This window comes from Burkholderia sp. Ax-1720, from assembly GCF_011753035.1.
GTDB classification, from domain to species: domain Bacteria; phylum Pseudomonadota; class Gammaproteobacteria; order Burkholderiales; family Burkholderiaceae; genus Burkholderia; species Burkholderia gladioli.
Genome location: NZ_VWWK01000036.1, coordinates 1 through 54,015 on the forward strand (window position 1 = coordinate 1; position 54,015 = coordinate 54,015).

Below are 54,015 nucleotides of genomic sequence, written 5' to 3' on the forward strand. Positions count from 1 at the left end.
GGGCCGGGCGGGTGCCGGGCGACGGCGGCAGGCACGTGCCGGGCTTCGTTTCGCGGCCGCGTCCGTCGTCCTCGACATGCCGCCGGCATGGGCCGGCCCTGGCTGGCGCGGCATCGCGCCGGTGCTGGCCGGCGGCCGCGCGAACGGCGATGAAAACGGGGACGATTCGGACACGATGGTTTCCGTCGAAAGATCGGCGCGGGAATTCGGCCGGGCGTCCGGCTTCGGGTAAAATCGCATTTTACCGACCTTCTCGCATTCCCCCATGACTTCTCCGAAATCCGCTCCCGACGCCCAAGGTCTTTCCTACCGTGACGCGGGCGTCGACATCGACGCGGGCGATGCCCTCATCGACAAGATCAAGCCCTTTGCGAAGAAAACGCTGCGCGACGGCGTGCTCGGCGGGATCGGCGGATTCGGCGCGCTGTTCGAGGTGCCCAAGCGCTACCAGGAGCCGGTGCTGGTGTCCGGCACCGACGGCGTGGGCACCAAGCTCAAGCTGGCCTTCCACCTGAACCGCCACGACACGGTCGGCCAGGACCTGGTGGCGATGAGCGTCAACGACATCCTGGTGCAGGGTGCCGAGCCGCTGTTCTTCCTCGACTACTTCGCCTGCGGCAAGCTCGACGTCGATACCGCGGCCACCGTCATCAAGGGCATCGCGACGGGCTGCGAACTGTCGGGCTGCGCGCTGATCGGCGGCGAAACCGCGGAAATGCCGGGCATGTACCCGGACGGCGAATACGACCTGGCCGGTTTCGCGGTCGGCGCGGTGGAGAAGAGCAAGATCATCGACGGCAGCACCATCGCCGAGGGCGACGTGGTGCTGGGCCTGGCCTCGAGCGGCATCCACTCGAACGGCTTCTCGCTGGTGCGCAAGATCATCGAGCGCGCCAACCCGGACCTGAACGCGCCGTTCGACGGCCGCACGCTGGCCGACGCGCTGATTGCGCCGACCCGCATCTACGTGAAGCCGCTGCTCGCGCTGATGGCCAAGCTGACGGTCAAGGGCATGGCCCACATCACCGGCGGCGGCCTGGTCGAGAACATCCCGCGCGTGCTGCGCGAAGGCCTGACGGCCGAGCTCGACCAGAGCGCCTGGACCCTGCCGCCGCTGTTCCAGTGGCTGCAGGAGCACGGCGGCGTGGCCGACGCGGAAATGCACCGCGTGTTCAACTGCGGGATCGGGATGGCCGTGATCGTGTCGGCCGCCGATGCCGACGCGGCCGTGGCGGAACTGAGCGCCGCCGGCGAGCAGGTCTGGAAGATCGGCCGCGTGCGCGCGAGCCGCGAAGGCGAGGCGCAGACGGTGGTTGTCTGAGGTAAGGGAAGGACGAACCGGGCGGCGCGTGTCGGCGCCGCCGATCGTCCAGCCACCCGGCAGGAATACGAAGGGCCGCGATTTCGAATCGCGGCCCTTTTCATTTGGCGCAGCGCATCGCGGTGATCGAGGCGGCTAGCCGGCGTTCGCCTCCAGCACGCGCTCGAGCGCGGCCACCGCGCGCGCCGGCGCATCCTCGGCGCAGCAGTCGACCACCACCCGCTCCGGCATCGAGCGCAGCCAGGTGAGCTGCCGCTTGCAGAGCTGGCGCGTCGCGAACACGCCCTTGTCGCGCATGGTCGCGTGGTCGGTCGCGCCGTCCAGGTATTCCCAGGCCTGCCGGTAGCCGACGCAGCGCATCGAGGGCAGGCCCAGGTGCAGGTCCTCGCGGCGGCGCAGCCGCTCCACCTCGTCGATGAACCCGGCCGCGAGCATCGCGTCGAAGCGCGTGGCGATGCGCGCGTGCAGCACCGCCCGGTCCGACGGTTCGAGCGCCACCGGCACGAAACGGTAGCGCCCGGCCGCCGCGTCCTCGCGCGGCGCGGCCAGCAGCGCCGACATCGGCTGGCCGCTCAGCATGAACACCTCGAGCGCGCGCTGGATGCGCTGCGCGTCGTTCGGCGCGAGTCGTGCGGCGGTGGCCGCGTCGACCCCGGCGAGCCGCGCATGCAGAGCCGGCCAGCCTTCGCGCGCGGCGTCCTCGTCGAGTCGCGCGCGCAGTTCCGGATCGGCGGCCGGCAGGGCGTTGAGCCCTTGCGTGAGCGCTTTGTAGTAGAGCATGGTGCCGCCCGCCAGCAGCGGGATGCGCCCGCGCGCGATGATCTCATCGACCAGGCGCAGCGTGTCGGCACGGAATTCGGCGGCCGAGTAAGCGGCGGCCGGGTCGATGAGGTCGATCAGGTGGTGCGGCACGCGCTCGCGTTCCTCGCGGCTGGGCTTGGCGGTGCCGATGTCCATGCCGCGATAGACCAGGGCCGAGTCGACGCTGACGATCTCGATCGGCAGGCGCTCGGCCAGCGCCAGCGCCGCGGCGGTCTTGCCCGAGGCGGTCGGGCCCAGCAGGCACGCCACCGTGAGCGGCGCGCGACGGTTCGTCATGCTCATTGTCCGCGCATGAACAGGCGGTCGAGATCGCCGAGCGTGAGCTGGTACCAGGTCGGGCGGCCGTGGTTGCACTGGTCGGCGCGTTCGGTCGCCTCCATCTGGCGCAGCAGCGCGTTCATCTCGTCGAGCGTGAGGCGCCGGTTCGCGCGCACCGCGTGATGGCAGGCCAGCGTGCCCAGCAGTTCGTGCTGGCGCTCGGTCAGCACGCGCGAGCCGCCGAATTCGTGCAGGTCGGCCAGGATCGCGCGCGCCAGCGTCGGCAGGTCGGCATCCTTCAGGAGGGCCGGCACGGCGCGGATCGCCAGCGTGGTGGGCGAGAGCATCGCCAGGTCGAAGCCGAGCGCGTCGAGCGTCTCGCGTTCCTCGTCGGCGGTGCCGATCTCGACCGGCGTGGCCGTGATCGTCACCGGCAGCAGCAGCGACTGCACCGCGATGCTGCGGTTGGCCAGCGCGGTCTTGAACTGCTCGTAGAGGATCCGCTCGTGCGCCGCGTGCATGTCGACGATCACCAGGCCCTGCGCGTTCTGCGCCAGCACGTAGATGCCGTGGACCTGGCCGAGCGCGAAGCCGAGCGGCTGCTGGTCGTGCGCGCCGTCGGCGGGCAGGCTGCCCGGCGTCGCGCCGAACGGTGCCGGGGCCGGCTCGGCCACGCCCGCGCTGCCGTCGCCGGCCTGGCCGTCCTTGCGGCCGAACAGGGCGTCGTAGAGCGCGAGCGGCTGCGCGACGGGCAGGGTGCCTTGCGTCATGCGCGACTGGCGCATCCAGGTGTTGCCCGAAACCGGGCGGGCGCTGCCGCCGCCAGCACCGCCACCGCCGAAACCACCGCCGCTGGAAGCACCAGCGCCGAAGCGGGAAGTACCAAAGCCGCCCGAGGCGCCGCCGCCGAAGCCGCCCGCACCATCGGCCGATGCCGTGCCGCCGGCCTCGCCGCTCACCTCGCCGCCTTCCGAGCCGGTGCCCGCGCCGAGCGGCGTGCGCTCGAACGAGGCCGGGCTGCCCGGCTGGGCCGGCGAGAGATGCGCGGCGTGCCCGCCCGCGGTGGTTTCCGGCGAGGCACCGGCGTGCCGCGCCAGCGCGCGCTGCACGGCATGGAACACGTATTGGTGGATCGAGCGCGAATCGCGGAAACGCACCTCGATCTTCGAAGGATGCACGTTCACGTCGACCGCCTCGGGCGGCAGGTCGAGGAACAGCACGTAGGACGGGTAACGATCGCCGTGCAGCACGTCCTCGTAGGCGGCGCGCACCGCGTGGGTCAGCAGCTTGTCGCGCACGAAGCGGCCGTTGACGAAGAAATATTGCTGGTCGGCGCGGCCGCGGCTGGCGGTCGGCAGGCCTGCGCAGCCATACACGGCCAGCGGCCCGGCGCTCTCGTCGAGCGGCAGGTGGGCGGTGGCGAAACCCTCGCCGAGGATCTTCGAGACACGCACCGCCGGTTCGCTGGCGTTCCAGTGCTCGACGGCACGGCCGTTGTGCAGCACCGAGATCGCCACCTCGGGCCGCGCCAGCGCCGCGCGGCGGATCATTTCCAGGCAGTGGCCGAATTCGGTCTGCTCGCTTTTCAGGAACTTTCGGCGCGCCGGCGTGTTGAAGTAGAGTTCGCGCACCTCGATGGTGGTGCCGCGCGTGCCGGCCGCGGGCGAGAGCGCGCCCGTGTCGGCGTCGATGCGGGTGGCGTGCGCGGCGTCCTCCGTGCGGCTGGTGATCGACATCTCGGCGACCGAGGCGATCGAGGCCAGCGCCTCGCCGCGAAAGCCCAGCGTGGCGACCGACTCGAGCTCGTGCAGCGAGCGGATCTTGCTGGTGGCATGGCGCATCAGCGCGAGCGGCAGCTCGTCGGCGGGAATCCCGCAGCCGTCGTCGGTGATCGAGATCCGTTTGACGCCGCCTTCCTCGAGCACGATGCGCAGGCTGCCGGCGCCGGCGTCGATCGCGTTCTCCAGCAGCTCCTTGACCACGGAGGCAGGGCGTTCGACCACCTCGCCGGCCGCGATCTGGCTGATCAGCTGGTCGGGCAGCGGCTGGATCGCGCGCAGCGGGCGCGGGCTGGGGGCGGGCGCGGCGGCGGGCTCGGCAGCGCTGGCGTCGTCGGCGGCGGAATCGGTGAATTCGGACATGCCGCGATTATAACGAGGCTGCCGCCGCCGCACCGGGCGCCGCCACCGGGGGCTTTTTTCACGGAACCCTCAGGTTCTTTCGGTATCATTCCGCGGTCGCGCCGCAGCCCGGCGCCATCGTTCCCGTCATGTCTCGAAATCGAAGGAAACGCATTTGGATACGCTGATTCACTTCTTCGGTCTGGTTCTGCACATCGATGCGTTCCTCGGCCAGTTCATCCGGCAATACGGCGCCTGGGTGTACCTGGTGCTGTTCCTGATCGTGTTCTGCGAAACCGGCCTGGTGATCCTGCCCTTCCTGCCCGGCGATTCGCTGCTGTTCATCGCGGGCGCCTTCGCGGCCTCGGGCGAGATGAGCCTGGCGGGGCTGATCGTGCTGCTGCTGGTGGCGGCCACCGCCGGCAATACCGTGAACTACCTGATCGGCCGCGCGATCGGGCCCAAGGTGTTCGATACGCACATCCCGGTGCTGGAGCGCTTCCTCGATCGCGCCGCGCTGCAGAAGACCCATGATTTCTACGAGCGCCACGGCGGCAAGACCCTGGTGCTGGCGCGCTTCATCCCGGTGGTGCGGACCTTCGCGCCCTTCGTGGCCGGCGTGTCGATGATGCGTTTCGCGCGCTTCCAGTTCTTCAACGTGGCCGGCGCGCTGCTGTGGGTGCTGCTGCTGGTGCTGCTCGGCTACTTCTTCGGCAACATCCCCTTCATCCGCCAGTACCTGAACGTGATCGTGCTGGTGGGGATCGGCGCGGCGGCCGTGCCGGTGCTGATCGGCGGCGTGTGGAAGCTGCTGCGCGGCCGCTCGGGCGCGCAGCGCGCGGGCGGCGGCCGCGGCTGAGCCCGCGCCCGTCAGCCGGGCCCCGGCGGCCTGCCGCGGCGGTACTCGAAACAACGCCCGCTCGTGGATCGAGCGGGCGTTGTCGTTTCCGCGGCGCCGCGGCGGGGTTCAGCCCGCCGTGCGCTGGATGGTCGGCGTTTCCGGCGTCGGGTAGCCGGCCTCGCGGAAGGTCTCGATGATCACGCGATGCGCGTCGCAATAGACCTGCCAGTAGGTGGCGGGCGGCGTGTTGGGACGCACGAACAGCAGCGGGCCCTCGGGGGTCAGCTGCAGGATGCCGATGTCGGGCGCGGGCGCCGACATCACGTTCGGGATCGCGGTGATCGCCGTGCGCAGCTTTGCGATCGCCTCGACAGGATCGACGCCGTTGGCGATCTTGGCGGTCAGGTCCACGCGCCGATGCGGCGTCGCGCTGTAGTTGGCGATGTTGTCCGAGAAGATCTTGTTGTTGCCGACGATGGTCACCACGTTGTCGCCGGTCAGGATGGTGGTGCTGAACAGGCCCAGCTCCTTGACGGTGCCGGTCACGCCGGCCGCCGCGATCGAGTCGCCGACCTTGAACGGGCGCAGCACCTGCAGGAACACGCCGGCCGCGAAGTGGGCCAGCAGGCCGCCCCAGGCGGTGCCGACCGCCAGGCCGATGCCGGCCAGCAGCGCCGCGAAGGAGGTGGTCTGCACGCCGAACACCTGCAGGATCGCGAGGATCAGCACGATCGTCAGCAGTACGCTGACCACCGAGGAGAGGTAGTAGGCGAGCGTGGTGTCGACCTTGCCGCTGCGCTGCACGAGCCGGCTCAGCAGGCGCGTGGCGAGGCGGATCAGCCAGCGGCCGACGATCCACAGCGCGATCGCGGCGATCACCTTGAGGCCGAAGTCGAGGCCGCGCGTCATCAGGAACTGCTGAGCGGTTGCGAGATCCAGCATGGGTTCTCCGGGGGAGGAATAGGGGCGCGACATGCGCCGGGCCGGCCTTTATACCTTGCCCGGCGCGCACGCGGCAAGCCGGCCGCGCCATCTCGCGCGGGCCGGCGCCAGCGCCGCGCATGCCGCTTCAGCCGCGGTGGAAGTGATTGCCGTTGTTGCCGTTGCGCGGCGCGCGCGGCACAAAGGGGAACTGCGCGACCTCGCCGTGGCGCGAGACGATCGCGGTGCTTTCGGGAATCTCCTCCCAGGCGTCGGGCAGGTCGACCAGCGGCTCGGAGAGTACCAGGAAGCCGTCGTCGCCGACCGCGGCGATGCGCGGATCGTCGGGATAGAGCTCGTGCAGATGGCGAAACGAGGTGCTGTGGAACAGCGTGCGCGACTGGTGCTCGCTGGAGTAGCGCACCGCCACCACCTGCTCGCCGTCGGTGGCGCAGACGGTCATGTTGATCGGTTGCGCCACGCCGTGCCGGGCCGCGGTTTCCTCGATGAGGCCGGCCATCCGCTCCAGCGCCGGCAGCGGCGTGTGTTCCAGCCCGAAGGTCAGTGCCAGGTGGAACATCACTTCGGAGTCCGTCGAGCCCTCGACCGAGGGGAACAGCGCGGGATCGATGCGCATCATCAGGTCGTGGCGCAGCCGGTGGTAGCGCCGGATCAGGCCGTTGTGGACGAACAGCCAGCGGCCGTGGCGGAACGGGTGGCAGTTGCTTTCCTGGATCGGCGTGTCGGTGGCGGCGCGGATATGCGCGACGAAGTGCGGCGAGTGGATCGCGCGCGCGGCCTCGCGCAGGTTGCGATCGTTCCAGGCGGGGTGGACCGAGCGGTAGCGGAACGGGATCTCGTCCGGGCGGCCGTACCAGCCGATGCCGAAGCCGTCGCCATTGGTGGTGGTGGCGCCCAGGCGCGAGTGCAGGCTCTGGTCGATCAGTGAATGACGGGCGCGGAACAGGACGGTTTCCAGCGGGATCGGGTTACCGGTGTAGGCTAGCCAGCGGCACATGGGGCGCTCCTGCGGAAAGTGGGCGGAGGTCGGGCGGCGTCGCTCGAGGACGCTCACGGGAGCATAGTGGAAAACGGCATCGATCATCGGCCGGGGCAGGCATCGCGGCCTGCCCCGGCTTGCGGGTGATGTCGTCGCCCGGCGTGAACTCGTCCGTCGAGGCGATGTCGAACGGCGTCCTGTCGAGTCGATCGCAAGCCCGAGCCCGTCGACACCAAATCGAAGCGGCTGGAACCGGGGCAGGGTACATGCGCGAACTGTCATGCCGCTCGCGTAAGGTGGTCGATTCGACGTGATCTATTGTGGAGCGGGTCCATGACGTCATCGAAAAGTCTCGGTCTGCTGGTCATTGTCATCGCGCTGCTGGTGTCGTGGCGCGGCGCATGGGCCGACCTTGCCGGCGAAGACGCGGCGTCTGCCTCGGCGCACGGCGAGGTTTCCGAACGCCTGATGTTTCGAAACCCCGGTGCCGGCGCAGTGGCGCGGTCGGTGCAGGGCAAGTTGCAGGACATCGTCGACGTCGCCGATTTCGGTGCGCGCTGCGACGGCGTGAGCGACGACACGGCAGCCATCAACGCGGCGTTGAAATATGTCGGCTCCAAGGGGCCCGGTACCGTATGGCTGCTCGACAAGAAGGCACCTTGCCGGATCTCGGCAACGCTCACCGTTCCGGCCGGCGTGACGCTCAATGGCGGGCGCGGGCAACGTGCCGGCCTGTCGGCGCGCCTGCCGAACCTGAACCCGATGATTGCGTTGGCGGGTGACGGCGCGTCGATCCGGGGCATCTATATCAATGCCGGCGCGGCAGGCGCGAATACGAGCGGTACGGCGATCGCGATGTCGAACGTGGTGGGCGCATCGATCGACGATGTCTACCTCGAGTCGCCGTTCATCGGCATCGATCTGAACGGTAACCAGGCACGGCTTTCCAACTCGATCGTCAACGGGATTCGAGGCCGTGGGAGCATCGGCATCCGTGTCGGCGCGGCGACGACCTGGGCCAGGACGGTCGATGCCCGGGTTCTGCATACCTCGGTCATCAGCGCCGCCGATGCGCCGGCCGACGCCGACCTGCTGGTGCTGGATGCCGGCGGCCTGATCGTCGAGAGCTCCGACATGCTTTGGGCGAAAGTCGGCACCCTGATCGCACCCGGCGAGAATCAGCACGTGCTCTGGGGCAGCTTCAGCAATACCTATGTCGGCGACACGAACGCCCAATACGCCTTGAGGATCGAACCGGCCTCGAGCCGGGCGAGCGTCTACGGCATCCAATGCAACGGCTGCTGGACGGCCTCGGCAGGCACCGACAATATCTTCATCGGCAATGCCAACCATGGAAAGCTTGCCGCGATCTATTTCAACGGTCTGCGAAACTACGCTGCCCGGGGCAACGGCGCGCGCCTGAGCGGCGGTTCGTTCATCACCTTCGATGCCAGCCACTTCTGCGGCAACGGTTCGGGGCAGGCCAATATTCTTGTCGATGCGCCTGTTTCCCGCCTGATGGTGCGCAACTCCGAACTGGGGGCGCAATGCGGGGGCCTGTTCGACACGCGGCCGCGTTTCGGCATCCTGTTGAAGGACCGCGTCGATGGGGCATCGATCGTCGGCAATGACTTCACCGGACCGCTCGAGGCGGTCGGCGGCGCGCCGGTCGGCAACAGTGTCGTCGCCGACAATATCGGCCTCGACAACGGGCCCGTCCATGTCGCCGCGGCATCGAGCATCTCGGTTGGCGCGATGTCCGTCGCGTCGATATCGGGAACGGCGCCGATCCGGGAGATCCTGCCTGCATGGGCCGGCCGCAGCCTTCGATTGATCACCACCGACGGCGCCGTCGCATTCGCGCCCGGCGGTAATATTTGTGCCGGCTACCGATCGACCCGCGACGTGCCGGTCGATGCCTACTACGATGGGCGCTGCTGGTACCTGAAATAGCCAGGGCGCGACGTGCGCCGCGCCCTGGCTGATTCCGTCGACGCAGCGCGTCGGTGGGGCTACTTCGGCGCGCGGCCGTAGGTGTCCTCGAAGCGCACGATGTCGTCTTCGCCGAGATAGGCGCCCGATTGCACCTCGATCAGCTCGAGCGGGATCTTGCCCGGATTCGTCAGTCGATGCGTTGCGCCGAGCGGAATATAGGTGGATTGATTTTCCGTCAGCATGATTTCCTTGTCGCCGTTCGTGACGAGCGCGGTGCCCTTGACGACGATCCAGTGTTCCGCGCGATGGTGGTGCATCTGCAGGCTCAATTGCGCGCCCGGCTTGACCACGATCCGCTTGACCTGGAAGCGCTCGCCCTGGTCCAGCCCCTCGTAGTCGCCCCACGGGCGCAGGACCCGGCGATGCGTGACCGACTCGTGGCGTCCCGAGGCGTTGAGCCATTCGACCACCTTCTTGACCTCCTGGGTCTTGTCCCGGTGCGCCACGAGCACGGCATCGGCGGTCTCGATGATGACCAGGTCGTCGACCCCGATCGCCGCCACCATGCGGTGCTCGGCACGGATGTAGGAACCCCGCGTGCCATGTGCGTAGACATCGCCGAGCCGCACATTGCCATCGTCGTCATGCTCGGCGATGTCGGCCAATGCACTCCATGAGCCGATGTCGTTCCAGCCGAGCCTGGCGGCGGCCACGACCGCCGCGCGATCCGTTTTTTCCATCACGGCATAGTCGATCGAGAGGTTCGGGCATGCGCCGAAGGTCTCGGCATCGAGCCGGATGAAATCGACGTCCCGCCTGGCGGATTCGACCGAGCGCTCCGCCTGGATCGCGATTTCCGGCGAATGGCGCTTCAATTCCTCGAGATAGGTCGAGGCTTTCAGCATGAACATCCCGCTGTTCCAGTAGTAGCCGCCGTCCGCGATGAAACGCTCGGCAGTCGCCATGTCCGGTTTCTCGACGAAGGCCGCGACCTCGTAGACCGAGCTGCCCGCCTGGATTTCGCGTCCGCGGCGGATATAGCCGAAGCCCGTGTGCGCCTCCGTCGGCTCGATGCCGAAGGTGACGAGATGCTGGTCGGCCGCGATCCGCGCGGCTTCGGTCGCGACGGCCGCGAATGCCGCCTCGTCCTGGATCACATGGTCCGACGGCAGCACGAACAGCAGGGCGTCGGGCGAGTCCTGCAGGGCGAGCAGGGCGGCGATGGCGATCGCCGGCGCGGTGTTGCGCCCGACCGGCTCGAGCACGATCGATGCAGGGCTGACGCCCACCTGGCGGAGTTGCTCGGCGACCAGGAAGCGCTGTTCCTCGTTGGTCACGACGATCGGTTGGGCGATCGTCGGAATGCCGGAGAGCCGAAGCGCGGTCTGCTGGACCAGCGTGGTCTCTCCCGTCAGCTTCAGATATTGCTTGGGGTAGCCGCCGCGAGACATCGGCCAGAGGCGCGTGCCGCTGCCGCCACACAGAATTACCGGATGAATCATAGAGTTGCTCCAGGATGAAGAACTTTGGTCTCATCGACCAGCCTGCCGAGCCGGCCATGTTGTAATGAATCGTGATTTTGCGCGCAGGATCGCGTTACGGTTGCGACTCGTATGTTTCCTGATGTATCCATTCTCGCCATCGCCAGGTCGCGTGACGCAAGGCGTTCCGACTCCAGCGAAACAGCTTCAGCCAGTGGCGCCGCCGGCTGGCGCGCAGCTTCCGGATAGGGCGACCGGCAGCGGGCGCGAGCTGGTTGACGATCGCCTCCGGGGTCGTGAAGAGTTTCAGCTTCCAGTCCCAGTAGACGGGGTAGCGCAACAGCACGCCCGCCACCAGCATATCGAGTGTCAATACGCGTTCTCGGCGCGGCTGGTTCAGGGCATCGTCGGTGAGGCCCCAACCCGCGTAGAACGGCAATCCGTACGTATGCACCGTCTTGCCCCGCAGTAGCGCTTCGAATCCCGACAGCGACGACAGCGTGTGGACTTCGTCGGCGCGGTCGATCAGGGAAATCAGATCGGAGTCGGTGTCGACGAGATCGGCGCCGCGTCCGATTTCGACGAGGCCGTTGCGGTTGCCCGACATCACGTCGGGATGCGGCTTGTAGACCACGAAGGCATCGGGGCGTCTGGCGCGCACCTCGTCGAGTAGCGCCTGCGCTGTCGAGATGCGGCCGGTTCCAAGGCGAATCGACGCGTCGTCGGCGACCTGGCCCGGCACCAGCACGACCGGTTTGTCCCCGGGGACGGTCCAGCCAGGCGCCCGGCGCCCGAGGTTGTATTTGGTCAGTCCGGCGCGCACGATCGATTCGCGCAGACGACGCGCGCGTGCCAGCTCCACCTGGTCGAACCTCGCCGTGTTCAGGATGACGTTCAGTTCATTGGGACGTGTCGCGTCGAAATAGATGCCCAGGCGGTCGATGACCTGGCTGCAGGGCGGCGACATATCGGAGCCGAGGCCGCTCGAATGGAGGAAGCCGTCTTCGATCCTGACATGCCTCACGCCCGGTTCGAGCCCGGGTGCCTCGCGTCCACCCCAGATCGCGGCGCATTCCGTCTCCAGCACCTGGCTGCCGTGCGCGGTCCATCTCAAGGCACCGCCGCCGGCGGTGAGGTACGGCGTGGCGAAGTGCCGTTTCCACCACTGGAAGGCGACACCGGCGACGGGTGCCAGATCCGCGTAGCGCCCCGCGACGTCGTGCTGCAGCGCGATGCAGTCCAGCACGACGTCCAACGTACCCTGGTGATGCGTTTGGGGATCGAGGTAGTCGGATGTCCTGAGGAAGACGGCGTCGAAGAGGTTCGCCAGGTCCGGCTTCCTGGTTCGGGGGGGCTGTTCGATGTGGTCGTCGGTCAAGCCCCAGCCGGCATAATAAGGCGTGCCGAATACGTGCACCCGTGCGCCCGCCAGCAAGGCGCCCATGCCTTCCGATGCTTCGAGCACATAGACGACATCGACCCGCGCGACGGCCTCGCGCAGGGAGTGCACGACATCCAGTTTCCTCACGTCGGCGGGGAGATGCGCCAATTCGGACAACCACCGGCCAGTCCCCGTGTCGGCGGACTGCAGCGTCCAGTACTCGGCGTCGGGATGGGCTGCCCGTGCGGCATCCGCCATTGCGCGAAAGCGGTCGATGCGTTCGCGCTTACCCGCGCGCGCGTCGATCCGCGATTTGGCGCGTTCGTCAATGAGCAACACACGAGGAGGCGGGGACGGGCGATGCCAGTCGACGGGCAGGGGCGCGATTCGCGTGCGAACATGCAGGGCGTCGACCTCGACGACACGCGACATCAGTCGGCGAAGTTCGGCAGGCGCCAGGCTGCACGACGACGAGCCCAGTGCCGCATCGATGGACCTGATCAGCGCTTGTTGCTCGTCCTGCGTGTCGGCGATGCGAAACCGCGACAAGGCCGGTCGATTGTTCCGACGGCTGGCAAGGATCGGTCCGCGGTGCCCGGCTGGGCGCCTGCCGGATGAGGCGGCATGGAATAAGGCATGCTGGCCGGGATTTCGCCGTGTCGGTGCCGGATTCATTCGAACAAGGAAGCAATAAACCGGTCGACGTGCTGAAAATGATCGGACCAGGTCGGCGGCTCGAAACTGGCGATGCGAGAAAGTTGCGACGCCCGTTCGGGACTGTCGACTTCCGTGTAGGCCCGGATCCGCGCGAGCCAGCCTCGGCCGTCGAGCGGATCGAGATAATCCGGTATCTCCGAGGCGATCTCGTGAAAAACCGCCAGGTCGCTGGCGATGACGGGAACGCCCGCCATCAGCGCTTCCACCAGCGGCATGCCGTAGCCTTCCACGAACGAAGGAAACAACAGGGCGCGCGCATGTTGCAGCAGTGTATGCAGGCGCTCGTCGCTGCAGTTCGTTTCCTCGACGACGACGCCCTTCAGCGGTGCGCACCGCTCGAGCATGTCCACCACGTTTTCACATTCCCATCCGCGGCGGCCGACGATCACGAGCTTGGGCGCGGCGCTGCCGAGCTGCTCCACCAGCCGTCGCCAGACATGGAGCAGCAGCCAGTGGTTCTTGCGCGGCTCGATGGTGCCGAGCATCACGAAATAGGGGGAGGTGAATTCGCTGGCCCGGCTCGGGCCGGGCGTGATGCCGGGTGCCAGCTTCGCGACCACGCTCGGCGGCAGCGTCAGCGAGGCGCTGGCCGCTTCGGCCGCGAGCGCGTCGAGGGTGGCGCGCGAATTGGCGATCAGCCCGCCGGCATGGCGAATCGCCATGTGGACGCGGCGCCGGTGCTGGGCGTCGACGCCGGGACGGCAGTACTCGGCATGGGTCAGCGGGATCAGGTCATGGATCATGAAGACCGGGCGTATCGCCCGTCTGTTCATCCACGTGTAATAACGCGCGTGCTCGATGCCGTTATGGCTGGTATGCAGGAGCACGCCGGGAGAGCGGCGCGGACCCAGCCAGTTGCCGAACGAGCCGAGCCGCGGCAGGGAACGTGATTGCCGGGCGCGGCTGCCGGACAGCAGCATGTCGAAGATGCGCCGCGATTCGTCTCGCGAGAGGACGCGCACGAAGCCCGCATGGCTGAATACGGCCTGGGCGTCGGCGCCGTATCTTTCGATGTAAGCCAACCCGACTCTGTCAACGCCGGTCGGCAGCAAACCTTTCGATAGCCGGGACATCAGACGGGTTACATCGAGAAATATTTTTAACACTATCGAAACGTCGCTATGTTAAAAGGCTGCAGTCGTTGTGATTGTTCGGGCTGCTTGTTGCTTCGGCGAGGGCCTTGTATCGCGGGCCGAGCCGGTTTGGCGCGCGAATTCCTTCGCTGCTCTTGTTGACCCGACACTAATCCCATAAAGTGATGGAGTTTTTCGGCCGCGTGTCCCGGGTTTGCCGGCCTGCCGTCCGACAGCCTGTATTTCGCGGATCGGAGGCAAGTGTCAAACATCGTGCGGGCGGAGAATAGTACGTCTGGGCGCACCTTTGCGCCATCGAATTCGTGATTGCCACCGTAACTGGAAACGACATGCCTCGCACCGCAATGAGTCGTCAGTTTTACTGATAAAGGATGGTAAGCGTATATTTGTCCGAAGAAATGGCTTCGTAATTGTGACAGTATCGAAATTGCTTGCGTCTATTGCCTTGGCGTTTTCTTAGTCTAACTCTGTACGACAACGTGCGACCATCCGTAAAGCCTACAATTCAATCCTCCTCGAAAATGCACCGCGTCTTTCGCAGTACCTTTCAGTTTGTATTTGCTGGGTGCGCGGTTCTGATTGCAGGATGTTCCAGTATCCCGACCTCGGGTCCCAGTCGTTCCCAGATCGATGCGGCCGCTCAGGCCAGCAGCCCGTCCGGTGCCGCGCCGATCCAGATCGTCGACATCACCGATGCGGTCGCGCGCCAGCTCTTCACCGAGCGCAAGCAGGGGGATTTCTCGTCGCTCCTCGGTGGGGACGTCAGCTATCGCCAGCAGCTCGGCGTTGGCGACACGATCGAGGTGTCGATCTGGGAGGCCCCGCCGGCGACGCTGTTCGGCGTCGCGCAGACGTCCGACTCGAAGGCAGGCGCGACCAACGCCAGGGTGACGGTGTTGCCGGACCAGACCATCGACGGTGACGGCACCATCAATGTTCCGTTCGTCGGGCCGGTCAAGGCGGCGGGCCGCACCCCGGTGCAATTGCAGCGCGATATCGCGGCACGCCTGAAGAACATCGCCCACGATCCGCAAGTCCTCGTCAAGCTCTCCCACAACGCCACCTCGTACGTCACGGTGGTCGGCGATGTGGTGCGCAACGACCGAATGCCCTTGTCGGCACGGGGAGAGCGCGTGCTCGACGCGCTTGCCACGGCGGGCGGCGTGCGGCAGTCCGTCGACAAGATCACGATCCAGGTGACGCGCGGGGACCAGATCGCATCCTTGCCGCTCGCTACCGTGATCAAGGACCCTCGACAGAACGTACCGCTGCGTGCCGGCGATGTCGTGACGGCGTTGTTCCAGCCCTATAGCTTCACCGCGCTCGGGGCGACCGGCAAGAACGAGGAGGTCAACTTCGAGGCCCAGGGCATCACGCTCGCGCAGGCGCTGGCGCGGGCCGGGGGGCTGCAGGATTCCCGTTCCGATGCACAGGGCGTCTTTATTTTCCGTTTCGAGGGCGCGGATGCACTGTCATGGCCGTCATCGCCGGTGCGTACCACCGCTGACGGGCGCGTGCCGGTCGTTTATCGGCTCAACCTGCGTGATCCGAATGCGTTCTTTGTTGCTCAGGATTTTATGATCGACAACAAGGATCTGCTTTATGTCTCGAATGCGCCGGTTGCCGAACTGCAGAAGTTTCTCAATCTGATTTTCTCCGTGGCCTATCCGGTTACGACGACCGTCCAGACTTATCGTTAAGGCAATTCGTCAATGCGCCCGGATTGCATCGGAGGCGCAGGCGCCGACGGTGCGACGGCGGCATGCGAGGGTATCGATCGATGCCTTGGCGCGTGCCGCCGTCTGTTCGACTCATTCGGATCTTTGAACCTGTTCTCTACATGCACCGATCGGCGGCGCGTCGATCGCGGGCACATCGACAGATGATCACCTCATACGCACAAAATTTCGAAGACGTAATGCTGTGGCGTGCCTTGAAGGGCGTCCAGCATGGCTTCTATATCGACGTTGGAGCGCAGGACCCGCATGTCGATTCGGTAAGCAAGCTGTTTTACGAACAGGGCTGGCGCGGGGTTCACGTCGAGCCGAGCGTCCATTACGCGGACGCCCTGCGGCAGGCGCGCCCCGATGAAGTGGTGATTCAGGCCGCGGTGGCGGCCAGCCACGAGGTCCTGCATTTCTACGAGTTTCCCGGCACCGGGATTTCGACCGCGGTGGACAGCATTGCCGCCCGGCATCGCGAGGCGGGCTACCGCGATCGGCCGGTCGATGTGCCTTGCATCAAGCTGTCGTCGATCTTCGAGCGGTATGCGGACCGGGAGATCCACTGGCTGAAGATCGATGTCGAGGGATTCGAGCGGGAAGTGCTCGACAGTTGGGGGCAGAGTGCCACCCGGCCCTGGATCGTGGTGGTGGAGAGCACCTTGCCGCTGACGCAGATCGACCGTCGCGATCTGTGGGAATCGGTTCTTGTCGAACGTGGCTATTGTGCCGTCTATTTTGATGGCCTAAATAGATACTATGTGTCGTCGGCGCATCCGGAGTTGAACGAAGCCTTCCAGGCGCCGCCCAATGTATTCGACGATTTCGCCCTGGCGGGCGATGCCAACGCGCCGTTTCACCGCGGCATTCTCGAGCGCGACAAGCGCGAACTCGCGGAGGTGATCGAGAAGCACGAACGTGCCGAGGCGACCAGCCAGGCATCGATTCGTGAATTGACGGCGCGCATCGACGAACTCGACCGGATGGGCGAGACGCGCGATGCCGCGGCTCGTTCCGAACTGGCCGCGCTCGAGAGCCTGATGCGCGAGCGCGAGCAGCTGTGGGATGCGCGCGTCAAAAGCCAGGCGGCGCGCTATGTGCTCACTCGCAGCAAGCTGCGGGAGAGCACCCGGCATCTCGACCGGCTGGAGGGCGAGATCGGGCAGCGTATGTCGCGGCTGGCCGAGAGCGTCGACGCCAATCTGCGAGTGCAGGAAAACGCCCGCGCCGATCTCGGCGATCTGTTCGACGAGGCTCGGCAGGTCCGGCACCAGGTGCTGGAGGGCGTGGGAAGAATCGAGTCTCTCCTCTCGGTTCGCGAGGGCGAGCGCGCCGAATTCGATCGCAAGCTGGAAAGCTCGCTGAAGACGTCGAACGATACGCTGCTGCAGATCGCGGCCGATAACGAGCGCATCTCGCAACTGGTGAAGAGCGCGCACGATCAGGCGGCGAGGCAGGAGCGGTTCGCACTCGACCAGGTCCTGCGCATGGGGGAGCGGCTGGATGTGCGGATCGCCGCCTTGTCGCGAGAGTATGTCGAATTGCAAAAGCAGTTCGGGGTGCGCGAACGGATGTGGTCCAATCGTCTGGATCAGGCCGGCCTCGACAGGGCCAGGCAGATGCAGGCCTCGTTGCGCAGCGCACGCCTGGAGCGCGCCGAGCTGAGCGCCCGGCACGAACGGCAGCTCGACGCCTTGCGCGAGACAGGCGAGCAGCAGGTGGCGGAACTCGAGCGGCGCGCGGCACGTGGCGAGACCTTGGGACGGCGGCGAATTGCCAGACTGCAGGCTCGACATGCCGCCGAGCTCGATATCTATCGCCGCGCGGCGCTTTCGTTCGCGCGGCGCAATGCCGAATTCTTCTGGGAAGGGCATCGGTTCGGGCGCTCGGGCCGAGCTGCCGGCGTGCCGGCCCGGCAGGCCGCATCGGCTTGGAGTCTTCCCGAAATCGACGCGCTGCTGCCGATGCCGAGCGGCGGGCTCGTCTCCGTAGAGGCGTCTAGCGAAAAGGGTGTGGGTGGGATGAAGATGGCGAAGATAATCTTTCAACCGGAGTTCGTGGTTCGCGCGGACCAGAAATATCGTCTCGACGATTTTCTGTCCCTGCATGACAGGGATTTCGTGCGTGCCGCCTATGTCGGGCTGCTCAAGCGTGCACCCGACGAATGGGGCGAGCGGCATTACCTGTCGAGGGTTCGGGCCGGTGTCAGCAAGGTTCGAATCCTGTCCGACATCGCCAGGTCCGAAGAAGCAAGACAATACGCGGTCGAGGTCGCGGGACTTCGTTCCGCGGCGACGGTGGAGAAGATCTTCGCGATCCCGGTGCTCGGCGGCCTGATTCAGGGCGTGTGTTTCCTCGGCCAGATCAATCGCCATCTTCGCGATCTGCGCGCTCTCGAGAATCACATGGTGCGCATGGGGGAGGAAATGCAACATCGCTACCGGCTTCGCGTCGACCAGTCGGACGAGTCTCGCCACACGGGGAAAAGTGAATGAAGATCCTGACACTCAGCACCTATCCGATCGGCACGCCTGCCCATGGCGGCCAGCATCGACTCTCGAACATCGTGCGATCGTTGCGCGAGGCGGGGCATGAAGTACAGGCCGCCGGCGTGCTCGGAAGCGACCAGTACGCGGCGGAGGAGTACTTTTGCGAGTATCCGGGCCATGCCCAGATGGGACGCTACATCAGGAATCCATTGCTGATGGAGGATTGGGCGATCGGCAAGCTGTATGCGGATGACGACGACGCCTATCGCCAACTCGCGGCGCATATCGATCCCGCACCGGATCTGATCTTCGTCGAGAACCCGTGGTTGTTCGATTTCGCGAAGCGCTACGTGCTCGAGAACCGGTTGACCGAGACCAAGCTCTTCTACGGCTCGGAAAATATCGAGCACCGCCTTCGGCATGAAATCGCCCTCAAGTACCTGAGCGTCGAGGAGGCGGAGACGGCGCGACGCCTGATTCTCGAGACCGAACTGGTGACGCTCAGGAATGCGGATGGTGTATGCGCGGTGTCGCGCGACGACCTCGCATGGGTGCAGTCGCACACCTCGGCGAAGTGCGTGCTGGCTCAGAACGGCGTGGCGCGTCGCGTCACGACCGATGAGGGGATCGAGCAGGCCAACCGCATCATCCAGCATCGCAAGGCCGCCATACTTTGCGCCTCGGCCCATCCACCGAACATCTCGGGTTTCTACGACATGTTCGCCGGTGGCATGGGCTGCTTCGCGCCGGACGAGTCGCTCGTGCTGGTCGGCGGAATCGGTCCCTTGATCGCCGCGGATTCCCGCTTTGCGCGAACTGCGGGCCTGAGCCGATCGGTGATCGCCGCGGGCGTGGTGAGCGATGCTTGTCTGCAAGGACTGCTGACGGTCGCCCACGCCGTGATCCTGCCGATCACGCATGGCGGCGGCACCAACCTGAAGACCGCCGAAGCGCTGTGGGCGGGCCGGCACGTCGTCACGACCTCGGTCGCCCTGCGTGGTTTCGAAAGCTTCCGCGACGCGCGCGGTGTCAATGTGGCGGACGACAGCGGCGCCTTCCTGTCGTCGCTGCGGAATGTCATGGCGGCCGCGCCTTTGCAACTGAGTCGCGAGGAACAGTCCCGGCGCACCTCGGTGCTCTGGGACGACACCTTGACGGACCTGGTGGCCGCGATCGGCGATTTCGACCGATCATCGAATGGCGAATCCGCCTCGAAGCGTCAGCTGCACGCACTCAAGTAAATCCTGTCCCCAGGAAATGTCATCGATTGGGCACGGCCGACGCTGGCGGTCGCGAAAACAAAGGTGAAGTATGTCGGATAAGAACAAGCCGCTGATCTGGATGAACGTGACGACCAGTGCGAACTGGAATCGTCCGCCGGTTGGCATCGTCCGTGTCGAGCAGGCGATCTGCCACGAACTCGAACGGCTGTATGGCAAGGATCGTTTCAGGAAATGCGTCTGGCGGGACGGGCAGTTCGTCGAATGGACGGGCGCGCGGGCCGAGCGTACGCCGGATTTCGACGATGCGATCGACATGATGCTGCCGAAAACGGAATCGTTCGATCTGTCGCGGCAGTTCCTGTTTCGCGCGCTCGAGCGATTCGGGCGCAAGAAGTCATCCGGCGGCGTGGATGACGGTGCCTCGGTGACGCTCGAATTGCCGGTCGCCGCGAGCGAGCAGTATCGCCTGTCGCCGTCGGCCGGCGATATCCTGGTTTCGATCGGCCTGGACTGGGACCAGTCGTATTCGTCCCATTTCTACGCGCTGAACAAGAAGCACGGGGTGCGCGTCATCACCTGTTGCTACGACCTGATTCCGGTGCTGTTTCCGCAGTACTGCGTGGGCGATGTCGCGAGTCGCTTCAAGGAGTATTTCAACGCCTTGTCGTGGGGGTCCACGGCCGTGCTGTGCATCTCCGAACAGACTCGCAAAGACTATCTCGAATTGTGCGAAAAGATCGGTTCGCCGATGCGGCCGGCCCACGTCATTCCGCTCGGGGACAATGTGCCGAGCGGGCGAGGCGGCGTGGGGGCGGAAGTGCAGGCGGTATTGCGCAAGCCGTTCATCCTGTTCGTCTCGACCATCGAGCGCAGAAAGAATCACGAGGTGCTGTATCGCGCCTACCACCAGCTCTGTCGCGAAGGCCACGCCGATCGCCTGCCGAAGCTGGTATTCGTCGGCATGCCGGGCTGGGGTGTCGGCGATCTGCTGAAGGACATCGAGCTCGATCCGCTCACGCAGGACCTGATCGTCCAGCTCAATCATGTGAGCGACGAGGAACTGATGCAGCTTTATCGGAATACGCTGTTCTTTGCCTATCCGTCGTTGTACGAAGGATGGGGCCTGCCGGTCGGCGAGGCGCTGGCGATGGGCAAGGCCGTGCTGAGTTCCGACCAGGGCTCCTTGCCGGAAGTCGGCGGTGACCTGGTGCGCTACCTGCCTGCCTGGGACGTGCGTGCCTGGGCCGACGCCATCCTGGACTGGTGCACCTCTCCCGACGCTATCGCCAGGATCGAGCAGCGCGTCAAGCGCGAATATCGTGTGCGCACCTGGGCGGATACCGGCAAGGTCGTGAAGAAGGTCATCGACCAGATCCTGGCCGAGGACGATTCCCGGTCGATCGTGATCTATCCGGGCCACGATTGCAGCACCCAGATCGGCACCCACGTCGGCTCGGCCTTGAGAGGCAGCGGCAAGGAAGGGTTCCTGATGTTTGGCCCGCACAATGCCATCGCTTCGGGCAAGTACAAGGTCAGGCTCTTCGGCATGGCCGACCCGGATAACGATGCGAACCTGCTGATCGACTTCGTCGGCGGCGGCGGACAGCAGAATTTCTGGCGCGGCGAAGTCGCGTTCCCGAAGTCCCTCGACGAGTCGGAGGTGATGGTGGTCGAGTTCGATATCGACGTCGGCAGGGCCGTCGACGATTTCGAGCTTCGCTGTATCGACCGCGGCAGTTTTGCCAAGCTCACGAAGCTCGAGATTTCTCGCTCGCGAACGGGGCACACGCATTGACGCTTTGCTGTCAAAATATTCGATTGATCAAATTTGCTAGGAATGGGTGAGAAAATGAGTGCCACAGCGGTCATTACCGGTATTACCGGCCAGGATGGTGCGTACCTCGCGGAGCTGCTGCTTGGCAAGGGATACGTTGTATACGGCACGTATCGCCGTACCAGTTCGGTCAACTTCTGGCGTATCGAGGAGTTGGGTATCGACAAGCACCCGAATCTGCATCTGGTCGAATACGATCTGACGGACCTGAGCGCGAGCATTCGCCTGCTGTCCAGCACGAAGGCGACCGAGGTCTACAACCTGGCGGCGCAGAGCTTCGTGGGCGTGTCGTTCGATCAGCCGGTGACGACGGCCGAGATCACCGGTATCGGACCGCTGAACCTGCTCGAGGCGATCCGGATCGTCAATCCCGCGATCCGTTTCTACCAGGCCAGCACGTCCGAAATGTTCGGCAAGGTCCAGGCGATTCCGCAGATCGAGAGCACGCCGTTCTACCCGCGCAGCCCGTATGGCGTCGCGAAGCTCTATGCCCACTGGATCACGGTCAACTACCGCGAGAGCTACGGCATCTTCGGCAGCAGCGGCATTCTCTTCAACCACGAATCGCCGCTTCGCGGCCGCGAGTTCGTGACGCGCAAGATCACCGACACGATGGCCAAGATCAGCCTGGGCAAGCAGGACGTGCTGGAGCTCGGCAACCTGGATGCGAAGCGTGACTGGGGTTTTGCCAAGGAGTACGTGGAGGGTATGTGGCGCATGCTGCAGGCCGACAAGCCCGATACCTACGTGCTCGCGACGAACCGTACCGAGACGGTCCGCGATTTCGTCTCGATGGCCGCGCGTGCGGCGGGTTTCGATCTCGCCTGGGAAGGGCGCGACGCCGCCGAGACGGGCATCGACACGAAGTCGAACAAGGTGATCGTGAAGATCAACGAAAAGTTCTATCGGCCGGCCGAGGTCGAGCTGCTCATCGGCAATCCCGAGAAGGCTCGCCAGGAGCTGGGCTGGGAGCCGAAGACCACGCTCGAATCGCTGTGCGAGATGATGGTGGAGGCCGACATCCGTCGCAACCAGGCCGGCTTTTCCTTCTGATCGATGGCGAAGATACTGATCACGGGCATTGCCGGCTTCACGGGCCGGCATCTCGCTCGCGAGCTGATGGAGCAGGGGCACGAGGTCTGCGGCCTGGCGCATCGGCAGCTCGCCGATACGCCCTGGCCGGTGCGGGTCTGCGACCTGCTCGATGCCGATGCGCTGACCGGGCTCATGCGCGAGACGCGGCCGGACATCGTCATGCATCTGGCCGCGATCGCCTTCGTCGCGCATGGCGACGTCGGGGAGATCTACAAGACCAACGTGGTTGGTACGCGCAATCTGCTGGCCGCGATCGATGGTGCGCAGATCCGGCCGAAGTCGGTGCTGTTGGCCAGTAGTGCCAATGTCTACGGCAATGCCGAGGCCGAGCTCATCGACGAGTCGGTGGCCACCTCGCCCGCCAACGACTATGCCGTCAGCAAGCTGGCGATGGAATACGCGGCGCGCCTCTGGTTCGACAAGCTGCCGATCGTGATCACCCGCCCGTTCAATTACACGGGCGCCGGGCAGCACGAGAATTTCCTGATCCCGAAGATCGTCGCGGCCTTTCGCCGGCGCCTGCCGGTCCTCGAGCTCGGGAACCTGCACGTGGTGCGCGATTTTTCCGACGTCAGGATGGTGGCGCGCGCCTATTCGCGCCTGGTGGCGGGCGGTTTCGAGGGCGAGGTGTACAACGTCTGTTCGGGCGTCGGTCATTCGCTCAACGACATTCTCGAGATGATGGTCGAGCTGACCGGTCATCGGCCGGAAATCCAGGTCAATCCCGCTTTCGTCAGGAAGAACGAAGTCCATCGGCTGGTCGGCAGTCACGCACGGCTGACCAAGGCGATCGGGCCGATCGAGGCCCTGCCGATTCTCGAGACCCTGCGTTGGATGCTCGACGACCAGGGCGGTGGCGGGTCGGTGGCGGCTTGAAGCTGATTTTCGACGTGGATGCGATCATCCCGCCCTTGTCGGGGATCGGTCGCTACGCCTGGGAGCTCGCCCGTTATTTCATCCAGCATGAAGAGCGCTTCGACGACCTGCGGTTCCACTTCCAGGGAAACTGGGTCGACGACCGGCAGGCGCTGGGCGCAGGCAGCCTGCACGGGCTGCGGCCGGTGCTCGGCCGCCATGCGAAGCTCTACAAGTCGCATCGCCGCATCGCGCGCTGGGCGATTCATCGCGCGATGCGGCGCCATCGTTTTCATTCGCCCAACTATTTCCTGCCGAAGGGCGTGCACGACGGTATCGTCACGATTCACGACCTGTCGGTTTTCAAGTACCCCGAAACGCATCCGCGCGAGCGGCTCGAGCACTTCCGTATCAATTTCGAGGACAGCCTGAAACGTGCCGTCCACCTGATCACCGATTCGGAGGCGACGCGCTCCGAGGTTGCCGCCTTTTTCGCTTGGCCGGAACAGAAGATCACGGCGATTCCGCTCGGGGTGCCGGGTGAATTCCATCCTCGTGCCGAGCCGGATATCGCGCCGGTCCTGGCGCGATATGGGCTCGCGTATGGCCGCTACGCGCTGTGCGTGGCGACGCTGGAGCCGCGCAAGGGCATCGATCGCCTGATCGATGCCTACGGGGATCTGCCCGCCGAGCTGCGGCTCGCCTGTCCCCTGGTGCTGGCCGGCGGCCGAGGCTGGTTGAGCGACGACCTGATGGCGCGGATCCGGCTTGCCGCGGACGAGAACTGGTTGACCTACCTCGGCTACGTGCCGGAGGCGGATCTGCCGATGCTCTACTCGGGGGCGCGTGCATTCTGTTTTCCCTCGAGATACGAGGGCTTCGGCCTGCCGGTGCTGGAAGCGATGGCAAGCGGCGTGCCGACCCTGACCTCGAATGCGTCGTCGTTGCCCGAGGTGGCGGGAGGCGCTGCCTGGCTGGTCGAGCCCGATGACCGCGACGCGCTGCGCGATGGACTGGCGCGCGTGCTCACCGACGAGTCCTGGCGTGCCGGCGCGACCAGCCGTGGCCTTGCGGTGGCAGCCGAAGCGACCTGGGAGCGCTGCGCACTGCGCACGCTCGACGTCTACCGGCATTGCGGCGAAGTCTGAGTCCCTTACCGGGACGCCAACAGGTTTTTCAGTGCGGCGGCGCTGTCGCGCCAGGTGAGGGGCGTGATCGACGCGCTGTCCGGCGCATCGCGACGATCGAGTCGTGCCAGCCAGCCTGCCAGTTGCCCGGCCAGTTCGTCACCGTTCGCGGCCGTGAAGTAGCTGGCATGCTCGCCGGCGATTTCATGGAAGATGGGCAGGTCGCGCAGCAGCAGCGGAATGCCGTAATGCGCGGCCTCGACGATGGGCAGCCCGTAACCTTCCGCCTCGGAGGCGAACACCAGCCCGTCGGCTTGCCGGTACATCTCGGCGAGGCAATCGTCGTCCGCATCGTCGATCCAGCTCAATTTCCCTGCGGATGCAGCGCAACGCTGAGCCAGCCGCGCGGCGAACGCATCCATGCCCCAGCCTAGCCGGCCGATGATGACCAGCCGGGCCGGATCGTCCGTTTCGCGCCACCGGGTCTCGAACGCGTCGATCACCAGGGCGTGGCCTTTGCGTGGCTCGATGGTGCCCACCATGATGATGGTCGGGCCGTCGGAACGGGCGCGCGTCTCCCGGGCGCTTGCTCCGGCCCGATCGGGGGCCCGGTCATCGATGTCGCAGCCGAGGGGGAAATGCCGGATCGGCAGGCTCGACGCGTCGATCGCGAAGCGGGATTGCATCAGCTGCGCGGCGGCGTCGCGCGTGGTGCGGGCGATGCTGATCAAGCTGTCGGCATGGATGGCGATGGTCGAGAACCAGTGACGGAAGGACCGGTTGCCACGCGCGGTGAACCACTGAGGATGATGGGCCGGCAGCACGTCGTAAACCACGAACGTGAGCCGCACGCCCTTCGCCTTCCAGGCGAGAAAGTCGAATTGCCGCCGCGGCAGAATCCGGCTGGTCAGGTCCAGCCCCAGGAAAATGTCGCCGGACCGCGGATCCAGACGGTGCCGCCCGGTATCGATCGGAGCCGCGCCGAACGAGGCCAGGTAATCGTCCGCGTAGCGGTAGGCGAGCTTGCGCGTTGCCAGGACGGGCCTGACCACGAAACCGGGAGGCGGCGCCTCGATCAGTTGCCGCAGCAGCGAGCGAACCACGCGCTGGATGCCGGTGCCCGCGTCATGCTTCGCGATGATGGACACGTCGACCAGCAGTTCGCGTGCCCGGCCCGCAACGGCCAGGCCGGCGTCGCGTGGCGCGACTGCCTGGACCGCGCGTCGCGCGAGCCGCGTGGCGGGGCGATGGCACCAGGTGGCCAGCTCCATCAGCGCGGCGGCGAGCAGGATCCTTGGCGACGGCATCGCGGCGGGCACTCAGGCGGCGTGTTCCTGGTAGAACGCATAGGCATCGTCGACATGGTCGAACTGATGCAGCCGCCCCTGTTGCAGCACGGCGGCGCGGTCGCAGTGTTGGCGGATGTAGCCGGCGTCGTGGCTGACGATGATCAGTGCCCGGTCCGCACGCTTCTCGAACAGCTCGTGGTGGCATTTCGCATGGAAACGGCTGTCCCCGACCGCCACGATCTCGTCGATCAGAAAGCAGTCGAATTCGATCGCCATGGAGATTGCGAAAGCGAGGCGCGCGCGCATGCCGGCCGAATAGGACTTGACCGGCTCGCGCAGGTAGTAGCCGAGCTCCGAGAACTCCTGGACGAAGGGTTCGGCCGCCTTCGCGTCGGCGCCATAGACGCGGCAGATGAAGCGCAGGTTGTCCATGCCGGTCAGGCTGCCCTGGAAGGCGCCGCCGAAGGCCAGCGGCCAGGACACGCTCATCGAGCGGTGGATCCTGCCGTTGGTCGGCAGCTCCGCGCCGCTGATCAGGCGGATCAGGGTCGACTTCCCGGCGCCGTTGCGGCCGAGCACGCCGATCTTCTCGCCGGGCGCCACGCGCAGGTCGATGTCGCTGAGCACGCGGCGGCGGCCTTGCCGGGTGTGATAGTCCTTGCAGACATTGCTGAGTTCGATCATTCGGGTTCCACCCGCCGGCCGGCGTCACGCACCAGGTACAGGCCGATCAGCATCAGAACCAGATCGCAGGTGATCATGTAGGCGACGTCGTAATGCGGCTTGACGGCCGAGCCGAAATATCCGCTGCGCAACATTTCCGTGCCATGCACCATCGGCAGCAAGAGCACGACCTTCTGGAATTTTTCCGGCAGCCAGTCGACCATGAACACCGCCCCGGAGAGCGGGAAGGTCAGGTAGGCGACGGTGTGCCAGACACGCTCGACGGTTTCGCTGCGCTCGCTCAAGGCGCCGATGACGAACCCCAGGGCCGTGCCGAAGGCAACCAGGTGCACCCAGCCGCCCAGCACCAGCGAGATGTCGTTCGGCGGCTCCATCATGCCGATCGTGATGAAGAACAGCGAAAGGAAGACGAAGGACATGGTCGCGCCGGTGATTTCGAGCAGCAGCCGGGCGAGAAACAGGTCGATCACGCGGACATTGCGGTGATAGAGAAGCGCTTGATTGGGCAGGATGGCGAGTGCGCAGCGATTCGCGCAGTTGCGCCACAGCAGCACCGACGAGTAGCCGGTGATGGCGAATGTCGTGATCGATAGCGAGGCGCCGTGGGTCAGCTTGGTGGCGGTCCAAAGCGCGAGCACGCCCAGCGTAAACATCATCGGCTCGAAGAAGATCCACAGGAAGCCGACGTTGTGGCGCCCGTATCGCGTCAGGATCTCGCGCATGAGCAAGGCGCGAACCACGCGCGCCTGGATCTTGGCCGAGGCGAGCAGGGGCGTATTGTGGTGCACCATGTTCCGGTTCCTCAGTCGTGGTGTTCACGAACCCCGGCGAGCAGCAAGGAAAGAATGCCCCAGGCGATCATGCCGAGCGCGAAGACCTCGAAGATCGCCTTCAGCCGCTTGGGTTCGATCGCCACGTCGGGAACGTTGGGCTGGACCAGCCGCTCGAGGTACAGCTGCTTGCGCTGCGCATCGGCGCGGGCATTCTCGAGGGCAGTCATGGCGGAGGTCAGCTGCTTCTCGGCGAACTGCGCGTCGAGCTGCATGCGGGCGTAGGCCGCGGCCTTGTCCGCCAGCGAGTTCTTGCCGCCCGCCACGCCGGTGCTGGCTTCCGAGATCTGCTTCGCCATGTTGGCGATATTGGTCTGCAGTACCGGAATCTGGGGATTCTTGGGCGAGATCGACTGCAGCTGGGCGAGCTGCGTCTGGGCCGCGAACATCTGCGTCTGCAGGTTCGTGACCTGCTGGAGCTGGAGTGCCGACTGCTTGTCGGGATCGAACACCGTGTAGGTCTTGCGATAGGCGGCCAGGGCGGCGGCCGTGTCCTTGGCCTTGGCGGTGGCGATGTCCACCTCGTGCTGGGCAAACTGGATCGTGTCGGTTGCCGCGCGCTCGTTCATGCGGTTGATCAGGCGCTCGCTCATCGACAGCAGCCGCTCGTTGATCCTTGCCGCGTCATCGGCGGTGAACGCCCTGACCTGCAGCCGGGTGATCGACGAGGTGGCGTCGAACTCCACGTTCACCACCCGCTTGCCGTAGTAGCGCCAGAGCGACTCGAAGCTGCCGTCCAGGAAGCGATTGAAGCGGCTGATGAAATCCCCGTGCTCGGAATAGGCATCGGCGATGTAGTTGCCGGTGTTCAGCTCGCGCAATGCATCCCGCGACTCGATGTAGTCGATGACGGGATAGGTATCGTCCTGCGCGCGAGCGAAGCCGGAACCCTGCAGCAAGGCGCCGACGATGCTGGTCTGGGATTGCTTTTGCGGGCTGCGCACCACGAATCGCGATTCGGAAACGTAGACGTCCGACGCAATCAGGCCGAAGTAGATGATCGCCAGCGTGGTCGGCACGGCGACGGTCAGCAGGAAGATCCGGTTGATTCCCTTGATGCGCTCGCGAAGGCTTCGCTTGGCTCCGGCGGAGGGGGGCAGGTCGCTACGGGTTACGTTTTCCAACTTTCTTCCGTCACGGTTAGGAGCCGACGGGCGGCGCATGCATGTCAGCGACGCGACCCTGGGCGGAAATAAGACAGCGCGGTACGGAACGAGAGCCCTGCTGCGGCTCGATTCACGACGGGCCCGGATGCATCGAACTGCCTGCTTCCCGCCGTGGCTCGTTTGCGAATGCCGGGCTGAAAGCTAGCAGGATGCCGAACCGATATACCGGGGCGGCTGATTATATCGGCCCGTGCCTAGTTCCGCCATCCATCGTGCCGGCGGGGCACCCCGTAGTTTGGTGAACTTTTTGAGTCAGGCTGTTTTTGTTTGTATCAGAATGCTATATTCCGTGACTGCCCGAAACGGCTATCGACTCGCGGGCAAGATTTCGAATAGGGTTCACCAGGCGGCGCGCATAGACCGCCGCCGCGTGCCGATCGGGCGCCTCGCAAGCCCGCACTGTCCGTTATCCATACCGATGCCTCGCTCATTTCTAGTGCTGCAAGGCACGGCTTCACTGTTTTTCAGTCGCCTGGCGGAGGCGCTCGCCGCGCGTGGCCATGCCGTGCATCGCGTCAATTTCTGCGGTGGGGACTGGTTCTACGGCAGGATGGGCCATGCCATGAATCACGGCGGCAGGCCTGCCGACCTGCCTGCCTGGTACACCGCCCTGGTGCAGCGCGAAAACATCACCGACGTCCTGATGTTCGGCGACTGCCGCGATGTCCATCGCCCCCTGCATCCGATCGCCGAGCAATATGGCCTGCGCGTGCACGTGTTCGAGGAGGGGTATGTCCGCCCGCACTGGATCACGCTCGAGTCGCACGGCGTCAACGGCCGCTCGCGCATGCCGCGGGATCCCGCCGAATACCTGCGCCTGCGTGAGCTCACCCCGGCCGCCGAACCCGGCGAGCCGACCGGCTACAACCTCTACGAACGCGTCTTCCACGACATCAGCTACCGCGTCGCCAATGCGCTGCTGGCCTGGCGTTTTCCCCGCTATCGCAGCCACCGGCCGCGCAACGGCTTCGTCGAATACGGCGGCCTGGCGTTTCGCGCGCTGCTGCAAGGGCGCCATCGCCGGCATGCCGAACGCGTCACGCGCGAACTGTTCGATGCCGGCCGCCCCTATTACCTGTTTCCGCTGCAGCTGAATTCCGATGCGCAGATCGTCGTGCATTCCCCGTTCGAGGGCGTGCGCGATGCGATCGACTACGTGGTGCGTTCGTTCGCCCGGCACGCCCCCCCGGACGCCATGCTGCTGATCAAGAACCATCCGCTCGACACCGGCATGATCGAGTATCGCCGCTTCGCGCTGTCGATCGCGCGCGAGGCCGGCATCGGCGAGCGGATTCGCTTCATCAACTCGGGACACCTGCCGACCCTGCTCGAGCGCTCGCGCGGCGTGGTGGTGGTCAACAGCACGGTCGGCCTGTCGGCGCTGCACCACGAGCGCCCCCTGATCGCGCTCGGCGCGGCGATCTACAATATGCCGGGGCTGACCTGGCAGGGCAGGCTCGATGACTTCTGGCATCAAGGCGAATTGCCCGACATGATCCTCTATCACGCATTCCTCGACTACGTGATGCACCACACGCAGATCAACGGCGATTTCTACACGCGCACCGGCATCGAGATGGCGGTGCGAGGGGCGGTCGACCGCCTGGATCGCGCGGATGCGTAACCCGGCCCCGGCTCATGTCGTCATCACCGGCGCCAGCGCCGGCCTGGGCTTCGCGCTCGCGCTGGCCCACGCCGCGCCGGGCGTGGTGCTGGGCCTGGTCGGACGCGACCCGCAGCGTATCGATGCGGCCGCAACGGCCTGCCGAGCGCGCGGCGCGACGGTCGAGGCCGGCATCGTCGACGTGCGCGACGCGGCGGCGATCGGCGCCTGGCTCGATGCCTTCGATGCGCGCTACCCCATCACACTGCTGGTTGCCAATGCAGGCGTCGCCAGCACGATTGCCTCCGCCGACGATTGGGAGGATGCCGAACGTACCCGCGCCGTGATCGACACCAATCTCTACGGCATGCTGAATACCGTGCTGCCGGTGATCGAGCGCATGCGCGCGCGCCGTCGCGGCCGGATCGCGGTGGTGGCCTCGATCGCCGCCTTGCGCGGCATGGCTATCTCGCCCGCCTATTGCGCCAGCAAGTCGGCGATCAAGGCCTGGGCCGACTCCGTGCGGCCCCTGCTCAAGCGCGATGACCTGGCCGTGACGGTGATCCTGCCGGGTTTCGTGAAGACCGCGATGAGCGACGTGTTCCCCGGCGACAAGCCCTTCCTCTGGAGCGCCGAGCGCGCGGCCGCGCACATCCGGCGCAAGCTCGAGGCGGGCCGCAGCGAGATCGCCTTCCCGGCCCTGCTCGCGTTCGGCATGCGCCTGCTGCCGCTGCTGCCCGTCGCGCTCGCGGACGCGATCCTCGACCGCCTGTCCTACCTGCCCGCGAAGGACCGCGCCAATTGAGCGCGTCGCTTGCCCTCATCCTGACCATGGTGCCGGCCATCGCGCTGTCGTTCGCGCTCGACGCGATCGCCGTGCCGCGCGCGCCGCTGGCGCGGCCGTTGCTGTCGTCAATGCTTCACATTCTTTCGGTAGGCTTGCTCGCCGGTCTGGCGTTCGCGCTGACGTCGCGGCCGATCTTCTCGGCCTGCGCGGCGCTGGCGCTGGTCGGGCTGGTGGCGGCCGTGAGCAATGCGAAATACGAGTCCTTGCGCGAGCCGTTCGTCTTCACGGACCTGAGCCTGTTCAGCCAGTTGTTTGCCCATCCGCGGCTCTATCTGCCCTTCCTGAGCGCCGGCAAGGTCGTCGCGATCGGCGCGGGCATCGTGCTCGTGATCGCGGGCTTCGTCGCCGAGCGGCCCCTGCCGCCTGCCGCCGCCGCGCCGTCCTGGCTGGCGGTGGCGCTGTCGTTCGCGCTCGCGGTGGCGATCGCCGCGCGCTTGCCGCTCACGCTGGAGCCCTCGATCGACCAGCGTCGCCACGGCTTTTTCGCGGTATTCGTCGCCTACCTGCTCAATGGCCTGCGTCCGGCCACCTTCCGGCGCTTTCGCGAATGCCTGGCCGCCTCGCCGTTCGCGACCGGCGAACCGGTCCTGTGCCCCGACGTGGTGCTGATCCAGAGCGAGTCGTTCTTCGATGCGCGCCGGCTCGGCACGGCGATCGAGCCCGGCCTGTTGCGCTGTTTCGACCAGGCGCGCAGCGAAGCCGCCTGGCACGGCGAGATGACGGTGCCGGCCTGGGGGGCGAACACCATGCGCACCGAGTTCGCGGTGTTGACGGGCACCGCTTCCCGGTCGCTCGGCTACGCGCGTTTTTACCCTTACGCCTTCATCAGGCGGCCGCTCGCCTCGCTGGCCGCCTGGTTCGGCCGTGGCGGTTACGAGACAGTCGCGATCCATCCCTATTACGCCGATTTCTTCGGACGAAACCGGGTATTTCCCTTGCTCGGTTTCGAGCGTTTCCTCGACATCGGTCATTTCGCCTCGGCATCGCGCGCCGGCCCTTACGTGGCGGATGCGGCGGTCGGCGAGGCGATCGTTGCGGAATTGGAGACGGCGGGGCCGGACCGACCGCGTTTCGTGTTCGCCATGACGATGGAAAACCACGGTCCCCTGCATCTCGAAACAGTGCAGCCGGGCGAGGCGGCTTCGCGGCATACTCTCGGCGACGATGCCCAATGGCGGGACCTGACCGCGTATTTGCGACATATTGAAAATGCAGATGCAATGCTCGGGCGCCTGCTGGATCATTTGCGTTCGAGCGACAGGCGGACCGTGGTCTGTTTCTACGGCGATCATGTTCCGGCCCTGCCGCGTATTTTCGACGGGCTGGACGTGAGTCCGGAGCGCAGCGATTATTTCATCTGGCGGAATTTCGGGGTCGATAAACCCGAACGTCGGGACTTGCAGGCCGAGATGCTGGGGGGCCTGCTGCTGCAAGCGACACAGCAGGGTGGTGGAAGTCGCATGGACCAGTCGCGGGCACCAGAGAAAACGACATAAAGATGAACGGAAAGATTGCAATTGTTGGGATCGCATGCCGCTTTCCCGGGGGCGTCAATAATCCGGAAGCACTCTGGCGCCTGCTGCGCGACGAGCGCGATGCCGTCACGCAGATTCCGGCCGGGCGCTTCGGCACGGAGTTCCACCAGCATCCCTCCAAGCGCGAGCCCGGCAAGAGCTACACGTTCGCGGCCGGCGTGCTGGACGACATCGCGGGATTCGATGCGGCATTTTTCGGCATCTCGCCGCGCGAGGCGGCGCAGATGGATCCGCAGCAGCGCCTGCTGCTCGAACTCGCCTGGGAGGCGTTCGAGGATGCCGGCCTGCGTCCGCTCGACATGCGCGGCCGTGATTGCGGCGTGTTCGTCGGCGTGGCGAGTCCCGACTACGGCAATCGCAGCATGGACGACCTGAATTCGGTCGATCCATACTCGGCCACCGGCAATACCCTCAGCATCGCCTCCAACCGCGTGTCCTACCTGTTCGACCTGCGCGGCCCGAGCCTGTCGGTCGACACGGCCTGCTCGTCCTCGCTGGTCGCGCTGCACCAGGCGGTGCAGGCGCTGCGCTCGGGTGAAACCGACATGGCGCTGGCCGGCGGCGTGAACCTGCTGATGCACCCGTTCGGCTTCGTCAGCTTCTCGAAGGCCTCGATGCTCTCGCCGCGCGGCCGCTGCCGCGCCTTCGACGCCAGCGGCGACGGCTACGTGCGCGCCGAGGGCGGCGCCTTCGTGCTGCTCAAGCCGCTCGAGCGCGCGCTGACGGACGGCGACACGATCCACGCCGTGATCGCCGGCTCGGGCGTCAATTCCGACGGCTATACGCAAGGCGGCATCAGCGTGCCGGGCGCGGCCACCCAGGCCGAGCTGCTGCGCAGCGTCTATGCGCGCGCTGGCGTCGATCCGCGGGCGGTGTCCTATCTCGAGGCGCACGGCACCGGCACGGCGGTGGGCGACCCGATCGAGGCGCGCGCGCTGATCGAGGTGATGTCGGCCGGACGTCCTGCCGACAAACCGCTCCTGATCGGCTCGATCAAGACCAACATCGGCCACCTGGAAACCGCCTCGGGCATGGCCGGGCTGCTGAAGGCCGTGCTGTGCCTGAAGCACCGCGCGGTGCCGCGCTCGCTGCACTTCCAGACGCCCAACCCCGCCATCGATTTCGTGGGCGGCCGGCTGCGCGTGGTCGAGCGCTACACCGCGCTCGACGGCGAGCATGGCGAGCACGAGGAGCACGAGGAGCACGACGAGGCGCCGCTCACGGTCGGCATCAACTCCTTCGGTTTCGGCGGCACCAATGCCCACGTGGTGCTGAGCTCGGCGCCCGCCGGGGCGGATACGCCGCGGGCCGAGGCCGTCACGGCGGCGCCGGCTGCGCGCCTGTCGCCGCTGGTGCTGACGGTGCGCTCGCCTCGGGCCTTCGGCTCGCTGGCCGAGCGCTACCTGGCCGTGCTCGAGGGTGGCGCCGACTGGCAGTCGGTCGCGGCCACCGCCGCGCGGCGCCGCCAGTGGTTCACCCATCGCCTGGTGATCGCGCCGGCCTCGGTCGAGGAGGGGCGCGCCGCGCTGGCGGCGCTGGCCGCCGACGCCACCGCTGCTCCCGCCGGCGTGGTGCGCGGCGAGGCGCCGGCCGAGCCGGGCCGGGTGGCCCTCGTCTACTCGGGCAACGGCTGCCAATGGGCCGGCATGGGCCGGCAGCTCTACGAGGAATCGCCGCTGTTCCGCGACGCGCTCGACGAGGTCGACGCGCTCTGGCGTGCCGACGGCAGCGCCTCGCTGGTGGAGGCGATGCGCGCCGGCGTCGACGAGACCTGGCTGGCCGCCACCGAGAACGCCCAGCCGCTGCTGTTCGCGATCCAGGTGGGCCTCACGCGCGTGCTGGCATCGCGCGGCATCCTGCACGACCTGACGATCGGCCACAGCGTCGGCGAGGTCGCGGCAGCCTGGGCCGCGAGCATTCTCACACTGGTTGACGCGGTGCGCGTGATCAAGATCCGCAGCCGCGCCCAGGGCACCACCCGCGGCACCGGCCGGATGGCCGCGGTGGGCCTGAGCGAAGCCGCCGCCAACGAGGCCATCGCGCGGCTCGGCCTCGCCGGCCTGGTCGAGGTGGCCGGCATCAACAGCGCCGAGGCGGTCACGCTGGCGGGTACCCTGCAGGGCCTGCAGGCGATCGAGGCGGCCCAGCGCGACAGTGGGCGCTTCTACCAGTTGCTCGATCTCGACTACGCCTTCCACAGCCGCCAGATGAACAGCATCGAGCCGCTGGTGCTGACGGAGCTGGCCGGGCTCGCGCCGGCGTCCGGCGACGGCAGCTTCGTGTCGACCGTGACGGGCGCCAGGCTCGACGGCACCGCGCTCGACGCGCGCTACTGGTGGCGCAACATCCGCGAGCCGGTGCGTTTCGGCGACGGCATCGCGAGCCTGATCGCCGACGGCGCGCGGGTCTTCATCGAGGTGGCGCCGCATTCGATCCTGCGCAGCTACATGAAGCACGGGCTGGCCGCCGCGCAGGCGCAGGGCGCGGTGCTGCCCACGCTCAAGCGCCAGCAGGGCGGCGCGGCCACGCTCGACGGCGCGATCCTGTCGGCCGTCGCGCATGGCGCGAACGTCGATCTCGACCGCTTCGTGCCCGCGGCCCCGGCCGTGGCGCTGCCGACCTATCCATGGCAGCACGAGCATCACTGGCTGGCGTCGAGCGTCGAGGGCTACAACCTCGTCAACCGCCGTCGCGAGCATCCGCTGCTCGGCTACCGGCTGCACGAGCACGCCTTCGGCTGGGAGAACCAGCTCGACCCGGCCAAGCTGCCGCTGCTCGCCGACCACGTGGTGGACGGCGGCGTCGCCTTCCCCGGCGCGGGTTACGTCGAGATGGCGCTGGCCGCCGCGCGCGTCTACCTCGAAACCCACGAGGCGGCGCTCGAGAATCTCGAGATCCGCGCGCCGGTGGTGTTCCAGCCGCAGCAAGCCAAGCTGTTCCGCCTGCGCATCGATCCCGAGACCTCGGTGTTCCAGATCGAGACGCGCGACCGGATGAGCGACATGCCCTGGACGCTGAACGTGACGGGCCGCCTGCTGGCGAGCGGCACCACGCTCGACGCGAACTCGGTGGTGCCGAGCGCGACGCTGCATGCGCTGCGCGCGCAGCCGGCGCTCGACGGCGCGGCGCTCTACCAGAGCACGGCGGCGATCGGCCTCGAATACGGCCCGGCCTTCCGCTGGGTGCGCAAGGTGAGGGTGGCCGGCGAGACCGCGCTGGCCGAGCTGGCCGCGCCCGCCGAGGCCGGCGACGCGGCCGCGCTGGCGGCCTGGCGCCTGCATCCGGCGCTGATGGACAGCGGCTTCCATCCGCTTTTCGTGCTGCTCGGCGGCGTGGCCGGCGACGGCGATCGCGCCGCCTACGTGCCGGTGCAGATCGGCCGCGTCGACTACCTGCGCGGCGACGCGATCGAGCGCGTGCTGGTGCGCATCGAGCGCCGCAGCCCGCACTCGGTGGTGGCCTCGTTCGATTTCCTCGATGCGCACGGCAGCGTCACCGCGCGCCTGGCGGCCTGCCGCTTCCGCCGCATCGACCTGCTCGGCCGCCATCATGCGCCCTCGCGCTTCGTCTATGCGCTCGAACACCGGCCGCTGCCGGGCGAGACCAGCGCCGCGGCGCTGCCCGCGCCGGCGGAACTGCTGCGTGAGGCGGTGGCGAGGGCCGCGACGCACGAGGACGGCGCGCGCCGCGGCAAGCACCTGACCGAAATGCTGCCGCTGCTCGACGTGCTGGCCAGCCTCTACGCGCTGCGCGCGCTGGAGGCGATCGATGCGTTCGCCACGCCTGCGCTGCCGACCCATCCGCAGGCGGCGCTGATCGCGCGCCTGGCCGAAATGATCATCGAGGACGGCCTGGCGCATCGCGACGGCGATCGCCTGGTGCGCGACGACCAGGCCTGCGCGGCGCTGCCGCCGCTCGACGAGCTCTGGCGCGGCCTGCTGGCCGAATCGCCGCATCACGTCGCCGAGCTGACCCTGCTCGCGCATTGCGGCGCGGCCCTGACGCGCGTGCTCGCGGGCGAGATCGAGGCCTCCCGCGTGCTGTCGCCGACCGGCAAGAGCCTGGTCGAGCAATTCTTCGACGCCTCGCCGAGCTGGGAGCACCTGCATGCGGTGATGGCCGGCTGCGCGGCGGCGGCCGTCGACGGCTGGTCCGCGCCGCGCCGGCTGCGCCTGCTGGAGATTGAATCCACCCGCGGCGACATGCTGCGGCCGCTGACGATGCGCCTGCCGGCCGATCGTTGCGAGCGCACCATCGTCGGCACCCCTGATCAACTGGCGGCCTTCGATGCCGATGCGATGCCTGCCATCTCGACGGTCGCGCAGTTGCCCGGCGAGCGCTTCGCGCTGAAGGCCGAGCCCGACGAACTCTACGACCTGGTGCTGGTCGATCGCGCCCTGGCCGGGCGCAGCGATCCGGCCGACGTGCTGGCCTCGATCGGTGCCTGGGTGGCGCCGGGCGGGCTGGTGGTGCTGGCCGAGGCGCGCCACAACCGCTTCGCCGACATCGTGTTCGGCCTGCAGTCGGCCGACGGCCGCACCGCCTCGCTGACACCGGCCGAGCTGGGCGCGCTCTGCGAGCGTGCGGGCCTGGTCGAGGTGGTGCGCCACGCCGAGCAGGACCTGGAGCTGGAGGGCACGCCGAGCCTGGTGCTGGCGCGCCGTCCCGTCGCCGAGGCGGCGGCCGAGGCCGACGACGACAGCCTCGACGCGCTCGAGCGCGCCGAGCAGTGGGTGGTGGTCACGGCCGGCGACGATGCCGAGCCGATCGGCACCGCCCTGGCCGACGCGCTTGCGCACGCGGGCCATGTGGTCGAGGTGGTCGATGCGCGGCGCAGCGCCGAATTCATCGCCACCATGCCGGCCACCGACGCGACCCACCTGGTGTTCTGCGCGCCGGCCGCGCGCTTCGACGAGGATGCGTCGGCCGAGCAACTGATGCAGGCGCAGGCCTCGGGCGCGATTGCCCTGGCGGCCCTGGTGCGCGCGCTCGACGCCGAGCATCGCGCGGCCGGCGTGCGCCTGTCGGTGGTGACGCGCGGCGCGGCCCCGTTCGAGGATGCCGCGCCGCAGGCGCCGGCTCACGCCACCTTGTGGGGCCTGGGCCGCGTGCTGGCCAATGAGCATCCCGAGCTCGGCTGCCGGCTGATCGATCTCGATCCGGCGGGCGGCGTCGAGCCGGCGCGGCTCGCGCGCGAACTGCTGGTCGACCTGGCCGAGGAGGAGGTGCTGCTGCGGGCCGATGCGCGCCTGGTGCCGCGCATGCTGAGCGCCGAGCGCGCGGCCGCGCGCCGGCCGGCGGCGGCCAAGGTACCCGCCGTGCTGGCCTTCGAGGCGCCGGGGTCGTTGCGCAACCTCGAATGGTTCGCGCAGGCGCCGCGCACGCTCGGCGAGCACGAGGTCGAGATCGAGCCGGTCGCCACCGGCCTCAATTTCCGCGACGTGATGTACGCCATGGGCCTGCTCTCCGACGAGGCGGTCGAGAACGGCTTCGCCGGCGCCACCATCGGCATGGAGCTGGCCGGGCGCGTGCTGCGCGTCGGCCGCGAGGTGAGCGGCTTCGCGCCGGGCGACGCGGTGCTCGGTTTCGCGCCGGCCAGCTTCGCCACGCGCGTGGTGACGCGCGCCGACGCGATCGCCGCCAAGCCGGCGCGCCTCAGCTTCGAGGAAGCCGCCACGATCCCCACTACCTTCTTCACCGCCTGGTACGCGCTGGTCGAGCTGGCGCGCCTGCGCCGCGGCGAGCGGGTGCTGATCCACGGCGGCGCGGGCGGCGTCGGCATCGCGGCGATCCAGATCGCGCGCCACTTCGGCGCCGAGGTGTTCGCCACCGCGGGCAGCGACGAGAAGCGCGAATTCGTGCGCCTGCTCGGCGCCGACCACGTGCTCGATTCGCGCGGCCTGGCCTTCGCCGACCAGGTCCGCGCCCTCACGCGCGGGCAGGGCGTCGACATCGTGCTCAATTCGCTGGCCGGCGAGGCGATGGTGCGCAGCATCGACACGCTGCGCCCGTTCGGCCGCTTCCTCGAACTCGGCAAGCGCGATTTCTACGAGAACAGCCATATCGGGCTGCGTCCGTTCCGCAACAACATCAGCTACTTCGGCATCGATGCCGACCAACTGATGGGCGTGCTGCCCGAGCTGACCGCGCGCCTGTTCGGCGAGGTCATGCAGCTGTTCGCCGACGGCACGCTGCATCCGCTGCCGTATCGCGCGTTCCCGGCCGAACGCGCCGAGGATGCCTTCCGCTACATGCAGCAGGCGCGCCAGATCGGCAAGGTGCTGGTCACCTATGCGCTGGGCACGCCGGCACCCACCCATGGCCTGGCCGAGGCGCCTCGACTCGCGCTCGATGCGGGCGCGGCCTATCTCGTGATCGGCGGCACCGGCGGGCTCGGTTTCGCCACCGCGCGCCGGCTGGTCGAGCGCGGCGCCCGCCACCTGAGCCTGGCCAGCCGCGGCGGCGTGCTGGGCGATGCCGCCGCGGCCGAGGTCGCGCGCTGGCGCGACACGCTCGGCGTGACGGTCGAGGTGGCCGCCTGCGACGTGGGCGATGCGCGGGCGGTGACGGCGCTGGTCGAGCGGATCGTCGCGCGCGGCACGCCGCTCAAGGGCGTGCTGCACTCGGCGATGCAGATCGACGACGGCCTGGTGCGCAATCTCGACGATGCGCGTTTCGCGGCCGTGCTGGCGCCCAAGGTGGCCGGCGCCTGGAACCTGCATCGCGCCACGCGCGGCATGGCGCTCGACTGGTTCGTGCTCTATTCCTCGGCCACCACCTACCTCGGCAATCCGGGGCAGGCCAGCTACGTGGCCGCCAACAGCTTCCTCGAGGCGCTGGTCGCGCATCGCCGCGCGGCCGGGCTGCCGGCCAGCTTCATGGCCTGGGGGCCGCTCGAGGACGTCGGTTTCCTGGCGCGCCACGACGGCACGCGCGAGGCGCTGCAGGCGCGCATCGGCGGCGCGGCGATCCGCTCGGCCGAGGCGCTAGACGCGCTCGAGCGCGTGCTGCTCGAAGGCGGCGCCGGCGAGGCGGTGGTGCGGATCGACTGGCAGGCGCTGTCGCGCGGCATGCCGGCGGCCGGCGCGCGCCGTTATGCGCAGATGCAAACGCGCGCCGGCAGCGACGCCTCGCGCGATGGCGGCGACAAGCTGCGTGGCCAGGTCGCCGCGCTGCCGCGCGAGGAGGCGGTGGCCCTGGTGTCCGAATCGCTGCGCGCCCAGATCGCGCGGATCCTGCACATGACGGCCGATCGCATCGCGCTCGACAAGTCGGTGCTCGAGATGGGCATGGACTCGCTGATGGGCATGGAGCTCGGCCTCGCGGTCGAGGAGGTGTTCGAGGTGAAGCTGTCGGTGATGGCGATCGCCGACGGCGCGACCGTGCAGTCGCTGGCGGGCCGCATCGTCGATTCGATCGCGGCCGCCGAGGCCAATGCGGGCTCGGGCGGCGAGCGCGACGAGGTCGCCGCGCTGGCCGCCCGGCACGGGCTCGACAGCGAGGCGAAGGCGGTGCTCAAGGTGGCCGCCAACGATCCTGCCGTCGAGGCGGTGGCGGCGGCGGAACAGGTTGCCGCGCAGGCAGCGCAGGGCGCCACGACCGAGCACAAGGGCAAGCTGGTCCGGCTCGGGGTCGTGCAATGACGGCGGCGCCGGACGGCTGGCAGGCCAGCGAGGGCACGCTCGCCGCCGAACTGGCGCTGGACGGCCACGGGCTGCATACCGGCCGGCGCGTGCGGGTGCGGATCCTGCCTGCCCAGGGCGAGACGCCGGCCACGCGCGGCATCCGCTTCCGGCGTCTCGAAGGCGGCCGCGAGCTGGCCAGCTTCGGCGTCGATCCGGCGCTGCGTCGCGCGCAGCCGCTCTGCACCATGCTGCTGCATCCCGATGGCGTGGGCGTGCGCACCGTCGAGCACCTGCTCGCCGCGCTGCTGGCCAGCGAGATCGATCACGCCCTGGTCGAGCTCGACGCCGAGGAGATCCCGATCCTGGACGGCAGCGCGAGCCCCTGGCTGGCGGCGATCCGCGCCTGCGGGCGCCGCGCGCTGGCGGCGCCCAAGCGCTTCATCCGCGTGCTGCGGCCGCTGACGGTGGCCGACGGCGAGGGCGGCGCGCGTCGCGAGATGCGCATCGAGCCGGCGCCGCGCTACGAGCTGAGCGTGCGCAACGACCTGAAGGGCTTCGGCGAGATGCACTGGAGCGGCGCGATCACGCCCGCGGCCTTCGCGGCCGAGATCGCGCCCTCGCGTTCGTATGGACGCGTCAAGTGGGCGGTGCCGGCGATCCTCGCCGGCTACCTGCGCGGCGTACCGATCCTGCGCGGCGCGCGGCCCTCGTGCACCGCCTCGATCGTCGGCAGCCGCGTGCTGGGCGGCCTGCGCGTGCCCGACGAGTTCGTGCGCCACCGCGTGCTCGACCTGGTCGGCGACCTCGCCATGGCCGGCGCGCCGCTGCTGGCGCGCGTCACGGCGTTGCGGCCCAGCCACGAAATGAACTTCCGGCTGGTCGACGCGCTGCTGTCGACGCCGGATGCCTGGGAATGGGTCGAGCTCAAGGCGTAACATAACGAGCTTGACCAAGCACAGACGGGCGAACGAATCGATGGGATTGGGAGATCATCTCCGGCAGCAACTGGCTGCGAAGGCGCTCAAGCGTCAACTGGAGCGCGTCACCGAAGGCGGCGCGGCCGCCGTGCCGGTGCCGGCCTCGACGGCGCACGAGTCGCCGCGCAGCCGTTTCGAATCGATGCCGCAGTACCAGCAGGTCCGGATCATGCACGAGATGGGCGAGAAGCTCGGCGTCGAATCGCCGTTCTTCCGCGTCCATGAGGGGCTGGCCGGCGCCACCACCACCATCGGCGGGCGCGAGTACCTGAACTACGCGAACTACAACTACCTCGGCCTGGCGGGCGAGGCGAGCGTTTCGGCGCGCGCCAAGGAAGCGATCGACCGCTACGGCACCTCGGCCTCGGCCAGCCGCATGGTGGCGGGCGAGCGGCCCGTGCAGCGCGAGCTGGAGCAGGCGCTGGCCGGCTTCTACGAGACCGACGACTGCGTGGTGTTCGTCAGCGGCCATGCCACCAACGTCACCGTGATCGGCTCGCTGTTCGGCGCCGGCGACCTGATCGTCCACGATTCGCTCGCGCACAACAGCATCGTGCAGGGCGCGCAGTTGAGCGGCGCGAAGCGCCTGAGCTTCCCGCACAACGACTGGCGCGCGCTCGATGCGCTGCTGGCGCGCGTGCGCCACGAGTATCGCAACGTGCTGATCGCGATCGAGGGGCTCTACAGCATGGACGGCGACCTGCCCGAGCTGCCGAGGTTCGTCGAGATCCGCAATCGCCACGGCGCCTTCCTGCTGGTCGACGAGGCGCATTCGCTCGGCGTGCTCGGCGCGACCGGGCGCGGGATCCGCGAACACGCGGGCGTCGCGCCCGAGGACGTCGATCTCTGGATGGGCACGCTCTCCAAGACCCTGGCCGGCTGCGGCGGCTTCATCGCCGGCTGCCAGCCGCTGGTCGACATGCTGCGCCATCTCGCTCCCGGTTTCCTCTACAGCGTGGGCCTCGCGCCCGCGCTGGCGGCCGCCTCGCTGGCCGCGCTCGAAGTGCTGCAGCGCGAGCCCGGGCGTGTCGCGCAATTGCGCGAGCGCGGCAAGCAGTTCCTCGACGAGGCCCGCGCGGCCGGTCTCGATACCGGCACCAGCGAGGGTTACGCGGTGGTGCCGGTGATCACCGGCAGCTCGCTGAAGGCGGCGCGCTGGGCCAATGCGCTGTTCGACGAGGGCATCAACGTGCAGCCGATCTTCTATCCGGCCGTCGAGGAGAAGGCCGCGCGGCTGCGCTTCTTCATCTGCTCGACGCACGAGCCCGAGCAGATCACCCGCACCGTGGCCGCGCTGGCGCGGCTCGCGCGCTAGGCATCGCGATGGCGGCCACGCTTGCCGGCTGGACCTTCCGTGCCGCGCGTCCCGAGGATGCGGCGGCCTGCGCGCCGCTGGTCCTCGCTTCAGGCGTGCGCGAATTCGGTTTCTTCCTCGGCGCGGCGCCCGAGGCGATGACGGCCTTCCTGGCGACGGCCTTCGCCTCTTCGCATGGCCGTTTCTCGTGGCGCCGCCATCGCGTCGCGCTCGCGCCCGACGGCCGGATCGCGGGCGTGCTGGCCGTCCACGACGGCCGCCTGACGAGCCTCGACGATCCGCACGTGGCCTGGATGCTGCTGCGCGTGTTCGGAGCGCGCCGCACGGTGGCGGCCCTGCTGCGCGGGCTGGTGCTCGAGGGCGAGCTGCCCGCGCCGAAGCGCGCCCAGACGCATGTCGCCCATTGCGCGATCGACGAGCGCTGGCGCGGCACCGGCGTGTTCACCGCGCTGTTCGAGGATGCCCGTCGCGCCGGCGCGCTGGCCGACGGCGAGGGCCGCGAAGTGGTGCTCGACGTGCTGCTGAGCAACCCGCGCGCGGCCGCGCTTTACCGGCGCCTCGGCTTCGTCGAGCAGCCGCGCGCGAAGCCGGTCTCGCGCAAGCTGCCGGCCGAGCTCGAGTCGATCCGCATGCGGCTCGGCCGCTGAGCGCCGCTCGGCTTCCGTTTTCCGCTTCTTCCTGAATATCTCCCGAACATAGTCTGCAGGGCCGCCGGGTCGTTGGTGCCGCTGAGGCCCAGCGCGAGCAGGATGCGCGCTTTCTGCGAGATCTGGTCGTCGGCGCTGAGCCAGCCGTAGTCGTCGTCGGGCCGGAGTGGTCAAGCAGTGAGATGCGCCGCGCCGGGCTAGCGGCGCGGCGGCTCGGGCAGGTTCAACGCGGGCACGCGCGCGAACAGCTCGGCGACGAAGTCCATGAACACGATCGCGCGCCGCGACAGCAGGCGGTTCGCAGCGTACAGCAGGTGGATCGGCACCGGCGGCGCGGCATGCTCGTCGAGCAGCAGTTGCAGGCGGCCGTCCTCGAGGCCGGCCTCGAACAGCCAGCGCGGGCCGTGGGCGATGCCGACGCCGGCCAGCACCGCTTCCTGCACCGCCTGCGGGGAATTCACGCGCAGGCGCCCCGAGACGGCGACCTCGCCGTCTCGAAACGGCCAGGCAGCCTGCGAGGCCAGCAGCGTATAGACGATGCAGTCGTGCTCGCGCAGCGCGGCCGGCGTGGCCGGCGCACCGTGCCGCGCGAGGTAGTCGCGGCTCGCCACGCACACGCGCGCGAAGCGGCCGATGCGCCGCGCACGCAGTGCGCTGTCCTCCAGGTGGCCGATCCGGATCGCCAGCTCGGCGCCCTCGTCGAGCAGGTTCACGTAGCGGTCCTGGATCTGCAGGTCGAGCGACAGGCCGGGATAGCGTTCGAGGAAGGCCGGCACCTGCGGCATCACGAAGGCGTGGGCCAGCGCGGTCGGGCAGGCCACGCGCAGGGACCCAGAGGGCGCGAGCTCGTCGCGCAGGGAGGATTCAGATTCGTCGACCGCGTCGAGGATGCGCCGCACCTCGGCGTAATAGCGCTCGCCCTCGGGCGTGAGCGAGAGCCGGCGCGTCGAGCGATGCAGCAGCCGCACGCGCAGATGCGCCTCCAGTGCGGCCACGTGGCGGCTGACGTTGGGCTGGCCGAGCCCGAGGTCGCGTGCGGCGGCCGAGAAGCTGCCGGTTTCCACCGCGCGGGCGAAGCAGCTCATCAACAGGAAGCGATCCATCCCGAACCTCATTCATGCGAATCGAGCATGAATTGTATGTAAATCGAGTGTCTTATGCTTTTCGAGGCAGGGCGGCATGCTGGATGGGTGGCGAACGGCGGATCGGCCGCCGTCGCCCCTCATCCATTTCCATCAAGGAGAAGCACTCATGTCCCGCTTGCAAGGCAAACGCACGTTGATCACCGGCGGCACCAGCGGAATCGGCCTGGCCACGGCCAAGCGGTTTCTGGCCGAAGGCGCGCGCGTGATCGTCACCGGCCAGGATCCGGAACGCCTGGAGCGCGCCCGCACCGAACTCGGCAGCGAGGTGCTGGCGCTGCGCGCCGATTCGGCCGAGCTCGGCGAGCAGCAGCGGCTCGCGCAGGCCGTCGCCGACCATTACGGCCAGCTCGACGTCGCCTTCCTCAATGCCGGTGTATCGGTCTGGCTGCCGATCGAGCAGTGGACCGAGCCGATGTTCGCGCGCTCGCTCGACGTCAACCTCAAGGGCCCGTTCTTCCTGATCCAGGCGCTGCTGCCGGTGTTCGCGAATCCGGCCTCGGTGGTGCTCAATACCTCGATCAACGCGCACGTCGGCGCGGCGCGTTCCTCGATCTATGCGGCTTCGAAGGCGGCCTTGCTGTCGCTGTCGAAGACGCTGTCGAGCGAGCTGCTCGAGCGCGGCGTGCGCATCAACGCGGTCAGCCCGGGGCCCGTCGACACGCCGCTCTACGACAAGCTCGGCATTCCCGATGCATATCGCGAGCAGGTCGAGCGCGAGATCCTCGCCTCGATTCCGGCTGGTCGCTTCGGCCTGGCCGAGGAGGTGGCCAGCGCGGTGCTGCACCTGGCCTCGGACGAATCGGCCTGGAGCGTCGGCAGCGAGATGGTGGTCGACGGCGGGCGGATGTTGAACGGCTGATGTCGTGGCGTGAGTCAGCCGCGCCAGGTCGCGCCGGCCAGCCCCGCCACCAGCGCATCGAACACCACGCGGATCCGCCTGGGCACCGGCCCGCGTTGCGGGCGGTAGACGTGCAGCTTCCAGGGCTGCGGCTCGAAGCGGCGCAGCACGCGAACCAGCCGCCCGTTCTCGAGCTGCGGGCGGACCAGGTATTCGGCGCACTGGCTGAAGCCGAGGCCCGCGCAGGTCGCGGCGATCTCGGCCTCGACGTCGTCGGTGACGAAGATCGGGGCGGGCGTCTGGAACGGCGTGTCGCCGCGGAACAGCCAGGGCCAGGGACGGCCGCTGGCGCGGTCGATCAGGCTGGTGACGGGCAGGGCGGCCAGCGCGGCGGGCGTCTTCGGCTCGCCGACGCGCTCGATCAGCGCGGGCGCGCCGACCACCCACATCGGCAGCGGTCCTACCTCGCGCGCGACGAAGCGGTTGTCGCCGATCGAGCCGGCCCGCACGCCGATGTCGATACGCTCGTCCACCACCGCCGAAGGCGTATCGGACAGGCGCAGGTCGGGCGTGAGGCCGGGGTGCCGCCGCGCCAGCTCCATCAGGATCGGCATCACGTAATGGCGCCCGAAATAGCCGGGCGCCGTGAGCCGGACCGTGCCCGCGACGTCGTCGGCTTGCGCGGCGCCGGCTGCATCGAACAGCGCGTCGATGCCGGCCAGCGCCGTCTGCGCGTTCGCCGCGAACCATTGTCCGTAGGCGGTGATCTGCACGCGCCGCGTGTTGCGGTGGAACAGCGTCTCGCCGAGCCGCTGCTCGAGTTCGCGGATCGCGCGCGTCACCACTTGCGGCGAGACGCCGAGCCGGCGCGCCGCGTCGCGGAAGCTCGACGCCTTGGCGGCGGCGGAGAAGACGGTCAGCAATTCGAGGCGATCTAGCATGATCGATTGTTCCGCTGGGAAGAATGACCGGGAAGAGGCTGTTCCGGCCGCTCATTGTTCCCGCGTTGCGGGGCGCGAGTCAATCGAAGCGGGGCGGGCCGCTGGTGTCTTGCGGGCTGCGCCCGGCGCCGTGCCAGTCGTTTCGGCCTTGACGCGAAATGTTCCTCGTTAAGGAATTTTCAATGCTCGATCGTTCCATTTATTTTCATGAGCCGGGCTCCGATACTTCGCTCTGTCGAATCGATCAACCGGCGGCGAAGCGGCCGCCAAGCCTAGGAGCGAAATCATGGAAACGAAGATTCAAGGGCAACTCGCGGGACGTGTCGCGCTGGTGACGGGCGCCAGCTCCGGCATCGGCCGCGCCGCGGCGATCGAACTGGCGCGCCGCGGCGCGAAGCTGGTGGTGGCCGCGCGTCGCCAGCCGGAGCTCGACAGCCTGGTGGCCGAGATCGCGGCGGCCGGGGGCGAGGCGCGAGCCTTCGTTGCCGATATCGCGCAGGAGGCGGAGGTCAGGGCGCTGGTCGACTTCGCGGCCGGCACCTATGGCCGGCTCGACATCGCCTTCAACAATGCCGGCACCGAGGGCAGCTTCGCGCCGCTGGTCGAGCAGACGGCCGAGCGCTACCAGCAGGTGTTCGACCTCAACGTGCGCGGCGTGCTGAATTCGATGCGCTACGAAGCCGAGCTGATGCTCGCGCAGGGCGGCGGCAGCATCATCAACAATGCCTCGATGGGCGGCGTGATCGGCTTCGAGAATGCCTCGGTCTATATCGCCAGCAAGCATGCCGTGGTCGGCCTGACCAAGACCGCCTCGATCGAGTGGTTCCGGCGCGGCGTGCGCGTCAACGCGCTGTGCCCGGGACTGATCGAGACGCCGTTTCATCATCGCGGCATCTGGCCGTCGGTCGAGGCCCAGCAGGCCTTCGCCACGAGCACGCCGGCGGGGCGCTGGGGCACGGCCGGGGAGATGGCGACCATCGTCGCGTTCCTCGCGTCGGACGATGCGAGTTATGTGTCGGGGCATGCGCTGGTGGCCGACGGGGGGTATTCGGTGGCTTGAGTTGCTGAGCCAGCGGCTTGATTCGCTGCGGCGGCGCGCAAAAGCAGAAAGCCCGGTCGCGAGACCGGGCTTTCTGTTTGATGCTTTGGTAGGCCGTACGGGATTCGAACCTGTGACCAACGGATTAAAAGTCCGCTGCTCTACCAGCTGAGCTAACGACCCAAAGAGGCGAAATTATAGCGGAGATTTTTCGAGCCTGTCAAGAATCGCCCCTCGACAGGCTTGCCGCCGCTCCATCTCGCCTACTTGATCGAATCGATCTTGGCTTGTGCCGCCTGCGCCGAGCTCGAACCCTGGAACTGCGAGACGACCTGTTCGAAGGTGCGTTTCGCGGCCGCCTTCTGGCCTTGCTCCAGCTGGTTGGTGCCGATCGCCACCAGGGCGTCGCCGGCGCGCGGGTGCTGCGGGAAGGCCTTCACCAGCGCCTGCCAGGTCGCCGTCGAACCCTTGTAGTCGCGCAGCGCGTACTGCGCGTTGCCGAGCCAGTACTGCGCGACCGGCTGGTAGGGGCTCTGCGGATACTTGGCGATGAAGGCGCGGAACGAAGCCGCCGCGCCCTTGAAGTCGCCGGCGCGGAACTGCTGCGAAGCCGCATTGAACGCGTCCGTTTCCCCGGGCTGGACCGTGCCCTCGACGCCATCGACCGTGGTCTGCTGGGGCTCGAACTTCTTGAGCCGCGTGTCCAGGTCGCTGTAGCCGTCACGCTGCTGACGCTCGAGCGTGGTCAGGCGGTTGGTCAGGTCCTCGTTCTGCCCGCGCAGCGTCGCGACCTGCTGGTTGAGCTGGTCGAGACGGCCGGACTGGTCGAGGATCGTGCGTTGCGCGGCCGACAACTGGCTGGTCAGGTTGTCGGTGCGGCTACGCAGGTCGAGCACGGCGCGACGGGCTTCGTCGTCGTCGAACATGCCTGCGTGGGCCGGCGCCGCGCCGAGCGCGACACCGGCGACACAGGCCGCGGCGGCTGCACGCAGCCAGGGGAAGCGGTGCGTCATACGGCTTGGGTTCCCTTGCTTACTGTTGATAGACGATGTCCGCGCGGCGGTTCTGCGCCCACGAGGCTTCGTCGTGGCCCAGCGCCTGCGGCTTTTCCTTGCCCAGGCTGACCGATTCCATCTGCGAATCCGGCACGCCGAGCAGCGACAGGCCGCGGCGAACCGCTTCCGCGCGCTTCTGGCCCAGCGCGAGGTTGTACTCGCTGGTGCCGCGCTCGTCGGTGTTGCCCTGGATCAGGATGTGACGCGCCGGGTGGCTCTTCAGGTACTGGGCGTGCTGGGCCAGCAGCGACTGGTACTGGTCCGAGACCGAGTAGCTGTCGAAGTCGAAGTAGACGCTGCGCTTGGCCAGCGGGCCGTTCGGATCGTTCAGCGGATCGACGTTCACTTGCGCGACGTCGGTCGGGTTCGGTTGCGTCTGCAGCGCGTTGCCTTGCTGGTTCGCCTTGTCGTCGAGCTTGACGCCCGACTTACAGGCGGCGAGGGCGCTGATCATCATCACGGCGAGTGCCAGGCGAGCTTTATTGGTCATCATGGTGAATCTCCTGTTGGTCATTGCATGAATGGCCCCCACGACGGCTCACGGAAGGAGCCGCCCTGGACGGGCAGAATCTGCGGCGGCGAGCTGCCGTCCGAGGGGACGGCGGCCAGCACACTGCGGCCATTGGCTTGGGTCGCGTACAGGATGTACTGACCGTTTGCCGCGAAACTCGGCGATTCGTCATGCGTCGTATTGGTGACCGCGTTGGCGGCGCCGGTTTGCAGATCCTGGACATACAGCTTGAAGCCCCCACCGGTGCGCGAGATGTACGCGAGCAACTTGCCGTCGGGGCTGACGCGCGGGCTGGTGTTGTAGCTGCCCGTGAACGTCACGCGCTGCGCGCTGCCGGCGCTTTCGCCCTGTGCGGGCATCCGGTAGATTTGCGGCGCGCCACCACGATCGCTGGTGAAATAGATCCACCGGCCATCAGGAGAGTAAAAAGGTTCGGTATCGATCGAGCTGCTCTGGGTGAGCCGGCGCAGGCCGGTGCCCGTCGAGCTGACCGAGTAGATCTGGGTATTGCCCGTCAGGGACAGCGCCACGGCCAGCGTCTGGCCGTCCGGCGACCAGGCCGGCGCGCTGTTGTTGCCCTTCTGGTTCGAAATCACGTAGCGGCGGCCGGTCGGCAGGTCGTGGATATAGACCACCGGCTTGCGCAGTTCGAAGGACACGTAAGCAACCTTCGTTCCGCTCGGCGACCAGGCCGGCGAGATGATCGGCTCGGAGCTGGTCAGCGCCGGCACCGCGTTCTCGCCGTCGGAATCGGAAATCAGCAGACGATACTTGCCGCCCGAGCGCGTCACGTAGGACAGCCGCGTGCTGAACACGCCGCGCACGCCCATCAGCTTCTGGTAGATGAAGTCGGCGATCTTGTGGCCGGTCTTGCGCATGCTTTCGGCATCGCCCCCGGCCGTCAGCGAGAGGCCGCCGAGGCTTTGCTGCTTGAGCGTGTCGAACAGCATGAAGTCGACCTTGACCTGGCCGCTGGCGTCGCGGTTCACGGTGCCGGCGACCAGCGCGTTCGCGCCCTTTGCCTTCCAGGCGCCGTAGTCGACCGGGGCGGTCTCGGGGATCGGCGTGCTGCCGGCGTCGACATTCGAGAACTTGCCGGTACGGGACAGGTCGGCGCGCACCACGGCCGTCACCGATTGCGGCAAGCCGCCTTCGTTGACGAAATTCGCGGTGGCGATCGGAAACTGCGTCGACCCGACGCCCGTGATGAGCACATTGACCTGCGCGTTGGCGGTGCTGCCCGCCGCGATCAGGCACGAGGCCACCAGTGCCCTGAAACCCAGCTTCGTCATCAAACTCATGCGTCCTGTTTCCCGTATGTAACTGTGCAACCGCAAAGACCTAACAATAGCCGATTCGTTCCTTGTGGCGACGGCGCGAGTGTAAGCCGATTCCGTGTCACTCCGCCGCCCGGAAGGTAATTGCAATCTTCTTCGGGGTGATTCCGTTGGTATCGGGCGGCAGCGGCGAGGCCGCCCGCACCGCGCCGACCACGGTTTCGTCCCAGGCCGGATTGCCGCTCGGCCTCACCACCGAGACGCTGAGCACGTCGCCCGACGGCGAGCAGCGGACATCCACGCTCGTCACCAGCCCTTCGGTGGCGCCGTTCCAGACGATGAAGGGCTTGACCCGGCGCTTGACCTTGTCGCCATAACCGGGCGAGGTGGCATTGCCGCCCGAGCCCGAACCCGTGCCGCTCTTGGCCAGGCCGTCGCTGCCGCCCTGGCCGCCTGCCGCGCCCTGCAATTGCGCGAGGCGCGCCTGGCGCTCCTTGTCGAGCTTGGCATTGGCCGCCGCGGTGGCCTTGGCCTTCGCGGCCGCGTCGGCCTTCGCCTTGGCCGCGGCTTCCGCCTTGGCGGCCGCTGCCTTGTCGGCCTCGGCCTTCTTCTGCGCGTCGGCCTGCGCCTGTTCCTGCTTGCGTTGCTGCTCGAGCTTCTGCTGTTGCTCGAGTTTCTTCTGTTCGGCGAGTTGTTGCTGGCGCAACTTGTCGGCCTGCTTCTGCTTTTCCGCTGCCTGCTGCTGGGCGAGCTGCTGCGCGGCCAACTGGGCGGCGCGCTTGGCCTCGGCGTCCTGCTGGGCCTTCAGCGCCTGCTGGCGGCGCTGCTCGGCGAGCTGGGCCTCGCGCACGGCCGCTTCCTGCTGCTGGCGGCGCTTCTGCTGCAGGGCGATCTCGGCGTCGTCGTCCTGCGCCGGCGGCGGCGCGGGGGCGACGCGCACCGGCGGGGCGGGCGGCGGCACCGGGCGCGGCGCCGGCGAATCCGGCACCTCGGTCCACAGCTCGGCTTCCGCGCCGGCCGGCGTGCTGTTCTGCCAATCGATGCCGTGATAGAGCAGGGCCACCAGCAGCACGTGCATCAGCGCCGCGAGCAGGAACGCGCGTCCCGTGCCGCGCTCTCGAGGCGGCTGCAGCGGTGAGGCGGTGCGGGTCTTGCGCTGGTTCATTGCGATTTGACGAGGAGGCCCACGCGCTTCACGCCGCGCGCTTTCAGGTCCGACATGACGGTCATTACCTTGTCGTACTGCACGGTCTTGTCGGCCGCGATCACCACCGGCTGGTCGGGGTGGTCGGCCTGCCGCGAGGCGATGAAGTCGTCGAGCTCGGCCTTGCTCATGGTGTCTTCCTGCGAGGCGCCGGCGTCGCTCTTGTAGCGCACGCTCATGCGGCCGTCGGCCTGGATGTTGACCACCACGGGCGGCGTCTGGTCCTGCGGCGCCGCGTTGCCGACGGTCGGCAGGTTGACGATCGAGGGGGCCACGAGCGGGGCCGTGACCATGAAGATCACGAGCAGCACCAGCATCACGTCGATGTAGGGCACGACGTTGATGTCGGCCATCGAGCGGCGCGAGCGGCCGCCGCGCATGCTGGAACGAAGGGGAGTGCCGGCCATCGCGTGCTCCTTATTGGGCCTGGCGCTGCAGGATGTTCGAGAACTCCTCGACGAAGGTCTCGAAGCGGCTTGCCAGGCGATCGATGTCGTGCGCGTAGCGGTTGTAGGCCACCACCGCGGGAATCGCCGCGAACAGGCCGATCGCGGTGGCCACCAGGGCCTCGGCGATGCCGGGCGCGACGTTGGCGAGCGTGGCCTGCTGCACGTTGGCCAGGCCGCGGAACGAATTCATGATCCCCCAGACCGTGCCGAACAGGCCGATGTAGGGGCTGACCGAGCCGACCGAGGCCAGGAAGGCGAGGTTGGCCTCGAGCATGTCCATCTCGCGCTGGAACGAGGCACGCATCGCGCGGCGGGCGCCGTCGAGGATCAGCGAGGGATCGGAGATGCGCTTTTCCTTGGCCTTCAGGAACTCGCGCATGCCCGATTCGAAGATCCTTTCCAGCGAGCCGATCGTGTGGCGATTGTTCGCCGCGCTCTGGTAGAGCGCCTGGAGATCGCCGCCGGACCAGAAATCGCGTTCGAAACGCTCGGTCTGCTTGCGCGCGCGACGGATCGCGAACCATTTACGGAAGATGAACGTCCAGGACATCAGCGACAGCAGCAGGAGCAGCCCCATCACCGCCTGGGCGAGCACGCTCGCATTGAGGACGAGAGAAACGATCGACAGGTCTTGTGCAGAGTTCATAGGTGTGTGGTTGTCATGCCTTCTTGGCCGCCGCGCCGCTTCGATGCCGCTGGCGCGCTACGGGTCCGGCGTCCGGCGGCGCGTGGCGGGCCTGCCTTCGGCTGCCCGCGTCGCGCCTTGCCGTGCCGTCGTTGGTCCCGAATCAGGGTCGCAAGTTCATCGGCTCTGTCTAAACGGCGCTCAGGCCTCGGCCGTTGACAGGCTTGGTACCGGTCCCCGTTCCAGTGCATCGTGGACCGAGGGCGGAATGCCGGTCGGCCGCAGCGTTTCGCGGTCGACCCAGCCGATGCCGGTACGCCCCGACACCAGCAGCAGGTCGCCGAGCCAGGCTTCCTGCACGAAGATCATCGAGGCGCGCCCGAAACGTTCGATCCGGCTGACGATCGTCAACGAATCGTCCAGCCGCGCCGGCGCCCGGTAGTCGACCGCCGTGTCGCGCACCACGAACATCGCGCCGGTCTCGGCGGCCAGGCGCCGTTGGTCGAGGCCACAGGCCCGCAGCCATTCGGTGCGGGCCCGCTCGAAGAAGCGCAGGTAGTTCGCGTAGTACACGATGCCGCCGGCATCGGTGTCCTCGTAGTACACGCGAACCGGCCAGCGAAACGAGGGCACGGCTTCGGGCGGAGGTTCGGGTTCGGTCATGGCGCGCATTCTACCGGAACGTTTCGCGGCGTTTCGTAACCGAATGTTGCGCGCGCAGTGGCCCGCCCGGCGCGGCTGCGCGCGCCCCGGACGGGCTTGCCGGCAGCCTTCAGCCGCGGTGCACGGCCAGCCCTGCAGGGGCCTGCGCGACCGGCATCATTTCGACGGTGTTGATGTTGACGTGCGCCGGGCGCGTGGCGATCCAGTAGATCGTGTCGGCGATGTCCTCGGCCGTGAGCGGCTCGACGTTGGCGTACACGTTGGCGGCCTTCTCGTCGTCGCCGCGGAAGCGCACGTTGGAGAATTCGGTGCCGCCGCAGAGCCCCGGCTCGATGTCGGTCACGCGCAGCGGCGTGCCCAGCAGGTCGGTGCGCAGGTTCAGGCTGAATTGTCGGACGAATGCCTTGGTCGCGCCGTAGACGTTGCCGCCCGCGTACGGGTAGGTGCCGGCGACCGAGCCCAGGTTGAAGATGTGGCCGCGGCCGCGCGCGATCATGCCGGGCAGCAGCGTGTGCGTGACGGTGACCAGGCCCGAGCAGTTGGTGTCGATCATGGTCTGCCACTCGTCGAGGCTGGCCCGCTGGGCCGGCTCGGTACCCAGCGCGAGGCCGGCGTTGTTGACCAACACGTCGATCCCGGCGAAGTCCGCCGGCAGGCCCGCGAGCGCCGCCTCGATGGCGCCGCGCTCGCGCACGTCGAGCTCGACGGGCAACAGGGCCTCGCCGAGTTCGGCGGCGAGGGCGTCGAGCCGGTCCTTGCGGCGCGCGCTGGCGATCACGCGATGGCCGCCCTTGACGAAGGTCCGGGCGATGGCGGCGCCGAATCCCGCGGATGCGCCGGTGACGAACACGATCATTGCTGCTGCTCCTGGTCGGTGGGGGTGAAACGATAGGGGGGATCGTTAGCCTACTGACAATGCCGCGTTGCGGCAAGGCGACACGGGCCGTGTCCGGACTCGGCCGCGACCTGCGCGCCAGGCTCGAAGCCGACGCCGGAGGCAGGCCCGGCGGGGGATTCGCGGCAATTTGGATCGCGCCCTTATTGCGCCGCAGGGGCGGCCGGCCGGTTGCCTATTCATCGCCCATCCAATAAACTACGGCGCTCATCAGCCCCTGCGTGACTGGCGATAGAACCCTCGGGTTCAAGGTGGAGCATCCCACCGTGAAGCGCAGGGCGTCGTTTTTGCCGTTCGCCTGGGCAGCCGTTGTGCGCCGTTGCGTACATTGCCGGTGGCTGTCCGCCTTGCGTAACCGGATCCTTCCGTCGCGCCGGGCTGGCCGTCCGCCAGCAGCGCGCAATGTACTCGGCCCGCCCCGGTCAACCTGTACACACTTGACGGAAACCGTATGTTTGACAGAGCCCAAAGCACCATCGCGAACGTCGATCCCGACCTCTGGCAGGCGATCCAGCAGGAAAACCAGCGCCAGGAAGATCACATCGAGCTGATCGCCTCCGAGAACTACACGAGCCCGGCCGTGATGGCCGCGCAGGGCTCGCAACTGACCAACAAGTACG

General features: G+C 67.7%; 41 protein-coding genes, 1 tRNA gene, 1 pseudogene and 1 riboswitch. Of the genes and pseudogenes, 21 read left to right on the forward strand and 22 right to left on the reverse strand.

Annotated features, from left to right (window positions below; genetic code table 11):
- Together F3J18_RS13705 and purM are read left to right on the forward strand one after the other, a co-directional pair.
- Positions 1-232, forward strand: a 232-nt coding sequence (locus tag F3J18_RS13705) for a hypothetical protein (protein WP_166913118.1), incomplete at its 5' end; no start/stop codon positions are given.
- Positions 233-265: 33 nt separating this feature from the next.
- The gene (gene purM / locus F3J18_RS13710) at positions 266-1,321 is read left to right on the forward strand and encodes a phosphoribosylformylglycinamidine cyclo-ligase (protein ID WP_013696733.1); all 1,056 of its coding nucleotides are present in this window, start codon (positions 266-268) and stop codon (positions 1,319-1,321) included.
- Between the two features lie 135 nt (positions 1,322-1,456).
- Here the strand turns inward: purM and miaA are convergent, their stop codons facing one another.
- Entirely contained in the window at positions 1,457-2,425 is a 969-nt protein-coding gene (gene miaA, locus F3J18_RS13715) for a tRNA (adenosine(37)-N6)-dimethylallyltransferase MiaA (RefSeq protein WP_166913119.1), read from the reverse strand.
- Entirely contained in the window at positions 2,422-4,542 is a 2,121-nt protein-coding gene (gene mutL / locus F3J18_RS13720) for a DNA mismatch repair endonuclease MutL (RefSeq protein WP_166913120.1), read from the reverse strand. Before mutL ends, miaA begins: the two co-directional genes overlap by 4 nt.
- 154 nt (positions 4,543-4,696) lie before the next feature.
- Between mutL and F3J18_RS13725 the strand changes: the two genes are divergently transcribed.
- Positions 4,697-5,380: a VTT domain-containing protein gene (locus F3J18_RS13725; RefSeq protein ID WP_013696736.1), complete on the forward strand. Its 684-nt coding sequence runs from the start codon at positions 4,697-4,699 to the stop codon at positions 5,378-5,380.
- A gap of 108 nt (positions 5,381-5,488) precedes the next feature.
- Here F3J18_RS13725 and F3J18_RS13730 read toward each other — a convergent pair whose 3' ends face one another.
- Positions 5,489-6,304, reverse strand: a complete 816-nt coding sequence (locus F3J18_RS13730; RefSeq protein ID WP_025098479.1) for a mechanosensitive ion channel family protein — start codon at positions 6,302-6,304, stop codon at positions 5,489-5,491.
- A 127-nt stretch (positions 6,305-6,431) separates the two neighbouring features.
- Entirely contained in the window at positions 6,432-7,301 is an 870-nt protein-coding gene (locus tag F3J18_RS13735) for a class II glutamine amidotransferase (protein WP_013696738.1), read from the reverse strand.
- Positions 7,302-7,616: 315 nt separating this feature from the next.
- On the opposite strand from F3J18_RS13735, the gene F3J18_RS13740 reads away from it, so the two are divergent.
- Complete coding sequence (locus tag F3J18_RS13740; protein WP_240154550.1) at positions 7,617-9,236, forward strand: glycoside hydrolase family 55 protein; 1,620 nt, start codon at positions 7,617-7,619, stop codon at positions 9,234-9,236.
- A 59-nt stretch (positions 9,237-9,295) separates the two neighbouring features.
- Here the strand turns inward: F3J18_RS13740 and F3J18_RS13745 are convergent, their stop codons facing one another.
- The 3 genes from F3J18_RS13745 to F3J18_RS13755 all read right to left on the reverse strand — a co-directional run bounded on the left by F3J18_RS13745 (position 9,296) and on the right by F3J18_RS13755 (position 13,903).
- Positions 9,296-10,720, reverse strand: a complete 1,425-nt coding sequence (locus F3J18_RS13745) for a mannose-1-phosphate guanylyltransferase/mannose-6-phosphate isomerase (RefSeq protein ID WP_025098477.1) — start codon at positions 10,718-10,720, stop codon at positions 9,296-9,298.
- Positions 10,721-10,814: 94 nt separating this feature from the next.
- Positions 10,815-12,629, reverse strand: a complete 1,815-nt coding sequence (locus F3J18_RS13750; RefSeq protein WP_240154551.1) for a capsular biosynthesis protein — start codon at positions 12,627-12,629, stop codon at positions 10,815-10,817.
- 122 nt (positions 12,630-12,751) lie between these two features.
- Positions 12,752-13,903, reverse strand: a complete 1,152-nt coding sequence (locus F3J18_RS13755) for a glycosyltransferase family 1 protein (protein ID WP_025098475.1) — start codon at positions 13,901-13,903, stop codon at positions 12,752-12,754.
- A gap of 509 nt (positions 13,904-14,412) precedes the next feature.
- On the opposite strand from F3J18_RS13755, the gene F3J18_RS13760 reads away from it, so the two are divergent.
- From F3J18_RS13760 to F3J18_RS13790, 7 genes are all read left to right on the forward strand, one after another.
- Entirely contained in the window at positions 14,413-15,591 is a 1,179-nt protein-coding gene (locus F3J18_RS13760) for a polysaccharide biosynthesis/export family protein (protein WP_166913122.1), read from the forward strand.
- A 182-nt stretch (positions 15,592-15,773) separates the two neighbouring features.
- Positions 15,774-18,107, forward strand: a complete 2,334-nt coding sequence (locus F3J18_RS13765; RefSeq protein WP_166913123.1) for an FkbM family methyltransferase — start codon at positions 15,774-15,776, stop codon at positions 18,105-18,107.
- Positions 18,104-19,342: a glycosyltransferase gene (locus tag F3J18_RS13770; protein WP_166913124.1), complete on the forward strand. Its 1,239-nt coding sequence runs from the start codon at positions 18,104-18,106 to the stop codon at positions 19,340-19,342. The genes F3J18_RS13765 and F3J18_RS13770 overlap by 4 nt, the downstream gene beginning before the upstream one ends.
- 70 nt (positions 19,343-19,412) lie before the next feature.
- Positions 19,413-21,119 carry a glycosyltransferase family 1 protein gene (locus tag F3J18_RS13775; protein WP_025098471.1) on the forward strand — a complete coding sequence of 569 codons (1,707 nt, stop codon included), beginning with the start codon at positions 19,413-19,415 and terminating at the stop codon, positions 21,117-21,119.
- A 54-nt stretch (positions 21,120-21,173) separates the two neighbouring features.
- Positions 21,174-22,211, forward strand: a complete 1,038-nt coding sequence (gene gmd, locus F3J18_RS13780; RefSeq protein WP_025098470.1) for a GDP-mannose 4,6-dehydratase — start codon at positions 21,174-21,176, stop codon at positions 22,209-22,211.
- A gap of 3 nt (positions 22,212-22,214) precedes the next feature.
- On the forward strand, positions 22,215-23,129 hold the full coding sequence (locus F3J18_RS13785; RefSeq protein WP_166913125.1) for an NAD-dependent epimerase/dehydratase family protein: 915 nt from the start codon (positions 22,215-22,217) through the stop codon (positions 23,127-23,129).
- On the forward strand, positions 23,126-24,256 hold the full coding sequence (locus F3J18_RS13790; RefSeq protein ID WP_025098468.1) for a glycosyltransferase family 1 protein: 1,131 nt from the start codon (positions 23,126-23,128) through the stop codon (positions 24,254-24,256). The genes F3J18_RS13785 and F3J18_RS13790 overlap by 4 nt, the downstream gene beginning before the upstream one ends.
- A gap of 5 nt (positions 24,257-24,261) precedes the next feature.
- Here F3J18_RS13790 and F3J18_RS13795 read toward each other — a convergent pair whose 3' ends face one another.
- The 4 genes from F3J18_RS13795 to F3J18_RS13810 are packed head-to-tail and all read right to left on the reverse strand — an operon-like array spanning position 24,262 to position 28,162.
- The gene (locus tag F3J18_RS13795; RefSeq protein ID WP_345891743.1) at positions 24,262-25,554 is read right to left on the reverse strand and encodes a glycosyltransferase family 1 protein; all 1,293 of its coding nucleotides are present in this window, start codon (positions 25,552-25,554) and stop codon (positions 24,262-24,264) included.
- The gene (locus tag F3J18_RS13800) at positions 25,555-26,208 is read right to left on the reverse strand and encodes an ABC transporter ATP-binding protein (protein WP_166913126.1); all 654 of its coding nucleotides are present in this window, start codon (positions 26,206-26,208) and stop codon (positions 25,555-25,557) included. It abuts the gene before it with no gap.
- Positions 26,205-26,999 carry an ABC transporter permease gene (locus F3J18_RS13805; protein WP_025098466.1) on the reverse strand — a complete coding sequence of 265 codons (795 nt, stop codon included), beginning with the start codon at positions 26,997-26,999 and terminating at the stop codon, positions 26,205-26,207. The genes F3J18_RS13800 and F3J18_RS13805 overlap by 4 nt, the downstream gene beginning before the upstream one ends.
- An 11-nt stretch (positions 27,000-27,010) precedes the next feature.
- Entirely contained in the window at positions 27,011-28,162 is a 1,152-nt protein-coding gene (locus F3J18_RS13810) for a hypothetical protein (RefSeq protein WP_166913139.1), read from the reverse strand.
- 460 nt (positions 28,163-28,622) lie between these two features.
- On the opposite strand from F3J18_RS13810, the gene F3J18_RS13815 reads away from it, so the two are divergent.
- From F3J18_RS13815 to F3J18_RS13845, 7 genes are read left to right on the forward strand one after another with little or no spacing between them, the layout of a single operon-like run.
- Positions 28,623-29,828, forward strand: coding sequence for a capsular biosynthesis protein (locus F3J18_RS13815; protein ID WP_025098464.1), 1,206 nt, complete (start codon positions 28,623-28,625; stop codon positions 29,826-29,828).
- On the forward strand, positions 29,821-30,612 hold the full coding sequence (locus F3J18_RS13820; protein ID WP_166913127.1) for an SDR family NAD(P)-dependent oxidoreductase: 792 nt from the start codon (positions 29,821-29,823) through the stop codon (positions 30,610-30,612). The genes F3J18_RS13815 and F3J18_RS13820 overlap by 8 nt, the downstream gene beginning before the upstream one ends.
- A complete protein-coding gene (locus tag F3J18_RS13825) occupies positions 30,609-32,150 on the forward strand; it encodes an LTA synthase family protein (protein WP_205195429.1) in 1,542 nt (513 codons plus the stop codon). The genes F3J18_RS13820 and F3J18_RS13825 overlap by 4 nt, the downstream gene beginning before the upstream one ends.
- Positions 32,151-32,152: 2 nt before the next feature.
- Entirely contained in the window at positions 32,153-39,832 is a 7,680-nt protein-coding gene (locus F3J18_RS13830; RefSeq protein WP_166913128.1) for a type I polyketide synthase, read from the forward strand.
- Entirely contained in the window at positions 39,829-40,749 is a 921-nt protein-coding gene (locus tag F3J18_RS13835) for a UDP-3-O-acyl N-acetylglycosamine deacetylase (protein WP_166913129.1), read from the forward strand. The genes F3J18_RS13830 and F3J18_RS13835 overlap by 4 nt, the downstream gene beginning before the upstream one ends.
- Positions 40,750-40,789: 40 nt before the next feature.
- Complete coding sequence (locus F3J18_RS13840) at positions 40,790-42,106, forward strand: aminotransferase class I/II-fold pyridoxal phosphate-dependent enzyme (RefSeq protein WP_160639876.1); 1,317 nt, start codon at positions 40,790-40,792, stop codon at positions 42,104-42,106.
- Between the two features lie 8 nt (positions 42,107-42,114).
- The gene (locus tag F3J18_RS13845; RefSeq protein ID WP_166913130.1) at positions 42,115-42,753 is read left to right on the forward strand and encodes a GNAT family N-acetyltransferase; all 639 of its coding nucleotides are present in this window, start codon (positions 42,115-42,117) and stop codon (positions 42,751-42,753) included.
- Between the two features lie 197 nt (positions 42,754-42,950).
- On the opposite strand, the gene F3J18_RS13850 is transcribed toward F3J18_RS13845, so the two are convergent.
- Positions 42,951-43,856, reverse strand: coding sequence for a LysR family transcriptional regulator (locus tag F3J18_RS13850; protein ID WP_166913131.1), 906 nt, complete (start codon positions 43,854-43,856; stop codon positions 42,951-42,953).
- Between the two features lie 148 nt (positions 43,857-44,004).
- Between F3J18_RS13850 and F3J18_RS13855 the strand changes: the two genes are divergently transcribed.
- The gene (locus F3J18_RS13855) at positions 44,005-44,757 is read left to right on the forward strand and encodes an SDR family oxidoreductase (RefSeq protein WP_166913132.1); all 753 of its coding nucleotides are present in this window, start codon (positions 44,005-44,007) and stop codon (positions 44,755-44,757) included.
- Positions 44,758-44,771: 14 nt separating this feature from the next.
- Here F3J18_RS13855 and F3J18_RS13860 read toward each other — a convergent pair whose 3' ends face one another.
- Positions 44,772-45,677: a LysR family transcriptional regulator gene (locus tag F3J18_RS13860; RefSeq protein ID WP_166913133.1), complete on the reverse strand. Its 906-nt coding sequence runs from the start codon at positions 45,675-45,677 to the stop codon at positions 44,772-44,774.
- Between the two features lie 286 nt (positions 45,678-45,963).
- On the opposite strand from F3J18_RS13860, the gene F3J18_RS13865 reads away from it, so the two are divergent.
- Entirely contained in the window at positions 45,964-46,737 is a 774-nt protein-coding gene (locus F3J18_RS13865) for a glucose 1-dehydrogenase (protein WP_105849103.1), read from the forward strand.
- Between the two features lie 86 nt (positions 46,738-46,823).
- Here F3J18_RS13865 and F3J18_RS13870 read toward each other — a convergent pair.
- The 9 genes from F3J18_RS13870 to F3J18_RS13910 form a co-directional block, all read right to left on the reverse strand.
- Positions 46,824-46,899: transfer RNA gene (locus F3J18_RS13870), tRNA-Lys, on the reverse strand.
- An 80-nt stretch (positions 46,900-46,979) separates the two neighbouring features.
- Complete coding sequence (gene ybgF / locus F3J18_RS13875; protein WP_025101561.1) at positions 46,980-47,729, reverse strand: tol-pal system protein YbgF; 750 nt, start codon at positions 47,727-47,729, stop codon at positions 46,980-46,982.
- A 19-nt stretch (positions 47,730-47,748) separates the two neighbouring features.
- On the reverse strand, positions 47,749-48,264 hold the full coding sequence (pal, locus tag F3J18_RS13880) for a peptidoglycan-associated lipoprotein Pal (RefSeq protein ID WP_166913134.1): 516 nt from the start codon (positions 48,262-48,264) through the stop codon (positions 47,749-47,751).
- A gap of 17 nt (positions 48,265-48,281) precedes the next feature.
- Entirely contained in the window at positions 48,282-49,583 is a 1,302-nt protein-coding gene (gene tolB, locus F3J18_RS13885) for a Tol-Pal system beta propeller repeat protein TolB (RefSeq protein ID WP_025101563.1), read from the reverse strand.
- A 97-nt stretch (positions 49,584-49,680) separates the two neighbouring features.
- On the reverse strand, positions 49,681-50,724 hold the full coding sequence (tolA, locus tag F3J18_RS13890) for a cell envelope integrity protein TolA (RefSeq protein ID WP_166913135.1): 1,044 nt from the start codon (positions 50,722-50,724) through the stop codon (positions 49,681-49,683).
- The gene (tolR, locus tag F3J18_RS13895; RefSeq protein ID WP_013696775.1) at positions 50,721-51,170 is read right to left on the reverse strand and encodes a protein TolR; all 450 of its coding nucleotides are present in this window, start codon (positions 51,168-51,170) and stop codon (positions 50,721-50,723) included. Before tolR ends, tolA begins: the two co-directional genes overlap by 4 nt.
- Positions 51,171-51,180: 10 nt before the next feature.
- Positions 51,181-51,858 (reverse strand): protein TolQ, encoded by a 678-nt coding sequence (gene tolQ, locus F3J18_RS13900; RefSeq protein WP_013696776.1) that lies wholly within the window; start codon positions 51,856-51,858, stop codon positions 51,181-51,183.
- A 180-nt stretch (positions 51,859-52,038) separates the two neighbouring features.
- The gene (ybgC, locus tag F3J18_RS13905; RefSeq protein WP_166913136.1) at positions 52,039-52,509 is read right to left on the reverse strand and encodes a tol-pal system-associated acyl-CoA thioesterase; all 471 of its coding nucleotides are present in this window, start codon (positions 52,507-52,509) and stop codon (positions 52,039-52,041) included.
- A 100-nt stretch (positions 52,510-52,609) separates the two neighbouring features.
- A complete protein-coding gene (locus tag F3J18_RS13910; RefSeq protein ID WP_036038161.1) occupies positions 52,610-53,356 on the reverse strand; it encodes an SDR family NAD(P)-dependent oxidoreductase in 747 nt (248 codons plus the stop codon).
- 250 nt (positions 53,357-53,606) lie between these two features.
- A riboswitch (ZMP/ZTP riboswitch) is annotated at positions 53,607-53,706 on the forward strand.
- A 140-nt stretch (positions 53,707-53,846) separates the two neighbouring features.
- On the opposite strand from F3J18_RS13910, the pseudogene glyA reads away from it, so the two are divergent.
- A pseudogene (glyA, locus tag F3J18_RS13915) lies at positions 53,847-54,015 on the forward strand (serine hydroxymethyltransferase); the annotation flags it as partial.

What these genes read in the sequence shown, in the direction of transcription:
- tolA (WP_166913135.1), bottom strand. Translation starts at nt 50,724, where the DNA reads ATGAACCAGCGCAAGACCCGCACCGCCTCACCGCTGCAGCCGCCTCGA.
- ybgC (WP_166913136.1), bottom strand. Translation starts at nt 52,509, where the DNA reads ATGCGCGCCATGACCGAACCCGAACCTCCGCCCGAAGCCGTGCCCTCG.
- F3J18_RS13820 (WP_166913127.1), top strand. Translation starts at nt 29,821, where the DNA reads ATGCGTAACCCGGCCCCGGCTCATGTCGTCATCACCGGCGCCAGCGCC.
- F3J18_RS13860 (WP_166913133.1), bottom strand. Translation starts at nt 45,677, where the DNA reads ATGCTAGATCGCCTCGAATTGCTGACCGTCTTCTCCGCCGCCGCCAAG.
- F3J18_RS13840 (WP_160639876.1), top strand. Translation starts at nt 40,790, where the DNA reads ATGGGATTGGGAGATCATCTCCGGCAGCAACTGGCTGCGAAGGCGCTC.
- F3J18_RS13850 (WP_166913131.1), bottom strand. Translation starts at nt 43,856, where the DNA reads ATGGATCGCTTCCTGTTGATGAGCTGCTTCGCCCGCGCGGTGGAAACC.
- F3J18_RS13770 (WP_166913124.1), top strand. Translation starts at nt 18,104, where the DNA reads ATGAAGATCCTGACACTCAGCACCTATCCGATCGGCACGCCTGCCCAT.
- tolB (WP_025101563.1), bottom strand. Translation starts at nt 49,583, where the DNA reads ATGAGTTTGATGACGAAGCTGGGTTTCAGGGCACTGGTGGCCTCGTGC.
- F3J18_RS13830 (WP_166913128.1), top strand. Translation starts at nt 32,153, where the DNA reads ATGAACGGAAAGATTGCAATTGTTGGGATCGCATGCCGCTTTCCCGGG.
- F3J18_RS13805 (WP_025098466.1), bottom strand. Translation starts at nt 26,999, where the DNA reads ATGGTGCACCACAATACGCCCCTGCTCGCCTCGGCCAAGATCCAGGCG.
- F3J18_RS13775 (WP_025098471.1), top strand. Translation starts at nt 19,413, where the DNA reads ATGTCGGATAAGAACAAGCCGCTGATCTGGATGAACGTGACGACCAGT.
- F3J18_RS13855 (WP_166913132.1), top strand. Translation starts at nt 44,005, where the DNA reads ATGTCCCGCTTGCAAGGCAAACGCACGTTGATCACCGGCGGCACCAGC.
- miaA (WP_166913119.1), bottom strand. Translation starts at nt 2,425, where the DNA reads ATGAGCATGACGAACCGTCGCGCGCCGCTCACGGTGGCGTGCCTGCTG.
- F3J18_RS13745 (WP_025098477.1), bottom strand. Translation starts at nt 10,720, where the DNA reads ATGATTCATCCGGTAATTCTGTGTGGCGGCAGCGGCACGCGCCTCTGG.
- mutL (WP_166913120.1), bottom strand. Translation starts at nt 4,542, where the DNA reads ATGTCCGAATTCACCGATTCCGCCGCCGACGACGCCAGCGCTGCCGAG.
- F3J18_RS13835 (WP_166913129.1), top strand. Translation starts at nt 39,829, where the DNA reads ATGACGGCGGCGCCGGACGGCTGGCAGGCCAGCGAGGGCACGCTCGCC.
- F3J18_RS13845 (WP_166913130.1), top strand. Translation starts at nt 42,115, where the DNA reads ATGGCGGCCACGCTTGCCGGCTGGACCTTCCGTGCCGCGCGTCCCGAG.
- purM (WP_013696733.1), top strand. Translation starts at nt 266, where the DNA reads ATGACTTCTCCGAAATCCGCTCCCGACGCCCAAGGTCTTTCCTACCGT.
- tolR (WP_013696775.1), bottom strand. Translation starts at nt 51,170, where the DNA reads ATGGCCGGCACTCCCCTTCGTTCCAGCATGCGCGGCGGCCGCTCGCGC.
- F3J18_RS13910 (WP_036038161.1), bottom strand. Translation starts at nt 53,356, where the DNA reads ATGATCGTGTTCGTCACCGGCGCATCCGCGGGATTCGGCGCCGCCATC.
- F3J18_RS13765 (WP_166913123.1), top strand. Translation starts at nt 15,774, where the DNA reads ATGATCACCTCATACGCACAAAATTTCGAAGACGTAATGCTGTGGCGT.
- ybgF (WP_025101561.1), bottom strand. Translation starts at nt 47,729, where the DNA reads ATGACGCACCGCTTCCCCTGGCTGCGTGCAGCCGCCGCGGCCTGTGTC.
- F3J18_RS13740 (WP_240154550.1), top strand. Translation starts at nt 7,617, where the DNA reads ATGACGTCATCGAAAAGTCTCGGTCTGCTGGTCATTGTCATCGCGCTG.
- F3J18_RS13800 (WP_166913126.1), bottom strand. Translation starts at nt 26,208, where the DNA reads ATGATCGAACTCAGCAATGTCTGCAAGGACTATCACACCCGGCAAGGC.
- F3J18_RS13760 (WP_166913122.1), top strand. Translation starts at nt 14,413, where the DNA reads ATGCACCGCGTCTTTCGCAGTACCTTTCAGTTTGTATTTGCTGGGTGC.
- gmd (WP_025098470.1), top strand. Translation starts at nt 21,174, where the DNA reads ATGAGTGCCACAGCGGTCATTACCGGTATTACCGGCCAGGATGGTGCG.
- F3J18_RS13735 (WP_013696738.1), bottom strand. Translation starts at nt 7,301, where the DNA reads ATGTGCCGCTGGCTAGCCTACACCGGTAACCCGATCCCGCTGGAAACC.
- pal (WP_166913134.1), bottom strand. Translation starts at nt 48,264, where the DNA reads ATGATGACCAATAAAGCTCGCCTGGCACTCGCCGTGATGATGATCAGC.
- F3J18_RS13785 (WP_166913125.1), top strand. Translation starts at nt 22,215, where the DNA reads ATGGCGAAGATACTGATCACGGGCATTGCCGGCTTCACGGGCCGGCAT.
- F3J18_RS13865 (WP_105849103.1), top strand. Translation starts at nt 45,964, where the DNA reads ATGGAAACGAAGATTCAAGGGCAACTCGCGGGACGTGTCGCGCTGGTG.
- F3J18_RS13815 (WP_025098464.1), top strand. Translation starts at nt 28,623, where the DNA reads ATGCCTCGCTCATTTCTAGTGCTGCAAGGCACGGCTTCACTGTTTTTC.
- F3J18_RS13730 (WP_025098479.1), bottom strand. Translation starts at nt 6,304, where the DNA reads ATGCTGGATCTCGCAACCGCTCAGCAGTTCCTGATGACGCGCGGCCTC.
- tolQ (WP_013696776.1), bottom strand. Translation starts at nt 51,858, where the DNA reads ATGAACTCTGCACAAGACCTGTCGATCGTTTCTCTCGTCCTCAATGCG.